This window comes from Streptomyces sp. NPDC059861, from assembly GCF_042731435.1.
In the GTDB taxonomy this organism is placed as follows: Bacteria; Actinomycetota; Actinomycetes; order Streptomycetales; family Streptomycetaceae; genus Streptomyces.
This window is the reverse complement of record NZ_JBHWJQ010000001.1, coordinates 94,757-150,488: the sequence shown is the minus strand read 5'-3', so window position 1 is coordinate 150,488 and position 55,732 is coordinate 94,757. Positions and strand designations below refer to the sequence as shown.

Genomic DNA, 55,732 nt, shown 5'->3' with positions numbered 1-55,732 from the left:
AAGGCGATCACGACGTCGGCCGACCCGGAGGCCACGGCCTGCCAGCCCAGGTGCACAGCCGAGGCGCCGCTCGCGCAGGCGTTCTCGACGGTGAAGACGGGCTGCCCGGAGACGCCGACGCGCTGCAGGACGCGCTGGGTGAGCAGCGAGCCGCCGTACGTCGAACCGCCGAAGCCGGCGTCGACCGCGTCGGGGGTGATCCCGGTCCGGTCGAGCAGTTCCCGGACCGCGCGGTGGCCGAGCTCGGCGGCGTTCAGCGTGGGGTGCTTGCCGAAGGGCTGGACGGCCGCGCCGGCGACGTGGACGGGCCTCATCGGGTACCTCCGGTGGTGGCTTCCCCGCCGTGGACCGGGGTCACGGCGTACGAGGTGAGCACGGATTCGCCGGTGCCGGCGATGGGCGCGACGGTGAGCCGGACCGGGGTGCCGGGCGCCGGCGCCTCCTCGGCTCCCGGGCTGTGGGCGAGCAGACGCACGCCGCTGATGTCGACGTACGTCAGGACGTACGGGGCCTGGAAGCCGCGCGGCGCGATCCGGACGACGGAGGAGGCGTAGACGCGTCCCTCCGTCTCGCTCCGGGTGTCGTGCACGGCGTCCGACGCGCAGGTGGAGCACGCCTCGCGGGGCGGGAACCAGCGGGCGGCGCAGTTGTCGCAGACCGTGATGGTCAGCGTGGTGCGTTCCCCGTCCTGATGGGTCCACTCGGCTCCGACCTGACGGTCGGCCGAGGGTGGCGACTGCGTTGACGGCATGGGTTCGAAGTCCTTCCGGAGTAGGGGGATCAGCGGCCGTGGAACTCGGGCGGGCGCCGCTCGGCGAAGGCGGTACGGCCCTCCACGCGGTCGTCGGTGTCCCGCAGCACGCCCCACAGCAGCTGCTCGACGGCGATCGACTGCGTCAGCGGCAGGTCCTGCGTGCGGTCGGCCAGGGCCTTGAGGCTCTTGATGGCCAAGGGGCCGTTGGCGGCGATGCGGTCGGCGATGTCCAGGGCGGTGGGCAGCAGGTCCCCGGTGGGGACGACGTCGCTGACGAGGCCGATGCGGTGGGCCTCCTGGGCGTCGATGCGGTCGCCGGTGAGGATCATCTTCATGGCGACGGCCCGGGGGATCGCGCGCAGCAGCCGGGTCACGCCGCCCACGGCGGGGACGCTGGCCACGCGCGCCTCCGGCAGGCCGAAGGTGGCGTTCTCACCGGCGATCCGGACGTCGCATTCGAGGGCGATCTCGGCGCCGCCGCCCAGGGCGTGCCCGTTGACGGCGGCGATCAGCGGTTTGCCGATGTTCAGCTCGCTGAGCGTGAGGGCGCGGACGTACAGGCCCTCCTCGACGCTCTGCTCGTACGGCGCGAAGTAGGCGCCGGCGAACGAGGTCCGCGGCGGGAGCGTCTTCTTCAGGTCGGCGCCGGCGCAGAAGGCGCGGTCCCCCGCGCCGGTGATGACGCCGACGGCGAGCTTCGGGTCGTCGCGGAAGTCGCGCAGCACCTCGTTGAGGGCGCGCATCGCGTCCCCGTCCAGCGCGTTGAGCGCCTCGGGGCGGTTGATGCGCACGATCAGTGTCCGGTCCGTGCGCTCGGTCTCGATGGCCATGGTCAGCCCACCACTCCTTCTTCCGCGAGGTGTTCGTACGTGTCCGGGTCCAGGCCGAGCAGGCCCACGCAGACCGCGCGGGTGTCGGCGCCGAGCAGGGGCGCCGGGCCGCGCAGCGCGCCGGGGGTGGCGGACAGCCGGTAGGGGATGTTGTCGTAGACGCTGGGGCCCATTTCGGGGTGGTCGAGGACGACCCAGTGGCCCCGGGCGTTCAACTGGGGGTCGGCGAGAACCTGTCCGGCGTCGCTCACCACGGCCGCCGGCACGCCTGCCGCGGTGAGCGCCTCGGCCAGCTCGTCGGCCGGCCGGGCGGCGGTGGCCGACGCCACGGCCTCGTCCAGCTCCTGCCGGGCGGCGCGGCGCCCCTCGGCGGTCGCGAAGCCGGGCCGGGAGGCCCACCCGGGGTGCCCGAGGGTCTCGGTGAGCGCCGTCCAGTGGTCGTCGGTGGTGATGCTCAGGGCGCACCAGCGGTCCTCGCCGGCGCACGGATAGACGCCGTGCGGTGCCGCGACCGTGTCCTCGTTGCCGGACCTGCCGGTGGGCAGCCCCGCGGCCGCCGCGAGCAGCGCGGGGCCGACGACGTTGACGGTGGACTCCAGCTGGGCGAGCTCGATGTACTGGCCCTCGCCGGTCCTGCGCCGCCGGCGCAGTGCGGCGAGCACCGCGACCGCGGCGTGCAGCGGGTTGGGCACGTGGTCGGGGTAGTTGGTGCCCGTACCCACCGGGGGCCGTCCGAAGTGGCCGGTCAGCCCCAGCAGCCCGCCGGCGGCGGCGATGGTCAGGCCGTAGCCCCGGAAGTCGCGGTGCGGTCCGGCGTTGCCCTGCATCGGCATGTCCAGGTAGACGACGTCCGGCCGCACCTCGAGGACGTCCTGGTAGCCGAGGCCGAGCCGGTCCATCGTGCCGGGCGTGAAGTTGTTCGCCACGACGTCGCTGCGCGCGATGAGTTCGAGGGCCAGGTCCCTGCCGCGCGGGTCCTTGAGGTCCAGGCAGACGGACCGCTTGCTGGTGTTGCGGTTGGCGAAGTAGCCGCTGCGGTCGGTGCCGGGGGAGCCGTCACGGAAGGGGGCCATGCTGCGGATCGGGTCGGTGCGCGTCCGGGACTCGATCTTGATGACGTCGGCGCCGTGGTCGGCGAGCGGTTTGGTCAGGAACGGGCCCGCGCCGACCCAGGTGAAGTCGGCGACGCGTATCCCGTCGAGCGGGAGCCGGGAGGGCATGGTGCTGTTACTCCTTGGGGCCGGCGGGCGTGGGGGTGGGGGCGACGGCCGGTCCGTTTCCGGGGAGGGCGTCCAGCACCGCGCGGGTGTGGTCGCCGGGCGTCGCGGGAACGTCGCCCGGGGCGACGACCAGGCCGTCGAAGCGGTACGGCGATCCGGGGAACGGGAGCGTGGCGCCGCCGACGGTGATCTGCCGGAAGAAGCCCCGCTCGGTCAGCTGAGGGCTGGTCAGCAGGTCCTCCGGTGTGGAGACGGGCGCGATGCTGATGCCGCGTCGCTGGCCGTCCTCGTAGAGCTCCCGCTTGGTGCGCGGGGCGGCGAACCGCTCGAAGAGCGTCCGGAACCTGTGCACACCGGTCGCGCTGCGGCGCCAGGCCCGCTCCTGCCAGCGGGGCGCGCGCAGCTGCGCGGCCTCCTTCAGGCCGTCGGCCTCAAGCCACTCGGTGATCGCGTCCCAGGCGAGCGGCAGCCCGCCGAGACCTCCCACCAGGTAGATCCAGCCGTCGGCGCAGGCGAAGAGGCCCGTGCCGGCCTCGGCGGGCCCGGCGCCGACCCGCGCCCTGACGAGACCTTCGAGGTCGACGTACTGGACGGCGTTCTCCAGCGAGTGGGCCACCGCCTCCTGGGCGGACACGTCCACGATCTGGCCGTGGCCGCCGTCCTCCAGGGCGAGGAGGGCGATCAGCGCGGCGGTCGCGGCGTGCACACCGGCGATGACCGACGTCTGCTCCCCCCAGGCCCGTACGGGCGGCAGGTCCGGGTCCCCGGCCAGCGCGAGCAGCCCGCCCGCCGCGAGCAGGGTCAGGTCGGAGGCCGGGCGGTCGGCCCAGGGCCCGGTGAGCCCGAATGGGCTGACGGACACATGGATCAGCCCGGGGTGCCGGCGGGTGACGTCGTCGGGGTGCAGCCGCCGCCCGCGCAGCCGTGCCGGGCCCTCACTCGTGACCAGGACCTGGGCGGTGGCCAGCAGCCTCTCCAACTGCTCGGCATGGCCCGGGTCTTCCGGGTCCAGGACGACGCTGCGCTTGCCGGCCTCGGTGAAGGCGAAGGAAAGGCTGGTGCCGTCCCCGGTCAGCGGGGGCACCGTGCGCTCCGGCACGCCGCCCGGGGGCTCGACGCGCACGACGTCGGCGCCGAGGTCGGCGAACAGGCGGCCGGTGTACGTGCCGAGGCGGGTGCTCAGGTCGACGACGCGCAGACCGTCGAGCGGGCGTGCGGGGTGGGCCGTGGCCGGGGTGATCGGGCCGGGGCCGAGGTGTGCGGTCATGTTCACCAATCCGCAAGAACGGTCAGGCCGGCCCAGCTCACCAGGGGCGCGACCAGGACGAGGCCGAAGCCCCACTTCATGAGCTGCCGGTAGACGACGGCCTGCTTCTCCTGCGGCGCGTTGGCGACGACGATCGCGCCGTTGGTGGAGAAGGGGCTGGAGTCGACCACGGACGACGAGATGGACAGGGCGGCGACCAGCCCGACCGCGCCCACCTGGCCGGTGGCCAGGAGCGGGACGGCGAGGGGGATCAGGGCGCCCAGGATGCCGGTGGTGGAGGCGAACGCCGATACGACGGCCGCGATGTAGCAGATCAGCAGCGCGGCCAGGAGCGGGGCGTCGAGCTGCGAGATGGCGTCACCGAGGTAGTCGACCGTGCCGACCGTCTGCATCAGGCCGCTGTAGGTGACGATGCCGCAGACCAGCAGCACGATGCCCCAGCTGATCTGGCCGACGGCGTCCTTGGCGGGCGCGGGTGAGAGCAGCGTGAGCACGACGGCCGCGGTCAGGGCCATCAGCCCGACGTCGAGAACACGAGGGCGCCGACCACCATCGCGGCCATGCTCACGAGGGTGATGACGCGGTCCCGGTCCAGGGGGAGCGCCTCGGTCCGCGGCAGGGCCCCCGCCGGGGCCTTGACCCCGCGAGGCTCCGTCACGAGGCCGGTTCCGCCGGGTCGTCCGCCGGGCTCCGGTGACTCGGGGGCGCCGCCCGGTGCGGCGTCGAGGACAGGGGTGGCGCGTCCGGCGCGCAGGAGCTTGCGGCCGCCGAAGGCGCAGAAGACGCCTAGGCCCAGGAGCACGTTGAAGACGAGGTTGCTCAGGAAGAGGCCCGTGGCGTCGCCCGGGATGCCGCTGCGCTCGACGACTCCGTTGGTGACCACGCCCAGGACGCCGATGGGCGAGAAGTTCCCCGCCGCGGAGCCGTGGACCACCATGAGGCCCATGAGGAGCGGGTTGATCCCGTAGCGGGCCGCGAACACCATGCCGACCGGGGCGATGATCGCGACGGCGGCGGGGCTGACCGCGCCGAGGGCCACGAGCACACCGCTGATCACGAACATGACCCAGGGAATGGCCGCCACCCTGCCGCCCACCGCGCGGACGGCTGCCTGGACCAGCCATTCGACGGTGCCGTTGTTCTTGGCGATGGCGAACAGGTACGTGACGCCGACGAGGATGACGAACAACTCCGCCGGGAAACCGGCGAGCACCTCGGACGTGTCCATCCCCAGCACCCCGACGCCTACCGCGAATGCCGCGACGAAGGCCAGGGCGCCGAGGTTCACCGCGCGGATCGTGCCGATCACGAAGATCACCAGCAGTGCTGCGATGGAGACAAGCTGAGCGGACAAAGGGGGATCTCCTTGATTTCACGGATCCGGCCGCTGAACCGACCCGGCCGTGCGGCTTCCCGCATGCTTCGAGTTTCCGAAGTTAACTTCGTATTTACGTAGTGAGGGATGCTAGGTCGGTAGGGGAGTGCCGTCAAGCGATGCCCAAAGACCGGATCGCTGAGGTGGCGGGGCCCTCCTCGCTTCGTGAATCCGAATAGTGTTTCGGAACAGGATGGACGACGCTGACTGCCTCGGCATCGACAGAGGGGACACGCCATGAACCCGGCCCGTATCGACCGGGCGCTGGTGATCCTGGGGTACCTGGCCCAGCACCAGGAGGGCTGCACGCTCAAGCGCCTGTGCGACGACCTCGCCCTGCCCATGAGCAGCGCGCACGACCTGCTTCAGGTGCTGGTCGGGCTCGACGCGGTCAAGCTCCTGGGCCAGCGCACGTACGCCCTCGGTCCCCGTTCCGTGGTCCTCGCCCTGTCGATCGTGGACAGCGTCGACATCCGGCACGTCAGCCGGCCCTATCTGGTCGAGCTGTGCGAGGAGATCAACGAGAACACCTACCTCGCCGTGCGCAGCGGCAGCAGTGTCGTCTACGCGGACCGCCAGGAGGCGGGGCAGACCCTGTCCGTCGTCATGAAGCTCGGCGGGCCGCGTCCGCTGCACGGTTCGGCCGTCGGCAAGCTCATGGCCGCCTGTAACGCGGATCTCGAACAGCGCGTGCTGCACGCACCCGATCTGGAGAAGTACACGCCGTACACGCTCGTGAACCGTGACCGTCTGCGGCACGAGTTCGAGGGCATCCGCACGTCCGGCTACAGCGTCAGCGACGGTGAGAGCGTCGAAGGGATCCTGGGGGTCGCGACCCCGGTCGTCGACGCGTCCGGCGCCGTGAACGCCGCGGTGCACGTGTCCGCGCCCCGGGGGCGGCTGTCCCCGGACCGCCTCCCGTTCGTCGTCGCCGCGATGTCGCGGGCCGCCGCGCAGATCTCCCGGCAGCTCGGGGCCGCGCAGGACACCGTCACGCCCAGGTCCCTCGACGAGATCCGCGCCTTCGAGGCCGGGCGGCACGGCGCGCGGCAGTGAAAGGGGCGGTGTCCACCGCGCACTCCCCATGGTCGCGTGTGGACACCGCCCGACGGCCGCCCGCGCCGCTCAGCGGGTACGGCCCCTGCACGCCCATCGCCCACTCGATGCGGTGCAGGTGTCCGGTGTGGCGGGCCTGTTGTCAGGCCCGCGTCTCAGTCGCTCGCCGACAGCGCGGCTTCCCGTACGCGGCGGTGCCTGCCGCTGCCCGGCAGCCCCAGGAGGGTGGGGTGCTCGTGTGCGCGTCGGCCGCGGTGGCGGCCGGCGCCGGTGGCGCCGCCCGTCGGGAGCAGCTGCTGCATGGCCGTGAAAAGGGTGGTCCTGGGCATGGGAACTCCGGAAAAAGCTGTGGTCGAAGCGGTGAGCGCCGGAGCTTTGTGTGGTCGGCTCCGCGTCATCGCGCTTGCATTGAACCTAACAGATGATTGATGGAGTTCAATGATTTTCAGGGTGTGACGGTTGCAACGTCGCGGATCGCTCAGTGTGGGCTTTCGGGTGAGGCCCGGCGCCTCAGTCGGCGGCCGCCCGCGGGGCGCGGCGGTAGACGCCGTACCAGTAGCCGTTCGCCAGTTCGCGGGCCACGGCCGAGTCGTCGCCGCCGTCGCTGTCGGCCACCTGCTGGGCGATGACCTGGCCGCCGCCCTGGACGATGACCCGGGCGGTGAGTTCGGGGTCGATGTCCAGAGGTGTCCGGCCGGCCTGCTGCTCCTCCTTCAGCACGGTCACGACGTGGTCGGCGAAGCGGCCCTGGTCGGCCGTCCAGGCCTCCCGCACGACGGGGTCGTAGGCGGCCACTTCGTTGATCGCCGACAGCAGTCCGGCGTGCTCGCGGTAGTGGCGCAGGATCAGCTCGTAGGTGCGGGCCAGGCCGTCCAGCCCGCCGCCCGGAGCGCAGGGCCACCAGGAGGTGGCGATGGCGTGGCTCTCCGTCTTGAGCGAGCCGCCCAGCCGGAGCAGCAGGTCCACCTTGTCGCGGAAGTACAGATAGAACGTGGAGCGGGAGATCCCGGCGGCGTGCGCGATCTGCTCGACGCTGAGTTCGGTGTAGGTGACACCGTCGCGCAGCAGCTCGTCGATCGCCGACAGGATCCGCTTCTCCAGGGCGGACCTCCGGTCGGCCGCGCTGGAGCGTCGTCGCGTGGTGGAAGCCATGGGTTCATCCTAGGGAACCGCGCTGGTGGGGCCGAGTGCCCGGCGGCTCCTGGCGACCGCGGCCGCTCACGCCGCCGCCCGCGATCCGGCCGGTCGCCGGATCGCGGGCGGCGTGACGGTGCGGGGTCCGCCAGTGCATGAGGCGGTCGATGGTGATCGGCAGGGAGCGCATGCGGCGCCCCGTGGCCCGTACTGCGTGACGCGTCGGCGAACGCGGGGACGTCCTGGCCGCCCGCCGGGCCGCCGTGACGGGAGCGCGTCCGCTGCCCGGCCGTCGTCACGCAGGTGATGTCCGGTGCCGGCGGAGGACCGGCACCTCGCGGGTGTTCGGCTGTGATCCCGGGGTGTCCGGTCAGCTGCCCGCGACATGCAGGACGGTGACGCACGCCGCCACGACCGCGGCGACGAAGGCCGGCGCGGCTGCGGCGAAGCCGTCCTTTACGCGCAGATGGGACGCCACCCCGCCGAGCAGCAGCACGGCGAGGCCCCCGGCGGCCGCCACGCCCGCCCAGGTGGCGAAGAGGCCCACCAGCAATCCGATCGCCGCGGCGACCTCGGCCAGTCCGACGAGGCGGAGCAGTCCGGTCGGCACCCGTAGGTGCGTGGCCATGCCCTGCGTCCGCGGGCCGCCCGAGAGCTTGGGCGCGCCGGCGAAGGTCATGAAGGCCGCGAGTGCACAGGACAGCAGTGCTGTTGCGAGGGGCATCGGATTCTCCAGTCGTGCGTGCTCGCGCGGTGCTGATCCTCACGCGATACGTTGATGCCCGCAAATGATAGATGGGGTTCAATGATTTAATCGCAGTGATGATTATCTCCTTGGTAGTGTGAGGGGCATGAGCGTGAACGAATCCGTGGCTGACGTGGCCGGGAGCGATCCTCTGAACCGGCTCGGATTCCTGCTGGCCCGCAACGGCGCCATCGCGAACAGCCGCGTTCACCGTGCCTTCGAGTCCTGCGGCCTGGCGGCCCGGCCGGGCGCGGCGCTGATGCTCGTGGGCAGGACCGGATTCATGAGCCAGCAGGCTCTGGCGACGGCCCTCGAGGTGGACCCCAGCATCATGGTCGGGATTCTGAACGGGCTGGAGTCGGCCCACCTCGTGGAGCGCCGTCGCGACCCCTCCGACCGCCGGCGCCACATCGTGGCGATCACGGAGGAGGGGCGCGGCCTCCTGGCCAAGGCCCAGGACGCCGTCGCCGAGGTCGAGCGCGGGCTCTTCGCCGACCTCTCCGCCGAGGAGCTCGCGACGCTTCGGGATCTGCTGGCCCGCGTCCGCAGCACTCCCGGCGATCCGGCCTGCGGCGAAGAGTGATCGGCGCTCCGCGCACCCGCGTACCCGGGCCTGCCGGCAGCCGCCTGTGAGGCTGTGACCCCTGCTGCGTGCGGGGGGTTACTCGGCGCAGGCGGGGTCGTCCGGGGACGTCTCGATCCGGCGGAGCAGGCCGCGCAGCGTGGCGATCTCCTCGCGTGAGAGATGGCGGTACAGTTCCCGCTCCACATCCGTCACGGCTTGATGGGTCTTGGCCAGCAGGCAGTCGCCCTCGCCAGTGATGGCCACGATGTGACGCCGCCGGTCGGACCGGTCGCGCCGGCGCTCCACCAGGCCCGCGGTCTCCAGGTCGTTGAGGATTCCGACCATGACGCTCGCGTCGACGTCGAGCGCCGCGGCGAGCGCCTGCTGCCCCATGGAACGGGACTTGCCCAGCAGGATCAGCGTCGTGCCCTGCCGTGGGGTCAGCCGGAAGTCCCGCAGCGCGTGGCGGATCCGGTTGTCCGCCACGGCGCCGTGCCGGGCCAGGAGGAATCCGAGCCGTTCCAGGAGATCGCTCTGCGCGTCATCGATCGGGCGCTCGTCCACAGTCACCTCGTGATGCTATCAAGCTCCAAACCATCGAGTGATCTATATCGTTGAGCAGCCACCATCAATGTCGGATCGCCGCTGTGATGGACATCGCGTTGGACACCGTGTCCGACGCGACTTACGCTCCCTCTCGCCGGGTCGTCGAAGTGCCTGGTGCCATCGACCGACCACAGAAACGGACATCCAGTGACTACAGATGGGGTCCCCCGTCCGACGCTGCTCCTCGTGCACGGGGCGTGGCACGGCTCCTGGTGCTGGAGCCCGCTGACGGCGGTGCTGAACGCCCGAGGCCGGCGAACCCGCACGGTCGACCTGCCCAGCGCGGGGCGGGAGGCCGGCGTCCAGGACGACGCGCGGGCGGTTCTGGACGCGCTGCGGCGCATCGACGGCCCGGCCGTGGTCGTCGCCCATTCCTACGGCGGCATCCCCGTCACCCAGGCCGCGGCGCAGGCCGGAAACGTCGAACGGATCGTCTATCTGGCGGCCTACCAGCTCGATGCCGGTGAGAGTCTCCTCGGCTTCCACGGGGCCCCCGTACCGCCCGCGCCGCGCGGCTTCCAGGCCGTACCGGACAACCCCGCCGCCATGTTCTACGGGGACGTCCCCGACGTCGAGGCGGCGGAGGCCGTCGCGCGGCTCGTGCCGCAGAGCACCAGGTCCTTCAGCGACAGCCTCACTGAGGCGGCATGGCACACCGTGCCCTCGACCTACGTCGTCTGCGAGTACGACCAGGCACTGCCGCCCGCGCACCAGGAAGGGCTGGCCGCCAGGTCCGAAGCGGTCCACCGGATCGGGAGCGGTCACTCGCCGTTCCTGTCGATGCCCGCTCAACTGGGCGCCCTGCTCGCGGACATCACGGATGCCTGACAACGCGAGGGCCGACGACACAGTGAACGACGACGCGATGAACTACGACGCAGTGAACGACGACGCGATGCGTGACAACGCAATGAGGACAACACGATGCGTGACAACGCAATGAGTGACGACACGATGAGTGTCCGCGAGGAGTACGCGGTGAGCGACGCCGGACGTGAGGGTGCGGCGAGCGTGCCGTCCATCGAGACCGCACGAGAGGAACTCGTGGCACGGGCCGCCGCGTTGCGGCCGTTGCTGCGGGAGTGCGCGGCGCGCGGGGACGCGGACCGGATGGTGCCGCAGGAGGTCGTCGACGCGCTGGCGGAGGCGGGCGTGTTCCGGCTGCTGACGCCTCGGCGGTTCGGCGGCTACGAGACGGACCTGCGGACGCTCACGGAGGTGTCGGAGGCGCTGGGGGAGGGGGACGGCTCGGCGGCCTGGGTCGGGATGATCATCTCGGTGACGAACTGGCTGACCTGCCTGTTCCCGGACCAGGCGCAGGAGGACGTGTTCGGCGCCGACCCCGACGCGCGGGTGACCGGAGTGGCGGCGCCGACGGGTGTCGGGGAGCGGGTGCCCGGCGGCTGGCGGGTGACGGGCCGCTGGTCGTACAACTCGGGTGCCCCGTACGCGACCTGGGCGGCCGTCGGCGCGCTGCTGAGGGACGCGGACGGCTCGGTCGGGGACCAGGCGCTGGTGCTGGTCCCGGCCTCGGACCTCGTCGTCGAGGACACCTGGCGCATGGCGGGCATGCGGGGCACCGCCGGCAACACCCTGGTCGGGCAGAACGTGTTCGTTCCCGAGCACCGGGTGCTGTCGGTGCCGGCGGCGGCGGAAGGGGTCTATCCCCGCTCCGACCGGGACGAGGCGCTGTACGGCGCGGCGTTCGGGCCGATGCTGCTGCTGAGCCTGGTCGGGCCGCTGCTCGGGCTGGGCAAGGCGGCGCTGGACACCGTCGTGGAGGCCGCGGGCTCGAAGCCGCTCGCGTTCACCGTGCACGGCCGGCAGGCCGACTCGGTCGGTGTCCAGACCCAGATCGCGCAGGCCGCGCTGCGGTGGGAGACCGCCCGGCTGCTCGCCTACCAGGCCGTCGACGAGGTCGACCGCGGCGTGCTCGGACCGCTGGACTACGCCACGCGCGCGCACATCCGGGCCCGCGCCGGCTACGCGGCCCAGCAGGTGGTCGAGGCGATCAGCACGCTGCTCGACGCGCACGGCTCGTCCGCGTTCGCCGATGACGGCCTGCTCCAGCGCATCTGGAGGGACGCCAACACCGCGGCCCGCCACGCCGGCCTCGTCCCCGCCGTCGGCCTGGAGGTCTACGGCAAGAGCCTTCTCGGCGTCCACGACCGCGTCAGCCTCATGGTCTGAGACGGGACGGGGACCGGGCCTGCCTGGGCCTGGGGGCGTGGGTGCGGGTCCGCGCGCCCGCACCCCGTGACCGGGTGACACAGAGCTTGTGCGCGCACGCGGGCCCTGGAGGAGACTGGACGGATGCAGGGCTCTGTGGCGAGTGAGGGCTGATCGTTATGTCTGCGTCGCACACCACCCGTCGCCCGGTTCACGGCCCCGTGGTCCGGGAGCGGATTCACGTCATGGTCGATCAGCAGGGTCTGCTGGCGAGATGGAGCCCCGCCGCCCAGAAGCTGCTCGGCTACCCGGAGGAGGACGTGCGGGGCCGTCCGGCCCTGGACCTGTTGGCGGGCATGGCCGCCAACGGGCTCACTGCCGCCGCCTGCGAGGACTTCACCGTCGCGCTGCGGCACCGCGACGGCGGGGTGGTGAGGTGCCGGCTGGCGGTCCGGCCCCAGCGCACGGACACGGGCACGGGGTGGGACGTGCTGCTGGTTCCCGCGGAGCCGGACGACACCGTCGAGCTGGACGGGACAACACAGTCGAACGGGACCGCACAGCTGGACGGTGTGGGGGAGCCGGGCGGGACCGCACAGCTGGGCGGGACCCCGGAACTGGAGCGGGCGCTTCTGGAGATGCTCTTCACGCGCTCTCCCACGGGACTGTTCCTCCTCGACCCCCAGCTGCGCATGCTGCGGTTCAACGCCGCGGCCGAGGGCATGCAGGGCACCTCCGTCGAGGAGGCCCTGGGCAGGCGCCCGACGGAGGTGTGGTCCGGCTTCGGCGTGCAGTCGGTGGAGCGGGTCATGGCGCAGGTGCTCGCCACCGGAGAGCCGGCGGTCGGCGTCGAGAAGCGGGTGTACCCCCCGGGCGATCCCGAGCACGAGCACGTCTATTCCGCCTCCGTCTTCCGGATGGAGGACGCTGACGGCAGGGTCCTCGGCATCGCGGACGCCACCGTCGACGTCACCGACCGCCACCTGGCCGTTCAGCGGCTGACCGTGCTCGCCCAGGCCAGCACGCGGATCGGCGCCACGCTCGACGCGCTGGACACGGCCCGGGGCCTGGCGGAGGTGTCGGTGCCGATCGCGGCCGACAGCGTCGCCGTCGAAGTGCTGGAAGGGGTCCTCGCGGGCGAGGGCCTGGAGGCCGGGCCCGTACGACCCGGCACCGTCCTGCGCCGGGCGGCTGCCCGCTCCCGCGACGACGAGCCCTCCGGGACGGCCGGCGCCCCCGAGGACCCGCTGCCACCGGCGGCCCCCGGCGAGGCCCTCGCAGACCTTGAGCCACGCCTGGTCGATCCGCTCTCCGCGCTGGGACGGAAGGTACTGCGGGGCATGAGGACGCCCACGGGGACCGGGGAGGAGGTCCACTCGCTGATCGTCGCGCCGCTGGTCGCGCAGGACCGGGTGCTCGGGCTCGCGACTTTCTGCCGCTGGGGAGAACGCAGGCATTTCGGGCCGGACGATCTGGTCCTCGTCGCCCAACTCGCCCGGCGCACGGCCGAGAGCCTCGACAACGCCCGCCGGCATCTGAGTGAGCACAACTCCCTGGTCGCCCTGCAGCACGCCCTGCGCCCGTGCGGACTTCCGCATCAGCAGGCACTGGACGTGGCGCACGCCTACGTGTCCGCGGGCTCCGGCGGCGACTGGGTCGACGTCGTGCCGCTCTCCGGGTCCCGGGTGGCCCTCGTGGCCGGCCGGGTGCCGGGTCGCGGCATCCAGTCCGCCGCCGCGGCGGGACGGCTGCGGGCCGCCCTGCACACGCTGTCGGACCTGGACCTGGAACCGGACGAACTGCTCGCCCGGCTCGACGACATGGTGCGCGGGACCGGCGGGGCGAACGGCTCCGTGAGTGACCACCAGTCGGTGTCGGCGCCGGACGGAGGGACGCCTGGCCACGGGCGGGAATGCGGGGCCACCTGCCTCTATCTGATCTACGACCCCTTGTCCCGGCATTGCTCGGCCTCCAACGCGGGTCACCCCTGGCCCGTCGTGGTGCTTCCGGACGGCACGGTGAGAAGGGTGGAGCGTCCCGTCGGCGACACGCTGTGCTGCCCGGGCGCGCCGTTCGGCAAGGAGGACTTCGAGGTCCCCGAGAACTCCACGCTCGTCCTCTACACCCCTGGGCTTCTCCAGGCGTTCCCGCCGGAAGAGCGGGAAGAGCCGGAAGAGCGGGAAGAGCCGGAACAGGCCCCGGCCCCTCCGGGCGAGAACCGCCTGACCGCCCTGCTCGCCCACCCGCCGCTCCCCGTGCAGTCGACGTGCGCCACGCTGACCGACACGCTGGTTCCGCCCCGACCCCGCGAAGACGCCGCCGTCCTGGTCGCCCGCACCCACGAACTGGGCCCGGGCCACGTCGCCTCGTGGGACCTCCCGAGCGACCCGGCCACGGTCGCCACGGCCCGCTCCCTCGTCACCCGGCAGCTCACCGCTTGGGACATGAGCGAAGCGTCCTTCGTCACCGAACTGATCGTCAGCGAACTGGTCACCAACGCGATCCGGTACGGCAAGCCGCCCGTGACGCTCCGGCTCATCCGCAGCCACGTCCTGACCTGCGAGGTGTCCGACGGCAGCAGCACCTCCCCGCGGCTGCGACACGCCCGTACCACCGACGAGGGCGGTCGCGGGCTGCTGCTCGTGGCTCGCTCCTCCGACCGCTGGGGGACCCGCTACACCGAGGAAGGAAAGATCGTCTGGGTCGAGCAGAGCACCGACTGAGCGGTCATTCCGGCAGGTGTTCCTTGGCCCACTCGCCGAGCTGCTGAAGTGCGGGTTCGAGCGCGGCTCCCGCCTGGGTCAGCCGGTAGGAGACCCGCAGCGGCGGCCCTTCGTCGACCTGGCGCACGACAAGCCCCGCCGCGCCCAGCTCGCTCAGCCGGTCGGAGAGCATGCGCTCACTGATGCCGGGAATCGCCCGGCACAGATCCGCGAAGTGCGCGGGCTGCCCCACCAGCACCGCCACGATCGGGCCGGTCCAGCGCTTTCCCAGCAGCTGGAAAACGCGGGTGATGCCCTCGTCCACCCGCTTGCACGCCCCTGCGTCGTGGCTCTGCACGTCCGTCATGCCCCCAGGGTACTACCCTCCAGTGCGGGGATGAAAAAAAGTAAGCTCCCATGTTATCAATAGCTACGTACTAGAACTCAGCCCCTTGGTGCATCGCCTCGGGCATCGCTTTCTCTGGAGACACGCATGGCCACCCTGCTGCACATCGACTCGTCGGTCTTCCCGGGCGAGGCGTCCTCGTCCCGCACGGTCGCGGACACCTTCCGCAAGACCTGGCTGGAGCAGCACCCCGACGGCACGGTCATCTACCGCGACCTCGCCGCGAACCCCGTCCCGCACATCACCGCCCACTCCCACACCGCCGGCTTCGCGGATCCCGACACCCACACCTCCGAGCAGGCCGCCGCCTTCGCGGAGCGGGTGAGGCTGATCGAGGAGGTGGAGCAGGCGGACGCCGTGCTGATCGGCGCGCCGATGTACAACTACGCGATCCCGTCCACGCTCAAGGCCTGGCTGGACAACGTGATCCTCTTCGGCCGCACCGTGGGCGAGACCCCTTCGGCCAAGGGCACCCCGGTCACCGTGGTCGCCAGTCGTGGCGGCTCCTACGCGCCGGGAACGCCGAAGGAGCCCTTCGAGTACGTGCAGAACTACCTGCGGGCGGTCCTGGGTGAAACCCTTGCCCTGGAGGTGGACTTCATCGTCCCGGAGCTCACCATGGCCCCGCACAACCCGGCGATGACCCAGCTGATCCCGCTCTTCGAAGCCTCCCGCGACCGTGCCCTCCAGGAGGCGGCCTTCAAGGCCAAGCAGCTCGCCGAGCGCCTGGCCGCCTGACCGGCCCGCGACACAACCGCCGAACCGGCGTCTCGGCCTCCGGAGGGGTGCCGGTCCGGCGGATGTCGCTCCCGGTGCCGCTCCGAAGGCGCGCGGGTGGGCCGATGAGGCGATCCTGGAGGTGAGGCGCTCCCGGACACGAGGCGACCGGCGGCCCCGTCCGGACCGGATCCGGCCCCGTCGCCCGAGCGTGTGCGTCCACAGCGACGTCCCCTCGCGTCCGAACGAGCCGTCCTGGAGGCAGAGATGGAAGTGAGCCGACTCGGCATGGTCGTGCACGGCGGGCGCACGGAGGCCAAGGATGCCGCCTGCGTGGTCCGTGCGTGGTGCGAGGAGCACGAGGTCCGCTGCACGGACATCGACGTCTGGCACGACGGCGGGCGGCGCAGCGCCGGTGAGGAGGTCGCGGCCGCGGGCAATCCCGATCTCATCGTCACCCTGGGCGGCGACGGCACCTTCCTGCGCGGTGCCCGGCTGGCCGCGGAGAACGACGCCCTGGTCCTCGGGGTCGACGTGGGGCGGGTGGGTTTCCTCACCGAGGTGCCGGTGGCCGTTGTGCGTGCGGCGCTGGACGCGGTGCGTGAGGACCGGCTCCGGATCGACAGCCGTATGCTGCTCGCCCTGCGGGCCTCGCGCCGCCTGGAGGTGCCGACGGGCATGGAAACATGGGTGCGGTTCGGCCGCGGGCCGCTGCTGCCGCCTCCCCAGGTGCGCCCGGACTGCACGGTCGACCCGGAGTGGGGCATCCCGCTGGACGTCACCGCGCTCAACGACGTCGTCGTGGAGAAGCTGGCCAGGGACCGGCAGGTCTCGGTCGGCGTCTACGTGTCCGGCCGGCTCCTCGCCTCCTACTCCGCCGACGCACTCCTGGTGGCCACGCCGACCGGCTCGACCGCCTACAGCTTCGCCGCCGGCGGCCCCGTCGTCTCGCCCCGTGCCGAGGCCCTCGTCTTCACGCCGGTCGCCCCGCACATGGCGTTCAACCGCTCGGTCGTCACGGCCCCCGACGAGCCCGTGGGACTACGGGTCCTCGAACGGTCGGGCCCGGCCGCGGTCAGCATCGACGGCCAGCTGCGGGGCGTGCTGGACCCCGGGGACTGGATCGGCGTGTACGCCGCCCCTCGCCGGCTGCGGGCCGTACGGCTGGAGCCGATGGACTTCTACGGGCGGCTGCGGGAGCGCATGAACCTGACCGACGCCCCGGCCGCGGTCGCCGACGGCTCGCCCGCACCGCTGTGGTCGATGACGAGTCCGCCGCCCGGAGACCTCGACCACCTGGCGCTGCTGACACAGACGGGCGGCACCGCACCCCTGCTGTGACCGGTCAGGAGCCGACGCCCGACCCCGTGCGCGACAGCAGGTTCCCGCACGGAGACGTGCTGGTCCTCCCGGCGGCCGGCTGGGCCGCCTTCGTCACCGGCGTCAGGAGCCGCAGCCTCAACCGCCGTTGACCTTCGCGGCGATGCGGTCGCCGACCGTCTTGTCGATGTTCCTCCAGTACTGGAGCGCGCGGTCCATCACCGGACGGGACACGCCTTGGAGCAGATGGCCGCTGACGTTCGAGACCAGCCGGTCCCGGGCGGCGTCGTCCAGGACCTGGCGGACCATGGTCCCGGCCTGACCCCAGTCGTCGTCCTCGGCGTGCAGCTTGGTCGCCTCGCGGACCAGCTCACCGGCGGTGTGCCAGCTCGCGGCGTCGCCGAAGCGGCCGAAGTCCGCGGCCGGGCCGCCGTACGAGTTCGGCGCGTACGGCATCGAGGCCCTGGACGGCTCGTACCGCATCGGGCCGTCCTTGGCGTAGGAGTTCACCGGGGCGTGCGGCCGGTTCGGCGGGAGCTGGGCGTAGTTCGGGCCGATCCGGTACCGGTGGGTGTCCGGGTACGAGAACAGGCGGCCCAGCAGCATCTTGTCCGGCGACGGGCCGACGCCGGGCACCAGGTTGGACGGCTCGAACGCGGCCTGCTCGATGTGGACGAAGTAGTCCTCGGGGTTGGTGTCGAGGACCATCCGGCCGACGTCGATGAGCGGGTAGTCGCCGTGCGGCCACACCTTGGTGAGGTCGAACGGGTTGAAGCGGTAGTCCGCGGCGTCCTCGAACGGCATGATCTGGACCTTCAGACTCCAGCTCGGCGCGTTCCCGGACTCGATCGCCTCGAACAGGTCGCGGCGGTGTTTGTCCGCGTCCGACCCGGCCAGCTCGTCCGCCTCCTCCTGGGTGAGGAAGTCGATGCCCTGGTCGGTCTTGAAGTGATACTTCACCCAGAACCGTTCCCCGCCGCCGTTGATCCACATGTAGGTGTGCGACGAGTAGCCGTTCATGTGGCGGTAGGTCTTCGGGATGCCCCGGTCGCCCATCAGCCAGGTCACCTGGTGCGCGGACTCGGGGGACAGGGTCCAGAAGTCCCACTGCATGTCGTTGCTGCGCAGCCCGGTCACCGGGTGGCGCTTCTGGGACCGGATGAAGTCCTGGAACTTGATCGTGTCGCGCACGAAGAAGACCGGCGTGTTGTTGCCGACCATGTCGTAGTTGCCCTGCTCGGTGTAGAACTTCAGGGCGAAGCCGCGCGGGTCGCGCCAGGTGTCCGGCGAACCCTGCTCGCCGGCGACGGTCGAGAACCGCGCCAGCATCGGCGTGCGTTTGCCGGGCTGGAACAGATCCGCCTTGGTGAACTGGCTGATGTCGTTGGTCACTTCGAAGAACCCGTACGCCCCGCTGCCCTTGGCGTGTACCACCCGCTCGGGCACCCGTTCCCGGTTGAACTGGGCCATCTTCTCGATGAGGTAGTGATCCTGGAGCAGGATGGGGCCGTCGGCCCCCACGGTGAGCGAGTGTTCGTCACTCTCCACCGGGATGCCGGAGTTGTTGGTGGTGTACGGGGCCGTTTGGGGCTCCTGAGTCATGAGCGGTCCTCCGTCCTGAGGCGATACCAGGTCGCTTCGCTCACCCCAGCCAGTGAACTCCGCTGCCATGACATCAGCAACTTCTGGACTGAATCCAGAACGAGCTCGGTTCCGGGATGGCCCCGGTCGCGTACCCCTGGCAGACCGGCCGACTCCTCCGCGCGCGGTCTCGCGCGGTCACGGGAGTGCCGGGAGCCGGTCTCCGAAGCCGGTGACGGCGCCGGTGGGCCCCGCCATGTGACCTGGCGGGGCCCTGCGGAGGCGGGTGGGCGTTCAGAGCGCGGCGGGGAAGCGATCCCAGACGCGGTGGTGGGCGAGCAGCGGGGTCACCGCGGTCAGGACTGCAGCGCCGCTGTCGGCGATGACGACTCCTGGCGCGTCGGCGGGGATTCCGGCCGCTTGCAGGACCGCCTCGGCACCGGCCCACCCGCCGACGGCCTTGGCGTGCCGGAACGCCTCGGACACGAGAAGCAGCAGCCTCGGATCCAGCGCGGCGCCAGGCGGTGCCGGCTCGCCGGCCTTCGCGTCCCGGGCGCCGTGGGCGTCGCCGCCCAGTGCCGGTGCACCGGCCAGGACGATGGCGTCGAACTCGATCGACCGGGCGGTCGCGAAGGTCCGCTGGACGGTGATCGCGCCGTCGTCCGTGCCGAGCTTTCCACCGGCTGGTGCGATGACGAGCGGCACCATGCCTGCGTCCAGCACGGCCTGGCGGAGTGTGCGCACCCCCTCGGCGTCGGTGGTGCCGTCGGTGACGATCCCGACGATCCGGCCGTCGGACGGCCATTCCTGTCCGACCTGGGACAGGGCCGGGCTCGGCTGCACGTCGACGGGTGGCTGGGTGGCGTCCGGGGCGGGCAGGCCCAGTCCCTCGGCGACCCGGGCGCACAGCTCGGCGTCGATGTCGGCGAGCGCGCGCAGCTGCCGTTCCTTGATGGCGTCGCTCCAGCACTTGCCGAGCTCGAAGGTGTAGGCGGCGACGATGTGCTCGCGTTCCACCGAGGACATGCTCAGCCAGAACAGGCGGGGCTGGCTGAAGTGGTCGTCGAAGCCGGCAGGGGCTTCGCGGACCTTGCGGGCGGCCGGTACCTCGACGGGTGTCTCGATGAAGGCCCCGGTGTCCGCTCCGGCGAAGAACGGGCAGCCGCCGTCCAGGGAGTTCGGCTTGTAGGGCGCCACCCCGCTGTGCACGGCCTGCTGGTGGAAGCCGTCACGCAGCATGTCGTTGACCGGGGCGTGCGGCCGGTTGATCGGGATCTGGCTGAAGTTGGGGCCGGCCAGACGCGTGAGCTGGGTGTCCAGGTAGGAGAAGAGCCGGCCGGCCAGCAGCGGGTCGTCGGTGACGTCGATGCCCGGCACCAGGTGGCCGACGTGGAAGGCGACCTGCTCCGTCTCGGCGAAGAAGTTGCTCGGGTTGCGGTTGAGCGTCAGCAGGCCGACCGGCTGGACCGGGGCCAGCTCCTCGGGAACGATTTTGGTCGGGTCGAGCAGGTCGATGCCCTCGAAGGTCTGCTCCGGGGTGTCCGGGAAGACCTGCAGACCCAGCTCCCACTGCGGGAACGCACCGGCTTCGATCGCGTCGGCGAGGTCGCGGCGGTGGAAGTCGGGATCGACGCCGGCGGCGATCTGGGCTTCCTCCCAGACCAGGGAGTGCACTCCGAGTTTCGGCTTCCAGTGGAACTTCACCAGCGAGGTCCCGCCCTGTGCGTCCACGAGGCGGAAGGTGTGGACGCCGAAGCCCTCCATGGTCCGGAACGAACGCGGGATGCCACGGTCCGACATGTTCCACATGGTGTGGTGCTGGGCCTCGGTGTGCAGCGAGACGAAGTCCCAGAAGGTGTCGTGGGCGCTCTGCGCTTGCGGGATCTCCCGGTCGGGGTGGGGCTTGCCGGCATGGATGACGTCGGGGAATTTGATGGCGTCCTGGATGAAGAACACCGGGATGTTGTTGCCGACGAGGTCGAAGACTCCCTCCTCGGTGTAGAACTTGGTGGCGAACCCGCGGGTGTCGCGGACCGTGTCGGCCGAGCCGCGGGACCCGAGCACCGTGGAGAAGCGGACGAAGACGGGGGTCTCGGTGCCCTTGCGCAGGAACGCCGCCCGGGTGACGTTCTCTGCGGTGCCGTAGGCCGCGAAGACACCGTGGGCCGCGCTGCCGCGGGCGTGGACCACGCGCTCGGGGATGCGCTCGTGGTCGAAGTGCATGATCTTCTCACGCAGGTGGTGGTCCTGAAGCAGGACCGGTCCGCGTGCGCCCGCCTTGAGCGAGTGGTCGGTGTCGTACAGGCGGGCGCCCTGTGCCGTGGTCAGGTAAGGGCCGCTCTGCGCTTTGCGCGCGGGCTCCGCGCCGGTCGGCTGGCCGGTGGGACTGACGGTCTCCGGCGTTCCCTGGTCAGGCTTGGGCGGCAGCGGTCCCCGCGGCTCGACAGGTTCCTCGACCGGTACGGGTTCCGGAGAAGGGGCGCCGGGAATGCCCTCGGCGGGCCCGTCGCCGCGCAGAGCGTCGGTCAGCTTTCCGGCGGCGGCCTTCAGCGGGTTGGAGTGGGACATGGTTCCTCCATGCAAGCGAAGAGAACTACGGTCATGACCGCTGCCGTCAGCGGCCTGACAGGCGAATCGCCTGGAGTTGCCCAAAGCGCGTAAGGCTCTCCGTATTCGGCCGCATTTGGCCATGGCCGCCCAGGTACCCCTCGGCGGTGATCGGAACCCCGCTCGGCACATGATCCCGGGAACCCGCCGAGCGCTTGAGAGACACGCCTCTCAGAGGGTGCGTCCCCTCGTGGCGCGGTCGGCCTCGCCGCCCGCGCCGAGCAGTCCGGTCGGCTCGAAGGGCTCCTCCGCCTCCAGACGGGGCAGACGCCTTCGGGACAGGCGCATGACCAGCGGAGGCAGCGCGGCACGTACCGGCTGCATCAGCCGGAGCCAGGGCGGCGCGTAGACGGCCGTGCGCCGACGCTCCACGCCGCTGACGATCCGCTCGGCGACCGCTTCCGCGCTGTACACACGCCGCGCGGGCGGCGGCATGTGGAGGCGCAGTTGCCGCAGTACGGCGTACCGGTCGGCGTCGCGCACCATGTCGGTGTCGATCCAGTTCAGGTAGGCGATGCCCACGCTGACGCCGTGGTGTGCCACCTCGGCCCTGAGGCTGTGGGAGAAGGCCTCGACGCCGGCCTTGGAGGCGCAGTAGGCGCTCATCAAGGGGGCCGCCCCGAGCGAGGCCAAGGACGCGACCTGGCAGAAGTGACCCGCCGTGGCCATCAGGTCGGGCAGGAACGCCCGAGCGGTGTAGGCGCTGCCGGTGAGGTTCACATCCACGACGCGTCGCCAGGTGAACGGGTCCGACGAGAGGAAGGGGCCGCCCTCGGCGATGCCGGCGTTGGCGATCACGACGGAGGCCGGTCCCAGACGGGCCCGTACGGTGTGCGCGGCGGAGTCGAGTGCCGCCAGGTCGGTGACGTCGACCTCCAGGGCGAGCGCCATGGTGGGCAGGGCCGCCGCGACCTCCTCGAGCGCGGGCCTCTCGTGCCCGAGCAAGGCCACCTGGGCGCCCCGCCCCGCCGCTTCGCGGGCCAGCGCCGCACCCAGGCCGCGGGCAGCTCCGGTCACCACGACCGTCCGGTCGCCCAGCGGACTGCTGTTCATCGGCGAGACCTCCTCATCTGCTCCGGCTCGGCGTCCACGCTTGCGGAAACCACTTCCCGCCGTACGGCGTGCCGGGATGCGCGGGGCGCGGTCACGCGTCCGGCGTGGTCGGACCGGCGGTGTGGTCGGGGTGTCCGGTCGTTCGACGGGTCTCCTTCATCTCCGCCTCGTACAGGTGGTCGAGGCCCTCGGCCAGCTCCCGCACCGCCCCGGTCTTCAGCTCCTGGAAGGGCCGGTAGTAGCCGGCGTCGTAGGAATCGACGATCTGGAACGTCCAGTGGCCGGGGATGACATTGCGCCCGAGGATCTCCGTGCGGACCCTCTGCGCCCATTGGGGGTGCCCCGCCTCGTCCAGCAACTCCACCGCGCGGTCCAGTTGCAGGTCCGCGGTGCCGGTGAGCTGGTGGAAGTCGTACAGGCGGCCTCTCGCCCGTTCCGTCGTCTCCAGGGCTTTGGACAGCGCGCCGAGCGCTTCGACGGTCTTGTCGCTGACGCCGTCGGGGCGTCGCTGCCGACGGTCGGTACTGTCCCGTTGGTCCTTCATGAGGCCTCCTTCGGACCGTCCCGCCGATACGGGCGTGCGCCCGCCGGGAACAACGTGGCGAGGGCTCAGCGCCTGGCGCCGGTACGGTCGCGCCGAGTGAGTAGTTTCTGGGCGCCCGCCAGGCCGGGCAGGCGGCGTGGGTGGAGCGCCGCCCGCGCGGCGTTCGCTCCGGGCGCGCCGTGTACGCCACCGCCGGGATGTGCCCCGGAGGAGGCCAGGAAGAGGCCCGGCACGGCGGTCTCGGGGCGCCCGGTGCCGGGTACCGGGCGGAAGAAGAGCTGCTGGTGCAGCGCGGTCGTGCCGCCGTTGATGGCGCCGCCGACCAGGTTGCCGTCGAGTGTCTGCAGGGTCGGGGGCGCCAGGATGCGGCGGGCGCGGATCAGCGCGCGGAAGCCTGGGGCGAGGCGTTCCACCTGGCGTTCGACCCGGTCGGCCATGCGTTCCTGGTCCCCGGGGTCCCACCGCCCGCTGATGCCCTCCTCGCCCGCATCGGCGCGGATGTCGTGAGGCACATGGGTGTAGGCCCACGCGGACTCGGTGCCGTGCGGCGAGCGTGCCGGATCCGCGGTGGTCATCTGGCCGAACAGCAGGAAGGGCCGGTCAGGCACCTGACGCATGGCGATCTGGGCGGCGAAGCGGGTGAGCTCGTCCATTCCGTCGGCCACGTGCACGGTCCCGGCCCGGTGGGCCTGCTCCGCCCGCCAGGGCACCGGCCCGTTCAGTGCCCAGTCCACCTTGAAGGTGGCGAAGTCCCACTGGAAGCGGCTTAGGTCGGCCAGCAACTGCGCGGGCAGATGCTCTGCGTCCACCAGCTCGCCGTAGAGGGCGGGCACCGACACGTCCGCCAGGACCGCTCGCCGGGCGGCCACCGTCTGCCCGCCCGCGGTGCGCACGCCCACGGCCCGTCCGCCACGCAAGACGATCCGCTCGACGCGCTCCTCGCAGTCGAGCCTGGCACCGCGTGCGCGCAGCCGCCGGACCAGGGCCTCGGTGAGCGCGCCGGAACCGCCGACGGGCACGGGAAAGCCGTAGGTCTGGCCCAGCATGGCCATCAGCCAGCCGAACCCTCCGCTGCCGGCCGACTCGGGGGCCAGATCGGCGTGGAGCGCACTGCCCGCGAGCAGCAGGCGGCCGCCCTCCCCGCGGAACTCTTCCTCGCCCAGCCGGCGCACGGGCAGAACGAGCGAGCGCGCCGTGCGCAGCCCGCCGGCGGCCCGGAGCCGGAAGGCCAGCCGGGCCGTGGTGCGGACCGGCGGGAACGGCGTGAACAGGGCGTTCAGCAGCTCGGGCTGTAGTCGATCCCACAGCTCGTGCAGCCGCTGCCAGGCCGCTCCGTCGCCCGCCGCGAAGTCGTCGAGGGACGCGGACGTGGTGTCGAGGCGCCGGTCGAGCAGGGCACAGGTGCCGTCGGTGAGGGGGTGGGCCAGCACGCTCGGCGCGTGGCTCCATCGCAGCCCGTGCTCCTCCAGCCGCAGCCCGGCGAGCACGGGGGAGGCCGCGGCCAGCGGGTAGAAGGAGCTGAAGAGGTCGTGGACGAAACCTGGATCGACTCCCCGGTCGTGACGGACCGCGCCGCCCGGTTGAGATTGCTCCTCCAGGACTTGCACACTCCACCCGGCGTCCGCCAGGAGATTGGCGGCCACCAGCCCGTTGGGCCCGGCTCCGATCACGACGGCGTCAGGCACGGCCGGTCCCACGCCTGCCCGGGGCGGCCCCGCTGGAGGCGGCCGTGGCGGCCGTACGGCGCGCACCCTGGCGCGCCTCCTCCTCGCAGAGGCGAGCGAGACGTCTGAGCATGGCGCGGTGCCTCAGCTGGATCAGCACCTCGAAGCCCGCGTTGTGCAGAAGGCCGCCCGTTCCCTGGAGCGGATGCTCGTCCACGAGCACGAGACAGTGTTCGCCCCACTGCCGCAGTTCGATGTCGATCCGCGCTGTGCCCAGTGGGCCCGCGTGCGCCTCCAGCTCCAGCTCGGATCCTTCCTCGCAGCGGCGCACGACCGTCTCGTTGGACAGCCGGAGCGGCCCGAGGGAGGCCTCGTAGCGGATCGCCGCGCCCGTGTGAGGCCACTGCCCACGCACCGGCTCGGCGTCCGAGGGCCCGACGACCCACCGCGGGTACTTGTCGCCGTCGGCCAGGACGGCCCACACGGTGTCCGGAGGGGCTTTGATCAGACGATGACGAACGGCCACGTGTACCTCCACACTCTCCTGGCACCGGGCTGCCGGCTGCCTGGCAGCCATCGCCGAGTGCCCTTGCGTCGCACCGTCCAACCAGCACCGGCGAATTGGCGGCCGTGGTTTGGGGCAGCAGGGTGACGTTCTGTTTGCTGCTGACGCTGGCATGGATGGGGTATGCACGTGGCACGCCCGTGTCGTGAGAGCGGAACGAAGAGGGACGCGTGGCAGAGGGTGGGGACGGCGGGCGCAAGCCGGAGGCGTACGACGATGAACTCGGAGAGGCAGTGGCGCGGGCGCAGAGCGGTGACGAAGCTGCCTTCTCGACGGCGTACCGACTTGTCCAGCCGCCCATGCTGAGGTTTCTGCGGGGAATGGTCGGCGAGGACGCCGAGGACGTGGCTTCCGACGCATGGCTCGAGATCGCGCGCGACCTGAGCCGCTTTCGCGGCGACGGAGCCGGCTTTCGGGCGTGGACGGCAAGCATCGCGCGCCATCGGGCCATCGATCACCTCCGCCGGCTCAGGAGCCGTCCCCGCGCCACTTATCTGGAAAATGACCTCGTCGGCCTTCCGGCCCGCCAGGACACAGCCTCCGAGGCATTCGAGACGCTCTCCACCGAGCGGGCCCTCGCGCTGATCGCCACACTTCCTCGCCGGCAGGCAGAGGCCGTACTTCTCCAGACAGTGATCGGCCTCGACGGACCTTCCGTGGCGCGTGTCATGGGCAAACGCCCCGGCGCAGTCCGCTCAGCCGTGCACCGCGGCCTGAGACGGCTCGCCAGACAGCTCGCGGCGCCCAGCAGTGAGCATGTGACGGATTCCGACTCCCAGCCGCTGGGAGATGCGAGATGACCGCCAACCGATATGGAGACGCTGTGAGCCGCGGGGAGGATCGGCGGCCGGCGACGCTGGACGATGTCCTGGCCGCCGCCGCGTGCACGGCATCCTCTGCCCCGAAGACACCTGAGCACATCCTGGCCGCGTTCCGTGAGGCTCGCGACGAACAGGCCGTCAGCCTCCCCACCCGTCCGGTTGACGACTGGCGTCCTGCCGCGCCGTCGCCGCGCAGGCGCTGGTTCAGGGCCGGCGCCGGTGCTCTCGTCGGCGGAGTCCTGTTGGGCGGAGTGGCCGTGGCGACGGGAGGGTTCCCCGTGCCCTCCACGGGGCCCTCCTCGTCACCTTCGAGTCAGGCATCGCCGTCCTCACCGATTTCATCGCCGCCTTCGGCCGATCCCGAGAGCGGAGCCGGCCCATCCACTCCACCGGGACGGGGCGGCGAGACCGGTGCCGAACGACCGCTCACGGCCAAGGACCAGTTGGCTCACTGCCACGCATACGGGAAGCAGGTACGCAGGGGCGCCTCCGCGGACAGCGCTGTGCAGCAGCGTCTGGAAGAAGCAGCAGGGGGCCCCGCGGAAGTGGCCTCGTACTGCGCCGGGGTGCTGGCTCAGTCGACGCGCACGCCGACGGCCAAGCCGCCCGAGGGGAGGAAGCACGGGCCCACGGTGCAGGAGGACTCGAAGGAGCAGCGGAAGAACCCAGCCGGCCAGGGGAAGCCGGCGTCGTGAAAGCGGCCGTCTCGTAGACGATGGACTCCGGTGTCCGAGGCCGCAGTGGGGGCCTCGGGTGCCGTAGCGGTGCAGCCCATGACCGCCGTCTGTGCGCGTTCAACCGGGCCGTCCATGCCCCGTGCGCCTTCGCCGGACGGGGCTCCGGCGAGTACACATGACGTGCACGCCGACAACCGCGGCCGCGGTGCCGACCGAATCAGGGTTTGGAGCCTTTGGTCGCCCCGCGCCCCCGGGAGGGCTTGCCGCTGCTGTTGCCCGGCCCGGTCGTAGTCGCGGTGGCGGACGGGTCCCGGTCGGTTGGCGAGGCGGAGGAGGGCGTCGGGGTCCCGCTGTGCGCGGGCGCATCACTCCGGGGGGCGCCCGCAGAGGGGGACTCCTTGATTCCGGCGGCAGGATCGCCGGTGCCGGACGGCTCGGCGGTGGTGGAGGAGGAGGGAGCGCCCCCCTCCGTCGGCGTCACGGACGGAGCCGTCTTCGGTCGCGCCGGCTCCTCGACACCTCCCTGAACCCCGGAGGAACCGGAAGTGAGGCCCACGGCGAACGCGACGGCAAGCCCCACGGACCCGAGAACGCCAACGGCGACGACCGCCTGGCGGGGCGCCCGCGGGCCCCGCCCAGACCGCGCTCGCCGCCGCGAACCGCGCCCCTGGGCAGGCGCCTCGGGACCATGGCCGCTCGGGATCACCGGCAGTTCACGCGTCGCGTCGTACGCGTTCTCCCAGCCGTGGGCGGCCGCCGGATCGGTGAACCGGTCGTACTCGGGCTCCGTCTCGGCGGACGGGCGGTACACCTTCGGCAGACCCTGCGCCCCGTCGTCGGCCTGCTGTTGCCATGACATGGCTGGTGATTCTAGATGCAGGAAAGCGCCGTCAGAATGGCCGACGGCGACGTGATCCGGTCTCACCGTCGACGCGGCCCTCCGCCCGCGCCGGACCGTCTGCTCGCGCGCCGTCGCGCAGGACAACCTCTTGTGAGACGTTCACGCCTCGCAGGCACAGTGATCTGCGTCACTACAGCCTTTTCCCGCGTGATGTTTGTCGGACGGGTTGCGCTGAGGAGTCCGGGCCGTCCCGTGAGGGGTGTGTCCCATGTGACTTTCGTTCGTGGCCTTTGCGGGCCTTCTGTGGGGTGGGATACATCGTGAGTCGTCGTACATCGCATGCGTACAGACCACTGAGCTTGAAACGGCGGACGTGGCTGACGCTCGCAGCGGTGGTCGTGGGGGGCGGAGGGGTGGTGACGTACGCCGTCGCCAGTCCGACGGGCCCCGGTGCGGAGGGCCGGGCCAAGCGGCCGGCAAAGGTCTACGACCTCACGCTGAAGGGGACCGCGGGCGGCAAGCGGGAGCTGCCGCGTACGGACACCGAGCAGTTCTCGCTGGTGGGTGTCTCCTGGACGGGGCCGGTCAAGCGCCTCGACGGGACGGCGCAGGTCCGCACGCGTGGCCTGGAAGGCGGTGAGTGGGGTGCCTGGCGGGATCTGGAAGTGAACGTCGACCCGCCGGAGGAGCCTGAGGCCGGGATGCGCGGCGCGTCCGAGCCGCTGTGGGTCGGTCCCTCCGACGGCGTCCAGGTCCAGGTCGTCCACGAGGACGGCACCACGGGTGCGCTGCCCAAGGGGCTGGAGGTCAATCTGGTCGACCCTGGTGTGGTGACTGACGCCGAGGCCAGGGCCATCGAGCCGGTGGCGTTCGTCGCCGACGGGAGCAGCCCGGCGGCCACTTCCACCGATTACCCGACACCTACGGACAGTTCGACCACGCCGCCGGACGGCCAGCCCACCACGTCTCCGGAGCCGAGCGACCCCACGTCCCCGGCTCCGACCGACACCACAGCCACGGCGACGCCCACCGACTCGGCATCCCCGTCGACTTCGACGAGCCCGTCCCCGAGCCCGTCGGCCACCACGCCGTCCGCGCCGCCGTCGACCGCGCCCAGGCCGCCGGTCACCTCGCGCGCCGGCTGGGGCGCGGACGAGTCGCTCAGCCCCGACCCGTCCGAGTACAACGCCGACGTGAAGGCCGTCTTCGTCCACCACACCACCGGGGCCAACGACTACTCCTGCGCCGAGTCGGCGTCCCTCGTGAGGGGCATCTACGCCTACCACACGCAGGTCAGCGGCTGGAACGACGTCGGCTACAACTTCATCGTCGACAAGTGCGGCACCGTGTTCGAGGGTCGCAAGGGCGGCGTCGACCTGCCGGTGCTGGGCGCCCACACCTACGGCTGGAACCGTGAGGCCACCGGCATCGCGGTGCTCGGCGAGCACACCTCCATCGGCGCCTCCAGCGCCGCGCTGGCCTCCGTCGCCCGCGTGGCGGCCTGGAAGCTCGGCCAGTACGGAGCCGACCCGGCCGGCACCGTCCAGCTCAACGCCGGAGCGACCCAGAAGAACTACATTGGCACCAGCTTCACCGCGGGCACCAAGTACACCTTCAACCGGATCTCCGGCCACCGCGACGCCTTCAACACCGAGTGCCCCGGCAACTCCCTCTACCCCCAGCTGCCGACCATCCGCGCCTGGGCAGCCGGCCCCGTACAGGGCCTGAAGGTCACCTCGGTCACCGGCGCGGGCCTGTCGGGCTCGACCTACTACACCAAGGGCGCCCTCACCGTGAAGTGGACGGCCACCACACCGGCCGCACTCGTCTCCAAGCACGAGCTGCTGGTCGACGGCAAGGTGGCGGCAACCGCCTCCGGTACGGCCACCTCCGCGAACACGACCCTGGCGGCCGGCGGCCACACCGTCGCCGTGCGGGCCGTGCACCAGTCCGGCAGGACCGCGACCACCGCCGCGCTGAACATCGTCGCGGAGACGACCGCACCCACCTTCACCACCACACCGAAGCTCTCCCTGCGCACCGGCACGGTCAACACGACCGCCGTCCCGGTCACCCTCACCTGGAAGGCCGCCGACGACAAGGCGCTGCGCGAGGTGAAGCTGGTGTCCCCGACGGCCGCCACCTTCGGGCCTGCCACCACCGCCTCCAGCCGCACCGCCAACTCCGGTACGGCCGCGACCTGGTCGATGCAGGCGTTCGACTACGCCGGCAACTACCGCACCGCCTCCGCCCCCTACACACCCGTGATCCTCCAGGAGACCTCGGCGGTGAAGTCCGGCAGCTGGACCACCCGTTCCTCCACCAGCTATCTCGGCGGCAAGTCCTACTCCAGCGGCTCCAAGAGCGCCAGCCTCACCTGGACCTTCACCGGCCGCTCCGCGTCCTGGGTGGTCTCCCGGGCCTCCACCTCGGGTCAGGCCTACGTCTACGTCGACGGCGTCAAGGTCAGCACGGTCGACCTGAAGTCCTCCACCACGCTCTACCGACAGGCGATCTGGACCAAGACCTGGACCAGCAGCGCCAAGCACACCGTCAAGATCGTCGTCGTCGCCACCAGCGGCCGGCCCACCATCACCACCGACGGCCTGGTCTACATCAAGTAACCCCAGCACCCCCGGATCGGGGACCTGACCCCCATTGCGTGAAGGGCTCGTCAACAGGCTGACGAGCCCTTCTGGGGCAGGCACCCCGCGCCAGCCGTTCGTGGTACGAAGGACGGCTTCCATGTGCTGCGCCGCGGCTACGCCTCGATCATGCTGGAGGCGGGGGAGTGGTTACTATGCTCACTTCATGCCGGAGGCTCCCCAGATTGTCCCCAGGGGCAAGCGTGGGCGTTTCCCCGGATTGCGGCACCTCGAAGGTGGCCATGGAACTCAAGGTGGATACGCGACGGGGTCTTCGAACATGTTGAGAGAGGTCACTGCAACCCGCTACGTCGAGCCCCTGCGCTCCGGCGGGTCCGTCCCCGGCGTCGTCGAGGCCGACGACCTCGGCACCTACGTGGTGAAGTTCACCGGCTCGGCGCAGGGCCGCAAGGCGCTGGTCGCCGAGGTGGTCGTCGGCGAACTGGCGCGCGCGCTCGGCCTGCGCTTCCCCGAGCTGGTCCTGGTGCACTTCGACCCGGTGATCGCCGGGCACGAGGAGCACCAGGAGGTCCGCGATCTGCACGCGGCCAGTGGCGGGATCAATCTGGGCATGGACCATCTGCCGGGAGCGAGGGACTTCACGCCGGAGATCGCGAAGACGTTCCGGGTCGATCCGCTGGAGGCGGGACGGATCGTCTGGCTCGACGCCCTGACCGTGAACGTCGACCGCACGGTGCACAGCTCCAACCTCATGCTCTGGCCCACCCTCGGTGTCGCACCCCCGCGTCTGTGGCTGATCGACCACGGTGCGGCCCTCGTCTTCCACCACCGCTGGGACACCTCCGCCCCGGAGAAGGCGTACGACTTCCGCCACCACGCCCTCGGCCACTACGCGCCCGACGTACGGGCCGCCGACGCCGAGCTGGCCCCGCGTGTCACGGAGGAACTGCTGCGCGAGGTGCTCGCCGAGGTGCCCGGCGCCTGGCTGGCCGACGGCCAGGACTTCGCCACGCCCGACGCGGCCCGGGAGGCCTACGTGGACTACCTGCACGCGCGCGTGCGGGCCTCCGGGGCCTGGCTGCCCACGGACTTCCCCACCCGCGAGGAGATCGCCGCGGAGGAGGCCGTGCGCGCGGCGAGGACCCAGCAGGGCAGGCCGAAATGGCTCAAGCAGGTCCCCGACCTGCACGGCAAACCGCCCGCGGAACAGGATTGGTCGGTGCACCTGGGATGACGTCCGGGATCCAGCGTGTCCAGATCGAGTACTGCACCCAGTGCAAGTGGCTGCCCCGCGCCGCCTGGCTGGCGCAGGAGCTGCTGACGACCTTCGAGGCCGAGCTGACCGAGCTGGCCCTCAAGCCGGGCACGGGCGGGGTGTTCGTCGTCCGCGTGAACGACGAGGTGGTCTGGGACCGCCGCGAGCAGGGCTTCCCCGAGCCCACGGCGGTCAAACGGCTCGTACGCGACCGAGTGGCCCCGGGGAAGTCCCTGGGCCACTCGGACAGGTGAGCCGCGGCCCGAGGACTCAGCCCTTGAGCTGCTCGTAAGCCGGCAGCGTCAGGAAGTCGGCGTAGTCGTCGTCGAGGGAGACGGTCAGCAGCAGGTCGTGCGCCTGCTGCCAGTTGCCGGCCGCGAAGGCCTCCTCGCCGAGGTCGGCGCGCAGCGCCGCCAGCTCCTGGGCAGCGACCTTGCGGGCCAGCTCGGCCGTGACCCGCTCGCCGTTGTCGAGGACCACGCCCGCGTTGATCCACTGCCAGATCTGCGAACGGGAGATCTCGGCGGTGGCGGCGTCCTCCATCAGGTTGAAGATCGCCACCGCGCCCAGGCCGCGCAGCCAGGCCTCGATGTAGCGGATGCCGACCTGCACCGCGTTCACGAGACCGGCGTACGTGGGCTTGGCGTCCAGGGAGTCGACGGCGATGAGGTCCTCCGCCTTGACCGCCACGTCCTCACGCAGCCGGTCCTTCTGGTGGGGCCTGTCGCCCAGGACCTTGTCGAAGGACTCCATGGCGATCGGGACCAGGTCGGGGTGGGCCACCCAGGAGCCGTCGAAGCCGTCGCCGGCCTCACGGTCCTTGTCGGCGCGGACCTTCTCGAAGGCGACCTTGTTGACCTCGGCGTCCCTGCGGGACGGGATGAACGCCGCCATGCCGCCGATCGCGTGCGCCCCGCGCTTGTGGCAGGTGCGGACGAGGAGCTCGGTGTACGCGCGCATGAACGGGGCCGTCATCGTCACCGCGTTGCGGTCGGGCAGCACGAACCTCGGGCCGCCGTCGCGGAAGTTCTTGACGATGGAGAAGAGGTAGTCCCAGCGGCCGGCGTTCAGCCCGGAGGCGTGGTCGCGCAGCTCGTAGAGGATCTCCTCCATCTCGTACGCGGCCGTGATCGTCTCGATCAGCACGGTGGCGCGGACGGTTCCCTGCGGGATGCCGACGTGGTCCTGCGCGAAGACGAACACCTCGTTCCAGAGGCGGGCCTCCAGGTGCGACTCGGTCTTCGGCAGGTAGAAGTACGGGCCCTTGCCGAGGTCGAGCAGGCGCTGGGCGTTGTGGAAGAAGTACAGGCCGAAGTCGACCAGGGCGCCGGGGACGGGCGTGCCGTCGGCGTCGGTCAGGTGGCGCTCGTTCAGGTGCCAGCCGCGCGGGCGCATGACGACCGTCGCCAGCTCCTCCTCGGCCTTGAGCGCGTACGACTTGCCGGACCCGGCGTCCGTGAAGTCGATGTCGCGGGAGTAGGCGTCGATCAGGTTGAGCTGGCCGAGGACGACGTTCTCCCAGGTGGGGGCGGAGGCGTCCTCGAAGTCCGCGAGCCAGACCCGGGCGCCCGAGTTCAGGGCGTTGATGGTCATCTTGCGGTCGGTGGGGCCGGTGATCTCGACGCGGCGGTCGTTCAGCGCGGCGGGGGCGGGTGCGACGCGCCAGGTGGGGTCCTCGCGGATCTGTGCGGTCTCCGGGAGGAAGTCGAGCGTGGAGGTGCGGGCGATCTCGGCGCGGCGCTCCGCGCGGCGGGCGAGGAGTTCGTCACGCCGAGGCGTGAACCGGCGGTGCAGCTCGGCCATGAAGGCGAGCGCCGCGTCGGTGAGGACCTCCTCCTGCCGGGGCAGAGGCTCGGCGTCGACGATGGCCAGCGGAGACGGCGCTGGTGCGGACATGAGCTGTCACTTCCTTCAGCGGTGGCACCGGGTGCCAGAGGGCACGCATGGGCGATATCGCACCCGCTGTGCGGTCGGGTGCCTGTGGTCAGTGGATATTAATTTTCTCATCGTGGAAGTTCAATGGTTTGTTGATGTCGAGATTCTCCGGGTCGAGGAAAGGTGGCGCTGGGTGCCACCCCGTTCACTCAAGGTGGCTCAGGTCGGCCTCCGTGTCGATGTCGTAGGACCGCGCCACGTCCCCGCACTCCACCAGACGGAGCCGGCCCGCGTGCTCCCTCAGGTACGCGCGTGCCCCCCGGTCGCCGGTCGCGGTCGCCGCGATGCCCGTCCAGCGCGCGGCCCCGAACAGCACCGGATGGCCGCGTACACCGTCGTAGGAGGCCGAAACCAGTGAGGACTCGTCCGTGTAGGCGTCCAGCACGCGGGCCACCGCCTCCGGCCCGATCCCTGGCTGGTCGACGAGAGACACCAGCGCGGCCCGCGCCCCCGTCCCGGCGAGGGAATCCAGCCCGGCGCGCAGCGAGGAACCCATGCCCTGCTCCCACTCCGGGTTGTCCACCAGCACGCAGCCGGACAGCTCCGCCCGCTGCCGTACGGCGTCGGCGCGTGCCCCCAGGACCACGTGCACCCGTGTGCAGCCCGCCGTGCGCAGCACCGCGACCGCGTGCTCGACCAGTGGGCGGCCGCGGTGTTCCAGCAGCGCCTTGGGCCGGCCGCCGAGCCGGCGTCCGCCACCCGCGGCGAGCAGCAGCGCCGCGACCGGGGGTTCGTTCTGATCCGTCATGGTTCCTGCATACCTGACGGTGCGCGGGCGGGGCGGGTCCCCAGGGACTGAATTTCGGTCCGTGTGGTGGCGGATCGGCACCCGGTGGCGTTTACTGGCCCGCGTCCCCGGCGCACGAGCGGCGCCATGGGGCGCACGGGGGAGCGGGGTGTGGCTGTGCACGACGGTGTGCCAGGGGGGAGAGCTGTGTTGCGGAGCTTGGGGCAGAGGCCAGTGACCGGCAGCGACGAGGACCCTAGGGTGGCGGGACTGCGGACCGCCGTGTCCCGGCTGCGCCGTGAACTCGCCACGCTCCCCGTGGAGTTCCCCGACCGCGCCGTCGCCGAGGACGAACTCGCGGCACTCGCCGCGATGACCGCCGACGGCAGGCCCGAGATCCCGCGCCTGCGCCGCTCACTGCTGCTGATCGCGGGTGCGATCGGATCGGTGAGCGCGCTCTCGCGCGGCCTGTCGGACGTACGCGACGCGGTGGACCTCTTCGGCGAACCACCGCGACGGGGCTAGGGGCCGCCCACGCCGGGGGAGCCGCCGCAGTGGCCGAAAGCTGCCTGCCGGCGGGGCCTGTGCTGCGCCGCCGTCACGCCGGGTTCTGGCTGACCAGGGCCTCGGAGAGTTCCACTGCGATCTGCTGCAGCACCGGCACGATCCGTTCCGTGGCCGCCTCCGTCACCCGGCCCGCCGGTCCCGAGATGGAGATCGCGGCGGCGGTGGGGGAGTCGGGCACCGGGACCGCCAGGCAGCGGACGCCGATCTCCTGCTCGTTGTCGTCGACGGCGTAGCCGATCCGGCGGACGTCGTCGAGCGCCGCGAGGAAGCCGTCCGGAGTGGTGATCGTCTTCTCCGTCGCGGCCGGCATGCCGGTGCGCAGCAGCAGGGAGCGCACCTCCTCGTCCGGGAAGCTCGCGAGCAGCGCCTTGCCCACGCCCGTGGAGTGCGGCAGGACGCGCCGGCCCACCTCGGTGAACATGCGCATCGAGTGCTTGGACGGCACCTGGGCGACGTAAACGATCTCGTCCCCGTCCAGCAGCGCCATGTTGGCCGTCTCGCCGGTCTCCTCGACCAGCCGGGCCAGGTAGGGGCGGGCCCACGTGCCGAGCAGGCGGGAGGCGGACTCGCCGAGCCGGATCAGCCGCGGGCCGAGCGCGTAGCGCCGGTTGGGCTGCTGGCGGACGTACCCGCACGCGACCAGGGTGCGCATCAGCCGGTGGATCGTCGGCAGCGGCAGCCCGCTGCTCGCCGAGAGCTCGCTCAGGCCCACCTCGCCGCCCGCGTCGGCCATCCGCTCCAGCAGGTCGAAGGCGCGCTCGAGGGACTGGACGCCGCCGCCGTTGGCCGGCTTGGCGGCGGCGTCTGCTGTCGGGGCGTCGCTGGCGCTGGACGTCGGCACGGCGCGTTCCTTTCGAGGCGGACAGGAGGGCAGAAGCCTACCCGGCGGCCTGTCGAGTGCCCGTTTGTGCGTAGCTACGTTCTGCTTGTTGGAATAGTAATTCCGCTTTGTGGAAATGTCCAGAGTGGGCGCCCGAGGTGCACTGTGGAGAAGTGTGCCTCTTGACGGTGCGCGAGCGGGAGTGAAGACTCCTTCAACAGAACGTTGAATTCCGTCACGCGGAAGTAGATCCGTCTCCCGGCCGGTGCGGGAGCGCGGGCCGGCGGCAGAGAGAGGGGTCCGGGTGTCCGAGGCTGAACTGGTGCTGCGCTCGACGCGCGTCATCACCCCCGAGGGGACGCGCCCCGCGTCCGTCGCGGTCGCCGGCGGGAGGATCACCGCCGTACTGCCGTACGACGCCCCGGTGGACGGCGCCCGCGTGGAGGACTTCGGCGACGACGTCCTGCTGCCCGGCCTGGTCGACACCCACGTCCACGTCAACGACCCCGGCCGCACCGAGTGGGAGGGCTTCTGGACCGCCACGCGCGCCGCGGCGGCCGGCGGCATCACCACCCTCGTCGACATGCCGCTCAACTCCCTGCCACCGACCACGACCGCCGACCACCTCCGCACCAAGCAGGAGGTGGCCCGCCGCAAGGCCCACGTCGACGTCGGCTTCTGGGGCGGCGCGCTGCCCGGCAACGTCAAGGACCTGCGCCCGCTGCACGACGCCGGGGTCTTCGGCTTCAAGGCGTTCCTGTCGCCGTCCGGCGTGGACGAGTTCCCGCACCTCGACCAGGAGCAGCTGGCGCAGTCCATGGCCGAGATCGCCGGGTTCGGCGGCCTGCTCATCGTGCACGCCGAGGACCCGCACCACCTCGCCGCCGCCCCGCAGCGGGGCGGCCCCCGGTACGCCCACTTCCTCGCCAGCCGCCCGCGCGACGCCGAGGACACGGCCATCGCCAACCTGATCGCGCAGGCCGAACGCCTTCACGCGCGCGTGCACGTGCTGCACCTGTCCTCCAGCGACGCGCTGCCGCTGATCGCCGCCGCCCGTGCCGAGGGCGTGCGCGTCACCGTCGAGACGTGCCCGCACTACCTCACGCTGACCGCCGAGGAAGTCCCGGACGGCGCCAGCGAGTTCAAGTGCTGCCCGCCCATCCGCGAGGCCGCCAACCAGGACCTGCTGTGGCAGGCGCTGGCCGACGGCACGATCGACTGTGTGGTCACCGACCACTCCCCGTCGACCGCCGACCTCAAGACGAACGACTTCGCCACCGCCTGGGGCGGCATCTCCGGCCTCCAGCTCAGCCTGCCCGCCGTCTGGACCGAGGCCCGCAAGCGGGGCCACACCCTGGAGGACGTCGTCCGCTGGATGTCCACGCGGACGGCGGACCTCGTGGGGCTGTCCCACAAGGGCGCCATCGAGGCAGGCCGGGACGCCGATTTCGCCGTCCTCGCGCCCGACGACACCTTCACCGTGGACCCGATGGCCCTCCAGCACCGCAATCGCGTCACGGCGTACGCCGGGCGCACCCTCAGCGGCGTCGTGAAGTCCACCTGGCTGCGCGGCGAACGCGTCGTGGCGGACGGCGAGTTCACCGAACCGAAGGGGCGACTGCTCACCCGCACCCCCTGAATCCCGACGTCTGAAAGGCAGACCTGATCACCGTGACGGCGCAGCACCCATCTTCCCCGGCCGGCTTCACCGGCGACGCGAGCCCCTACGGAGGCGGCGACCCGTACGCGGACTACCGCACCGCCGACTTCGCCTTCGCCCAGTACGCCGACCTGGCCGACCGCCGGCTCGGCGCCGGTGTCGTCGCCGCCAACGACGAGTTCTTCGCCCAGCGCGAGAACCTGCTGGTGCCCGAGCGGGCCGAGTTCGACCCCGAGCACTTCGGGCACAAGGGCAAGATCATGGACGGCTGGGAGACGCGCCGCCGCCGGGGCGCGTCCGCCGGGCACCCCTGGCCCACCGACGAGGACCACGACTGGGCGTTGGTCCGCCTCGGCGCGCCCGGCGTGATCCGCGGGATCGTCGTCGACACCGCCCACTTCCGGGGCAACTACCCGCAGTCCGTCTCCGTCGAGGGCGCGTCGGTCGCGGGCTCCCCGTCCCCCGAGGAACTGCTCGCCGACGACGTGAAGTGGACGACCCTGGTCCCGCGCACGCCGGTCGGCGGCCACGCGGCGAACGGCTTCGCCGTCTCGGCCGAGCAGCGCTTCACGCACCTGCGCGTCAACCAGCACCCCGACGGCGGCATCGCGCGCCTGCGCGTGTACGGCGAGGTGGCACCGGACCCCGAGTGGCTGTCGGCGCTGGGCACCTTCGACGTGGTCGCCCTGGAGAACGGCGGCCAGGTCGAGGACGCCTCCGACCGCTTCTACTCGCCGGCCACCAACACCATCCAGCCGGGCCGCTCCCGCAAGATGGACGACGGCTGGGAGACCCGCCGGCGCCGCGACCAGGGACACGACTGGATCCGCTACCGGCTGGTGGCCCAGTCCCGGATCCGCGCGATCGAGATCGACACCGCGTACCTCAAGGGCAACAGCGCGGGCTGGGCGTCGGTGTCCGTGCGGGACGGCGAGAACGGGGAGTGGACCGAGGTCCTGCCCCGCACCCGCCTCCAGCCCGACACCAACCACCGTTTCGTGCTTTCGGCCGCCGCGGTCGGCACGCACGCGCGCGTGGACATATTCCCGGACGGCGGCATCTCCCGGCTGCGCCTGTTCGGCTCCCTCACTGAGGAGGGCGCGACCCGTCTGGCGGCCCGTCACCAGGAACTGGGCGGCTGACGCCCGTAACGACTCGCGGGGCGCACCGGCCGGACAGCACCGGTGCGCCCCGCGTGCTCCGCAGGTCCCTTCGGGTCAGGCCGCGTGGCCGCCGTCGACCGAGAACTCGGCGCCGGTGACGTACGTCGCGGACGCGAGATAGGCGACCGTCGACGCCACCTCGTCGGCCGTCCCGAAGCGGCCCAGCGCGGTCAGGGCCGCCTGATCGGCCGCGTACGGACCGTCGGCCGGGTTCATGTCGGTGTCGATCGGGCCGGGGTGCACGAGGTTCGCGGTGATCCCGCGCCCGCCCAGTTCCCTGGCCAGCCCCTTGGTCAGCCCGGTCAGCGCCGCCTTGCTGGTCGCGTAGAGCGTGCCACCGGGCCCCGGCACCCGCTGGGCCATGCAGCTCCCGATGATGATGATCCGACCGCCGTCCGGCATCCGCGCGGCGGCCGCCTGGGAGGCCAGGAACACCGCCCGGACGTTCACCGCGAGCACCCGGTCGACGTCGGTGAGCGAGAGGGCGTCCAGCGGCCCGAGAACCCCGACGCCCGCGTTGTTCACCAGCACGTCGAGCCCGCCGAGGGCCTCCGCCGCACGCTCCACGGCGCCCAGTGCCTCGTCCGCGTCCGCGGAGTCCGCCCGCAGGGCCACACCCCGCCGCCCCGAAGCCTCGACGGCCCGTACGACGTCCTCGGCCGCCTCCTTGCCGTTCACGTACGTCACCGCCACGTCGGCGCCCTCCCGCGCCAGCCGCACCGCCGTGGCGGCGCCGATCCCCCGGCTGCCGCCGGTCACCAGGGCCTTCCTGCCGGCCAGGGGAGCCCGCCAGTCGGTGGTCCGAGTCGCTTCGGAGGTCTGTGTCGCTTGAGAAGTCATACGCCCATTCCAGCGACAGCCCCACGCGGTCGCTGGCGGCGAACGGACACCGAGGTGGCGCGCCCGGAACTCCGTGCTTCCCCTTCCTCGTTCTCCTCACGTGACACTTCAGCAAGAGATCGTCGGCAACGCCATGCAGATGGCGGTCGTCACCCTGCACCCGGGTCAGACCGTGTACTGCGAGGCGGGAAAGTTCCTGTTCAAGACGCCGAACGTGACCATGGAGACCCGGCTGTCCGGCCCGTCGGGCGGCGGGGCGCCGGGTGCCTCGGGCGCCGCGGCGGCGGGCATGGGCGGCCTGCTGCGCCAGGCCATGGGCACCGCCGTGCAGGCCGGCCAGCGCGCACTGGCCGGCGAGTCGCCGGCGTTCCAGTACTTCACCGCGCAGAGCGGTGAGGGCACGGTCGGCTTCGCGGGTGTGCTGCCGGGCGAGATGCGCGCCCTGGAACTCGACGGCACGCGCGCGTGGTTCGCGGAGAAGGACGCCTTCGTGGCAGCCGAGTCGACCGTCGAGTTCGGCATCGCCTTCCAGGGCGGACGGACGGGCATGAAGGGCGGTGAGGGTTTCGTCCTGGAGAGGTTCACCGGCCGCGGCACGGTGGTCATCGCGGGCGCCGGCAACTTCATCGACCTCAACCCCGCGGACTTCGGCGGCCGCATCGAGGTCGACACCGGCTGCGTGGTGGCCTTCGAGGAGGGAATCGAGTACGGCGTCCAGCGCGTCGGCGGCCTCAACCGCCAAGGCCTGATGAACGCCGTGTTCGGCGGCGAGGGCCTGTCCCTGGCCACACTGGAGGGCAACGGCGGCGTCATCCTCCAGTCCATGACCATCGAGGGCCTGGCGAACGCCCTGAAGAAGGCCCAGGGCGGCGACAAGCAGGGCCCCACGGGGGGACTCTTCTCGACGAACGCCGGGTGACGTCCTCGCCGGCTTCGTCGGCCCTGAAGGAGTACACCGTGCCAACTCCTCAAAAGGTCACAGGACTTGACGGCAAACTCCACAATCTTGACATTGACATGCCAGTATCTACGCGCGTCATCATGGATCCATGAGATTCCCCCCACGAAACCTCACCCGTCTCGGCGCCGCGGCCGCGCTCCTGTCGGCCCTCCTCGTCGGCGGCACCGTCTCCGCCGCCCCCGCGGGCGCCGCCGCCACGGCGGTCGGCGACATCTGCTACAGCGACCTGCCGTCGCAGGCGCACACGACGCTCGACCTCATCGAACAGGGCGGCCCCTACCCCTACCCGCAGGACGGGACGACCTTCCAGAACCGGGAAGGCATCCTGCCCAGCCAGTCGACCGGGTACTACCACGAGTACACGGTCGAGACCCCCGGCAGTGACACGCGCGGCGCCCGCCGCATCGTCACCGGCGAGGAGCACCAGGAGGACTACTACACGGCCGACCACTACGCGTCGTTCGACCTGGTCGACCACGGCTGCTGAACGGTTGCCCGGCGACGGCTGACCGGGCGCACCGCCGCCGGTCCGACCGGCCGTGCCGCCGGGCTCAACCGGGCTTGCGGCTCTCCGCGGCGGCGAACAGGGCGAACGCCAGCACGACCAGGGCGACGCTCGCGTAGATCTCGAGTCCGTCGAGGAAACCGACCCGCTGCACGAGACCGATGTGCCAGTCGGTGAACTCGTGCACCAGGCCCATGGCGCCCTGCACGAGGGCGATGAATCCGAGGAACTCCAGCAACTGCTTCATGGCCATGACCCTCGCCCCGCGGACCCCCCACACACAACGGCCGCGGGGCGAGACCCGGCCGACCGAAGTCGGTGGTCCCCACCGCACGACCGCGCCGAAAGTAGCCGATGCCGCGACTTCGGTCGGCGATCCGCGCGCGGGGAGGTGGCACGGCCGGGCCCTGCGTAGATTTGCCGACCGTGAAGGATGACAGGACGGCGCAGGCGGCGCCGGCGTTCGATGGGCGCCGGTGGCTGTTCCCGTCCGCTCTGATCCACGCGCTCGACCCGGACGGCGGAGGGGACGGGCGGCGGCCCCGGCGCACCGCGCGCGACTGGCTCGTCGACTTCTCCTGCTTCTTCGTGGCCATCGCGGTCGGCCTGCTGGCCGCGGACTCCATGACCCCGGAGAACACCCCGCACGCGCTCATGGTCGTCGACCAGTGGCTCGGCGGCCTGTCCTGCGCCGCGGTGTGGCTGCGCCGCCGCTGGCCGGTCGGGCTCGCGATCGCGATGATCCCGGTCGGCTTCCTCTCCAACACCGCGGGCGGCGCCGGCATGGTCGCCTTCTTCACCCTCGCCGTGCACCGGCCCTTCCGTCACGTGGCCTGGATCGCCGGCATCTCCACCGCGCTGATCCCGCTGTTCTTCTGGCTGCGCCCGGAACCAGAGCTGCCCTACCTGCTGGCCGTCGCGTTCACCGTGCTGCTCAGCGCCTGCGTCATCGGCTGGGGCCTGCTCGTGCGGTCCAAGCGGCAGTTGATGTTCAGCCTGCGCGACCGCGCCAGGCGGGCCGAGACGGAGGCCGTCCTGCGTGCCGAACAGGCCCAGCGGCTCGCGCGCGAGGCGATCGCCCGGGAGATGCACGACGTGCTCGCCCACCGGCTGACCCTGCTGAGCGTGCACGCCGGAGCCCTGGAGTTCCGGCCGGACGCGCCCCGCGAGGAGGTCGCGCGGGCGGCCGGTGTCATCCGGGAGAGCGCGCACGAGGCCCTGCAGGACCTGCGGGAGATCATCGGCGTCCTGCGGGCCGGCGACTCCGACGAGTCGGGCCGCCCGCAGCCGACGCTCGCCGCCCTCGACGCGCTGGTCACCGAGTGCCGCGAGGCAGGCACCAAGGTCACGCTCGACCTGCGGGTCACCGACCCGGATGCCGTCCCGGCCTCGGTCGGCCGCACCGCCTACCGCATCGTCCAGGAGGGCCTGACCAACGCCCGCAAGCACGCCCCCGGCACCGAGGTCACGGTGTCCTTGACCGGCGCGCCCGGCGAGGGCCTCACCGTCCACGTCCGCAACCCGGCCCCCGAGGGAGACGTACCGCACGTCCCGGGCTCGGGGCAGGGCCTGATCGGCCTGTCCGAGCGCGCCACTTTGGCCGGGGGACGGCTGGAGCACGGGGAAGGGGACGACGGGGGCTTCGCGGTACGGGCCTGGCTGCCGTGGGGGGCGCCCGGCCGGTGAGCGATCACCATCCTCCCATGTCGCTGCCGGTCACCGGCAGTTGAACAGGGCGGGGGTAGGGCAGCGGGCCTGACAGCGGTGCGACCAGGCGGGCGATTCGGCGGCACAACCGTGATTACGTGAGGGCCATGACTGCGATCAAAGTGCTTCTCGTCGACGACGATCCCCTGGTGCGGGCCGGGCTGTCCTTCATGATGGGCGGCGCCGACGACATCCGGATCGTCGGCGAGGCCGCCGACGGCGGCGAGGTCGAGGCGCTCGTCGACCGCACGCGTCCGGACGTCGTCCTGATGGACATCCGGATGCCCGCGGTCGACGGCCTCGCCGCCACCGAGCGGCTGCGCGCCCGCCCGGACGCCCCGCAGGTCGTGGTCCTGACCACCTTCCACGCCGACGAACAGGTGCTGCGGGCGCTGCGCGCGGGTGCCGCCGGGTTCGTCCTCAAGGACACCCCGCCCGCCGAGATCGTCGAGGCCGTGCGGCGGGTGGCCGCCGGTGACCCGGTGCTCTCGCCGACCGTCACCCGCCAGCTGATGGAGCACGCGGCCGGCACCGCCGCCGACACCCGGCGGGCCCGTGCGCGCGAGCGCATGGCCGCCCTCAACGACCGCGAACGCGAGGTCGCCGTCGCGGTCGGCCGGGGACTCGCCAACGCGGAGATCGCGACGGAGCTGTTCATGAGCGTGGCGACCGTCAAGACGCACGTCTCCCGCATCCTCGCCAAGCTCGGCCTCAACAACCGCGTGCAGATCGCCCTGCTGGCGTACGACGCGGGGCTTCTCGACGAGGACGGATAGCGGGCGGCGGGCCGGACCACCCGTTCGGCGGGGATGCCGCCGGCGTGCATCAGGGAATCCACTCGTGGCCGCCGCCCTGTCGCCGAGCCAGAGACGAGCCCCGGTTCCCGATGTCCCGTCCCGCCCCCGCCCCGGTTCCCGCCCCCGCCCCGGTTCTCGCCCCCGCCCCCGCCGCGCCACCGGCGGAACTGTCCCTCGACGCCCGCCTGGCGCTCGTCGACGCGGCGATGACCGTACGGCTGGACGAAGCGGCCGTCGCTCACGAGGTCCGCACCGCGTACCTGCGCACCGAGCCCGCCGAGCCGGCCGACGTCGTCACCGTCCCGTTCGAGACCGTCCCGTCGGAATCCGCCGGCGTCGGCCCGGTCTCCTCGGACCTGTACCCGACGCCGGTCGCCGCGCTGCTGCAGCGCGCCCATCACCGGTTGCTCTCCGACGGCTGGTGCAGCGGCGCGCCGGCCGACGGCGAAGGCGCCCACTGCATGCAGGGAGCCGTCCGCGTCGAAGCCCGTGGCGACCGGGGCCTGGAGAGCAGTGCCCTCGCCGTGCTGCTGGAGGCCGTCCGGCGCAGTTTCGGCGACCACGTCGACTCCGTGCCGGGCTTCAACGACGCCTTCGGCTCCGGCCGCGTGCCGGTCCGCATGGTCGGTCGGGCGGCCGCTCTCGCCGACGCCCGAGGCCTGTGACCGACCGCCACCGGAGGAGCGCCCCGGCACTCGCCGGAGGCGCCGCGCGTTGTCGTGGTGACGGGAGGCGGAGTGACATGGCGAAAGTGGTCGACCTGGGGGAGTTCGGCGCGGAGTTCCTGACGGATCCGCACCCTGTATACGCGCGGCTGCGGGCCCAGGGGCCGGTGCACAGGGTGCGGTTGCCGCGGCCGGAGTCCCATCGGGAGGCCTGGCTCGTGGTGGGCTACGAGGAGGCGCGCGCCGCGCTCGCCGACCCAAGGCTGTCCAAGGACACCGCCGAGATCGGGACGAGGTTCCTCGACGAGGAGCTGATCGGAAAGCATCTGCTGGCCGCCGACCCACCCCAGCACTCACGGCTGCGCGGCCTGGTCACGCGTGCGTTCACCGCCCGCCGGGTGGAGGCGCTGCGGCCCAGGATCCAGCAGATCGCCGACGAACTGCTGGACGCGATGCTCCCGCACGGCCGCGCCGACCTGGTGGACGCGTTCGCGTACCCGCTGCCGATCACGGTCATCTGCGAGCTGCTGGGCGTGCCCGAGCTGGACCGGGCCGCGTTCCGGACGATGTCGACGGAGGTGGTCGCCCCCACCGACGGCGACCGCGAGTACGAGGCCGTACGGCGCCTCGGGGAGTACCTCACCGAGCTGATCGAGGACAAGCGCTGCGCCGGACCCGCCGACGACCTGCTCAGCGACCTGATCCGCACCACCGCCGAGGACGGCGACCGGCTCTCCCCGACGGAGCTGCGCGGCATGGCCTACCTCCTGCTCGTCGCCGGCCACGAGACGACCGTCAACCTCCTGACCAACGGCGTGTACGCCCTGCTCACCCACCCCGGCCAGCTCGCCGCCCTGCGCGCCGACATGAGCCTGCTCGACGGCGCGATCGAGGAGATGCTGCGCTACGAGGGGCCGGTGGAGACGGCGACGTACCGGTTCGCCGCCGAGCCGATGGAGATCGCGGGCGCGACCGTCGGGAAGGGCGAGGCGGTGCTGATCGGCCTCACCGCGGCCGGCCACGACGACGCCCGCTTCCCGGACCCGCACCGCTTCGACATACACCGTGACCCCCGCACCCACCTCGCCTTCGGCCACGGCATCCACTACTGCCTGGGCGCACCCCTCGCCCGCCTGGAAGCCCGCACGGCACTGCGCGCCCTGCTGGAGCGCGCCCCCGGCCTCGCGCTGGACGGCCCGCCCGGCCCTTACCTGCCGGGGATGCTGATGCGCGGAATGCGAAGCCTGCCGGTGCGCTGGTGACGCCGGGCCCCGTGCACCCCCGCTCCTAGCGCAGCACCGGCTCCTGACCGCCCGGCACCTCCCCGAGCCGGACGGGTCTGTGCTCCCTGCGGGACATCTCGCAGGCCTCGGCGATGCGCAGCGCCTGCAACGCCTCGCGGCCGTCGCACGGGTTGGCGCGCTCGCCCCGGACCACCTCGATGAAGGCGTTCAGCTCGGCCTCGTAGGCGGGCCCGAAGCGCTCCAGGAAGGTGGTCCACGGCTTGCTCGCGGCCGGCGGCCCGGTCGGCTCGGTGGACGCGATCGGCGTACGGTCGTCCAGCCCCACCACGATCTGGTCCAGCTCCCCGGCCAGCTCCATGCGCACGTCGTAGCCGGCGCCGTTCAGCCGCGTCGCGGTCGCCGTCGCCAGGGTGGCGTCGTCGAGGATGAGGACCACCGCGGCGGTGTCGACGTCCCCGGCCTCGCGGAACATCGGGGGACCGGCGTCCGACCCGGCGGCGTAGACCTCCGTCACCTCGTGCCCGGTCACCCAGCGCAGGACGTCGAAGTCGTGGATGAGGGTGTCCCGGTACAGCCCACCGGACAGCGGCAGATACGCGGCCGGCGGTGGCGCCTGGTCGGAGGTCGTCGCGCGCACGGTGTGCAGCCGGCCGAGCCGCCCGGAGCGTACGGCCTCGCGGGCGCCGCTGTAGCCCGCGTCGAAGCGGCGCTGGAAGCCCATCTGCAGGATGGTTCCGGCCGTCTCGACCTCGGCGATCGCGTGCAGCGAGCCGGGCAGGTCGAGCGCGATCGGCTTCTCGCAGAAGACCGGCAGCCCCGAGCGCGCGGCCCGGCCGATCAGATCGGCGTGGGCCGCGGTCGCCGTCGTGATCACCACCGCGTCCACGCCCCACCGGAAGATCTCGTCCATACCGGGCGCGGCGGTCTCCCCGAGCCGGTGCGCCAGCTCCTGCGCCCGCGTGGGATCCGCGTCCGTGAGGATCAGGGAGCCCACGTCACGGTGGCGGCTGAGCGTGTTCGCATGGATGGTGCCGATGCGGCCCGTCCCGATGACCCCGATGCGCATGAAGACAAAGTGGAGCCGGACCCACCGCACTGTCAATGCTTATGTCCGGACAATCGGACTTCACAACTTCCCGTCAAACCGTCACGGAGCTACGCTCAGGCCCGTGCCGAAACCAGACGTGGACCCGAACGTGCAGCTCGATCTGAGTGTGGACCGCAGCTCGCCCGTGCCGTTGTACTTCCAGCTGTCCCAGCAGCTGGAGGCCGCCATCGAGAAGGGCACGCTCACTCCCGGCAGCCTGCTGGGCAACGAGATCGAGCTCGCCGCGCGGCTCGGGCTGTCCCGGCCCACGGTCCGCCAGGCCATCCAGTCCCTGGTCGACAAGGGCCTGCTGGTCCGCCGCCGGGGCGTCGGCACTCAGGTGGTGCACAGCCAGGTCAAGCGCCCGCTGGAGCTGAGCAGTCTCTACGACGACCTGGAGGCGGCCGGGCAGCGTCCGGCCACGAAGGTCCTGGTCAACACCGTCGTCCCGGCGTCCGCCGAGGTGGCGGCCGCGCTCGGCGTCGCGGAGGGCACCGATGTGCACCGCGTCGAGCGGCTGCGGCTGGCGCACGGGGAGCCGATCGCGTACCTGTGCAACTACCTGCCCAGCGGCCTGATCGAACTGGACACCGGGCAGCTGGAGGCGACCGGCCTCTACCGGCTGATGCGGTCCGCCGGGATCACGCTGCACAGCGCCCGCCAGTCCATCGGCGCCCGGGCCGCCACCGCCGCCGAGGCCGAGCGGCTCCGCGAGAGCGAGGGCGCCCCGCTGCTGACCATGCGGCGCACGACGTTCGACGACACCGGCCGGGCGGTCGAGTACGGCACGCACACCTACCGCCCGAGCCGCTACTCCTTCGAGTTCCAGCTGCTCGTACGGCCCTGAGGGGCGCCCCCGAGCCTGATTCGTCGCAATGTCCGGACAATGCGACCGAGTCGCACTCCCCGGCCGCGGGCCGCGTCATCCCTGTGTTCGATACTGGGGCGTTTGGGGTCGGTGGGATGACCGGCCCTGGCTACCGAAGAACACAGCAAGAAGGGCACGGCCTCGTGGCACGGTTTCGGACCGGGTTTCGCACCTGGGTAGGCATCGCGGTGGCAGGGGCGCTCTGCGCGTCCCTCGCGGGATGCAGCAGCACGGGCGGCAAACGCGCCGAGGACGCCCGCAAGGCCGCGGCAGCGCAGGGGAAGGCCGCGGTGAACACGCCCCGCTGGACCTTCGCCATGATCACTCACTCGGGCGACGGCGACACCTTCTGGGACATCGTCCAGAGCGGCGCCGAGCAGGCCGCCGTCAAGGACAACATCAAGTTCCTGTACTCCCACGACGACGAGGCTCAGCAGCAGGCGCAGCTGGTGGACGCGGCCGTCGACAAGAAGGTCGACGGCATCATCGTCACCCTCGCCAAGCCGGACGCGATGAAGGCCGCCGTCGCCCGCGCGGTCAAGGCGGGCATTCCCGTGGTCACCGTGAACTCTGGCTCGGCGGAGTCGAAGGAGTTCGGCGCGCTCACACACATCGGCCAGGACGAGACCATCGCCGGCCAGGCGGTCGGCGAGGAGCTGAACGAGCGTGGCCGTAAGAAGGCGCTCTGCATCCTGCACGAACAGGGCAACGTCGGTCACGAGCAGCGCTGCGCCGGTCTGAAGGAGACCTTCGACGGCACCGTGCAGAACCTCTACGTCACCGGCACCAGCATGCCCGACGTGCAGTCCGCCATCGAGGCCAAGCTCCAGTCCGACAGCTCGGTCGACGCCGTCGTGACCCTGGGCGCCCCGTACGCCGACACCGCCGTGAAGGCCAAGCAGGGCTCGGGCAGCGACGCCGAGATCGACACCTTCGACCTGAACGCCAAGGTGGCCGCCGGCCTGAAGGACGGCACCCTCGGCTTCGCCGTCGACCAGCAGCCCTACCTCCAGGGCTACGAGGCGGTCGACCTGCTGTGGCTGTACAGGTACAACGCCGACGTCCTCGGCGGCGGCAAGCCGGTGCTCACCGGCCCGCAGATCATCACCAAGGACCAGGCGGGCGCCCTCGCCGAGTACACCGAGCGGGGCACCCGATGACGGCGCTCGCTGACGAAAGGATTCTGCACAGCTCGCCGCTGCGGAAGCTGCTCGGCCGTCCGGAACTGGGCTCCGTCGTCGGAGCCGCCGCCGTCTTCCTCTTCTTCGCCCTGGCCGCCGACAGCTTCCTGAAGGCGTCGAGCCTGAGCACGGTCCTCTACGCCTCCTCGACGATCGGCATCATGGCGGTCCCGGTCGCGCTGCTGATGATCGGCGGCGAGTTCGACCTGTCCGCGGGCGTCATGGTGACCTCGTCCGCCCTGGTCTCCTCGATGTTCAGCTTCCAGATGACGGCGAACGTCTGGGTCGGCGTCGGTGTCTCCCTGCTCGTCACCCTCGCGATCGGCGCCTTCAACGGCTTCGTGCTCACCCGCACCAGGCTGCCGAGCTTCATCGTCACGCTGGGCACCTTCCTGATGCTGACCGGCATGAACCTCGGCTTCACCAAGCTGATCTCCGGCACGGTCTCCACGAAGACCATCGCCGACATGGAGGGCTTCCCCAGCGCGCACGACGTCTTCGCCTCCACGCTGACCGTCGGCGGCGTCAACTTCAGGATCACGATTCTGTGGTGGTTCGCGCTGGTCGCCCTCGCCAGCTGGATCCTGCTGCGTACCCGCGCCGGCAACTGGATCTTCGCGGTCGGCGGGAACCAGGACGCGGCCCGCGCGGTCGGCGTCCCGGTGGCCCGGACCAAGATCGGCCTCTACATGGGCGTGGCGCTCGGCGCCTGGATCTCCGGCCAGCACCTGCTCTTCTCGTACGACGTCGTCCAGTCCGGCGAGGGCGTCGGCAACGAGCTCATCTACATCATCGCCGCCGTCATCGGTGGCTGCCTGATCACCGGCGGCTACGGCAGCGCGGTCGGCTCGGCGGTCGGCGCGTTCATCTTCGGCATGACCAGCAAGGGCATCGTCTTCGCCGAGTGGAACCCCGACTGGTTCAAGTTCTTCCTCGGAGCGATGCTGCTCCTCGCGACCCTGCTCAACGCCTGGGTCCGCAAGCGCGCGGAGGCGACCAAGTGACGCAAGCGGCGGAACGCAGGGCACTCGTGGAGCTGTCCGGCGTCAGCAAGCACTACGGCAACGTCCGCGCCCTCGAAGGTGTCTCCCTGGAGGTGCACGCGGGGGAGATCACCTGCGTGCTGGGCGACAACGGCGCCGGCAAGTCCACCCTCATCAAGATCATCGCCGGACTGCACCAGCACGACGGCGGCACCCTGCGCATCGACGGCGAGGAGACCCGCCTCGGCTCCCCGCGCGACGCCCTGGACCGCGGGATCGCGACCGTCTACCAGGACCTGGCCGTCGTCCCGCTGATGCCGGTCTGGCGCAACTTCTTCCTCGGCTCCGAGCCCCGCAAGGGCGCCGGTCCCCTCAAGCGCATGGACGTCGACCTCATGCGCCGCACCACCCACTCCGAACTCCTGCGCATGGGCATCGACCTGCGCGACGTCGACCAGCCCATCGGCACCCTCTCCGGCGGCGAGCGCCAGTGCGTGGCGATCGCACGGGCCGTCCACTTCGGCGCCAAGGTCCTCGTCCTGGACGAGCCCACGGCGGCGCTCGGCGTGAAGCAGTCCGGGGTCGTTCTGAAGTATGTGGCGGCGGCACGGGACCAGGGTCTGGGTGTTGTATTGATCACCCACAACCCGCATCACGCGTACCTGGTCGGCGACCGTTTCGTGCTGCTGAAGCGCGGCACCATGGCGGGCAGCCACACCAGTGACTCGATCACGCTCGACGAGCTGACACGGCAGATGGCAGGCGGAAACGAGCTCGACGATCTCCGCCACGAGCTCCAGCGCGGCTAGCGGCACGAGGGCTGCGGGAAGGGTGACGACGAGCCGCACCCTGCGGGCGACCCGGGACTCCCGGACCATCCCCTTACCGCACCCGGAGTCACGGTGAGGCAGAATCGGGCCCGATGAGCACCTACCGCGACCTCGCCTTCCCCAAGGCCCTGAGCAACGCCCGGGTGACCGGCGGCGCCCCCATCGGCTCACGGCGCGCGACCGCGCTGCGCACCGTGGGCACCCGGGAGCGCCGTTCCCACCTGACCGCACCCCGCGTGCCCACCGTCGGCATCGACATCGGCGGCACCAAGGTGATGGCGGGTGTCGTGGACGCCGACGGCAACATCCTGGAGAAGCTCCGCACGGAGACCCCGGACAAGTCCAAGAGCCCCCGGGTCGTCGAGGACACCATCGTCGAGCTGGTCCTGGACCTGTCCGACCGCCACGACGTGCACGCGGTCGGCATCGGCGCGGCCGGCTGGGTCGACGCCGAGCGCAACCGAGTCCTGTTCGCCCCGCACCTGTCCTGGCGCAACGAGCCGCTGCGCGACCGTCTCGCCAGCCGCCTCTCCGTCCCGGTCCTGGTCGACAACGACGCCAACACCGCCGCCTGGGCCGAGTGGCGCTTCGGCGCCGGACGCGGCGAGGACCACCTGGTCATGATCACGCTGGGAACCGGCATCGGCGGCGCGATCCTGGAGGACGGCCAGGTCAAGCGCGGCAAGTTCGGCGTGGCCGGTGAGTTCGGCCATATGCAGGTCGTGCCCGGCGGCCACCGCTGCCCGTGCGGCAACCGCGGCTGCTGGGAGCAGTACAGCTCCGGCAACGCGCTGGTCCGCGAGGCGCGCGAGCTGGCCGCGGCCGACTCCCCGGTGGCGTACGGGCTCATCGAGCACGTCAAGGGCAGCATCGGTGACATCACCGGCCCGATCATCACCGAGCTGGCCCGCGAGGGCGACGCGATGTGCATCGAGCTGCTCCAGGACATCGGCCAGTGGCTCGGCGTCGGCATCGCCAACCTGGCCGCCGCCCTCGACCCGTCGTGCTTCGTGATCGGCGGCGGGGTCTCGGCCGCCGACGACCTGCTCATCGGCCCCGCCCGGGACGCCTTCAAGCGCCACCTCACCGGCCGCGGCTACCGCCCCGAGGCCCGCATCGTCCGCGCCCAGCTCGGCCCCGAGGCCGGCATGGTCGGCGCCGCCGACCTCGCCCGTCTGGTGGCCCGCCGCTTCCGGCGCGCCAAACGGCGCAGGGTGGAGCGCTACGAACGCTACGAGCGGTACGCCGAGGCCCGCCGCGGTCAGGAGTCGCTGTGACGGGCGCGCTGCCGCAGCAGGCCGGCCCCGCCGGCGACACACAGGCTCCGGCGGAGGACCGCCGCCATGTGATCCGCCGCAGGGCGCTCACCCTGCTCACCATCGTGCTGCTCATCGGCGTCCCCGCCGGCTATCTGGTGATCTCCGCCAACCAGAGCCGCGCCAGCGGCAAGGACAAGGAGGAGAAGTACTCGGCGCGGGGGCTGACCGTGGGCTGGCCCTCCAAGGTGCAGCGGAGGCTGTACCAGGTGCCCATACCGCATCCGGCCAACAAGGTCGCCTGGTACGAGACGAACAACTGGAAGACCAGCCGGCTGTACGTGCAGTTCCAGACCACTCACGCCGGGCTGGACGCCTTCCTCAAGGAGGTGGGCGTCGAGCGGAACGAGCTGATCAAGAGCGACATCACCATCAACGCGCGCGACCAGCACGTCACGGGCTGGAAGTTCTCCGGCACGGGCGCTCGGCCCGGCGCGAACTGGGGCCTGGTCCACCAGCAGAAGAACCCGAGGCCGACGCAGGACATCGTGGTGAACACGGGCAATCCGACGTACCCGATGGTCTACGTCGTCTCGCGGCTGATCCCCTGACCGGCTGGTTTTCCTGACGGGTCCGCCGGCTCTCCTACCGAACCCGTCCGGTCCCGCCCGTTCGCCGGAGCCGATTGTCGGACCCCGCCCGTAAAGTCGAAGACGACTGATCCGATGTGCGGGCGGGAGGTGACAGGACGTATGCGCGAAGCCGTATCCGTGCCCGCCCGGCTGGCCGCCGTCTTCCTTCCCGCGCCGGTGCCCCGTGAGGGACGCGTGGCCTTCTGGGACCCGGACGACGAGGCCACGGCGCCCGTGCCCGGCCTCACCTCCACACCGCTGACAGTCGTACGGCCCCATGGGGCCGGTGTCCGCCGCAAGGAGACGCCGGCGCTGACCCTGCCGGTGGGCGAGGCACTCCCCTCGCTCGTCCGCGCCCGGCACGATCCGGCCGCCCACCCCGCCACGGCCTGCTGGGGCGCCGCCGCCCTGCACGCCCTGCGGCTCGCCGCCCGCGGGCGCCTCCTGCCCGGCCTGACACCCACCGGGCACGACGCCTGGCGCGCCGGTCCCCTCGACCCGGACGACATCGCCCACCTGCGCGCGGTGGCCGCCGCACTGCCCTACGAAGGGCATGCCGTGCCGCTGCCCGGTCCGGGCCCGCTGCGGCTGCCCGGGCCGGAGGCGCTGATGCGGGCGTTCCTGGACGCGGTCGCGGACACCCTGCCGCGCACCCCCGCCGCCGCGGCCGCCTGCGGCAAGCCCTTCGCGGCCCTTGCGCCGCAGCGCCTGCCCGCCGCCCACGAGTGGGCCGCGGAGGTCGCCGCCGGGATGGACGCGGGCGTGCGGATCTCGCTGCGCCTGGACCTGGCGGCGCACGACCTGTTCGAGACCGGGGACGACGGCGACCGGGTGCGCCGGGCGGGCGCCGCGATCGTCCAGGTGCACAGCCTCGCCGACCCCACGCTCGTCGTGGACGTGGCAGCGCTGTGGGCGGGGGACGCCGGCGCCGACTTCGGTCCCCGCGCGCGGGTGGACGCCGCCCTCGCGGTCCGGCGCGCGGCGCGCGTCTGGGCGCCGCTGGACCGGCTCGCCGAGCAGGACGTGCCCGACGTGCTCGCCCTGTCCGAGCCCGAACTCGGTGACCTGCTGGGCGCGGCGGCCTCGCGGCTGGCCGCGGCGGGCGTCGCCGTGCACTGGCCCCGCGACCTCGCCCGCGACCTGACGGCGGCCGCGGTGGTACGGCCCGCGCCGGGCTCGGCGACCGACGGCACCGGCTTCTTCGAGAGCGAGGAACTGCTGCAGTTCCGCTGGCAGTTGGCGCTCGGCGGGGAGCCGCTCAGCGAGGCCGAGATGGACGCGCTCGCCGAGGCCCACCGCCCCGTCGTACGGCTGCGGGACCAGTGGGTCCTGGTCGACCCCGCACTCGTCCGCAAGGCCCGCAAGCGCGAACTGGGCCTGCTCGACCCGGTGGACGCCCTGTCCGTCGCGCTCACCGGCACCGCGGAGGTCGACGGCGAGCAGGTCGAGGCGGTGCCGGTCGGCGCGCTGGCCGCCCTGCGGGACCGTCTCACGGCCGGGGTCCGGCTCGCCGAAGCGCCCGCCGGACTCCGTGCCACCCTTCGCGACTACCAACTGCGGGGGCTGGCCTGGCTCGACCTGATGACCTCCCTCGGCCTCGGCGGCTGCCTCGCCGACGACATGGGACTCGGCAAGACGGTCACCGTCATCGCCCTTCATCTCAAGCGGGCCCGCACCGAACCCACCTTGGTGGTCTGCCCGGCCTCCCTGCTGGGCAACTGGCAGCGGGAGATCGAGCGTTTCGCCCCGGGTGTACCCGTCCGCCGCCACCACGGCACCGAACGCACCCTGGCCGGCCTCGACGGCGGCTTCGTCCTCACCACGTACGGCACCATGCGGTCGGCGGCGGCGACGCTGGCCCAGCAGAAGTGGGGCATGGTCGTCGCCGACGAGGCACAGCACGTCAAGAACCCGTACTCGGCGACGGCGAAGGCTCTGCGCACGATCCCGACGCCCGCCCGCGTCGCCCTGACCGGCACCCCCGTCGAGAACAACCTCTCCGAGCTCTGGGCGCTGCTGGACTGGACGACGCCCGGTCTGCTGGGTCCGCTGAAGTCCTTCCGCGCCCGGCACGCCCGCGCCGTGGAGAACGGCGAGGACGAGGAGGCGGTGGCCCGGCTCGCCCGCCTCGTCCGCCCGTTCCTGCTGCGCCGCAAGAAGTCCGACCCCGGCATCGTCCCCGAACTGCCGCCCAAGACGGAGACCGACCACCCGGTGCCGCTCACCCGGGAACAGGGCGCGCTGTACGAGGCGGTGGTGCGCGAGTCGCTGCTGGCCATCGAGACGGCGGAGGGCATCGCGCGCCGCGGCCTGGTGCTCAAGCTGCTGACCTCGCTGAAGCAGATCTGCGACCACCCGGCGCTGTACCTGAAGGAGGAGCACGGCCCGTACGGCGGTGACCGGCTCGCCGCCCGCTCCGGCAAACTCGCCCTGCTGGACGAGTTGCTGGACACACTGCTCGCGGAGGACGGTTCGGCGCTGGTCTTCACGCAGTACGTCGGTATGGCCCGCCTGATCACCGCCCACCTCGCCGCCCGGGCCGTCCCGGTGGACCTCTTGCACGGCGGCACGCCCGTGCCGGAACGCGAGCGCATGGTGGACCGCTTCCAGGACGGTGCCACCCCGGTGCTGGTCCTGTCCCTCAAGGCCGCCGGCACCGGACTGAACCTCACGCGCGCGGGCCATGTCGTCCACTTCGACCGCTGGTGGAACCCGGCGGTGGAGGAACAGGCCACCGATCGCGCCTACCGCATCGGCCAGACCCAGCCCGTGCAGGTCCACCGCCTCATCACCGAGGGCACGGTGGAGGACCGCATCGCCGAGATGCTGGAGGCCAAGCGCGCCCTGGCCGACGCGGTCCTCGGCTCCGGAGAGGCGGCCCTCACGGAACTGACGGACCGTGAGCTCTCCGACCTCGTGTCACTGCGGAGGGCGTCGTGACGGGGGAACGGGGGCGGTCCGGTGCGCGGGGTGACGGCGAGGTGCCCGACGAGGGCCGGATGCCGGGCGAGGAGGAGGCCGGGGCGGCCGAAGGTCAGGGCGACCAGGGCGAGCCGGTTCAGGAGACGGGGCGGGCGCGGCCCGCCGATGTGGCGCGGCGGGCTCTGTGGGCTGCCCGGGGGCGGGGGAGCGGGGCGCAGGGGGCCGTCGAGACGGGGGAGTCGAGCGACGCGGGGGAGTCGAGCGACGCGAGGGAGGGGCGGAGCCTGTCCGGTGGGCAGCGTCCGGACGCCGCCACGGACGCCCCCGGACCGGACGAGCCCGCAAGCCCCTCTGGCGGCCATGAGCCCCGGCCGGGTGACGCCGCCCGGGCGGCGCTGCGACGGGCGGTGTCGGCCCGGCGGGCGGTTGCCGGGGAGCCCGCGGAGGGTGAGGCATCGGGGGGTGGGGCGGACCGTGGACCCGGCGGGTCGTCGGAGGCCGGTGCCTTGGGTGGGCCGTCGGACGCCGGTGCCTTCGGTGAGGTCCCGGTGGTCGGTGGCTTGGGTGGGCCTTCGGAGGCTGACGCCTTCGAGAAGGTCCCGGAGGTCGGTGCCTCGGGTGGGCCGTCCGATGCCGGTGCCTTCGATGAGATCCCGGACGCCGGTTCCCTTGGTGGGATCCCGGGCTCCAGTGCCCTCGGTGGGCCCTTGGAGGCCGGTGCCTTCCGTGAGGTCCCGGATTCCAGTGCTTCCAGCGAAGTCCGGGGCGCCGACGCCTCGGCGACGGCCCCGTCGTCCACCCGGCCCGCCGACGTCGCGCGGGACGCCTTGCGGGCGGCCCGGAGTCAGCGGGAGGCGCAGCAGGCGCGGGAGGACGTCGGGACCACGGGCGTCGAGCCGGTGCGCCGGAGCCCGCCACGCCGTCCGGCGGATCGGTCACGACGACCGCGTGCGTCGGGGGAGTTGTTCGCCGACGCCTTCAAGGGGCTGGCCCTGACGGACGCGTCCCACGAGCGGCACACCACCGATCACGGCCCCGGGCCGACGAATTCATCCGCGCAACCCACCGACATGCGCCCGGAGCACGACGATCCCGCCGCCCCACCACTCGCGGACGTGCGTCCGGAGCACGACGATCCCACCGCCGCGGCACTCGCCGACGCGCGCTCGGGGCACGACGACCCCACCTCGGCGTCACTCCTTGACCTGCGCCCGGAGCACGACGATCCCGCCGCCCCACCACTCGCGGACGTGCGTCCGGAGCACGACGATCCCACCGCCGCGGCACTCGCCGACGCGCGCT

At 72.0% G+C, this 55,732-nt stretch carries 53 protein-coding genes and 1 pseudogene (1 of these 54 only partly in view); 29 read left to right on the top strand and 25 right to left on the bottom strand.

Features of this window, described 5'->3' with window-relative positions; genetic code table 11:
- The 7 genes in view from ACFV6X_RS00645 to ACFV6X_RS00615 are tightly spaced (at most 29 nt apart) and all read right to left on the bottom strand, a layout consistent with a single transcriptional unit that may run on beyond the window.
- Window positions 1–314 carry the 5' portion of a thiolase family protein gene (locus ACFV6X_RS00645; protein WP_385375530.1) on the bottom strand. 829 nt of this gene lie to the left of the window's left edge, so the window shows 314 of its 1,143 coding nt (coding positions 1–314); the start codon lies at window positions 312–314; the stop codon falls past the left edge of the window.
- Window positions 311–751, bottom strand: a complete 441-nt coding sequence (locus ACFV6X_RS00640) for a Zn-ribbon domain-containing OB-fold protein (RefSeq protein ID WP_385375527.1) — start codon at window positions 749–751, stop codon at window positions 311–313. The genes ACFV6X_RS00645 and ACFV6X_RS00640 overlap by 4 nt, the downstream gene beginning before the upstream one ends.
- A 29-nt stretch (window positions 752–780) precedes the next feature.
- Entirely contained in the window at window positions 781–1,584 is an 804-nt protein-coding gene (locus ACFV6X_RS00635) for an enoyl-CoA hydratase/isomerase family protein (RefSeq protein ID WP_385375524.1), read from the bottom strand.
- A 2-nt stretch (window positions 1,585–1,586) separates the two neighbouring features.
- Window positions 1,587–2,804, bottom strand: coding sequence for a CaiB/BaiF CoA transferase family protein (locus ACFV6X_RS00630; protein ID WP_385375521.1), 1,218 nt, complete (start codon window positions 2,802–2,804; stop codon window positions 1,587–1,589).
- A 7-nt stretch (window positions 2,805–2,811) separates the two neighbouring features.
- Entirely contained in the window at window positions 2,812–4,071 is a 1,260-nt protein-coding gene (locus ACFV6X_RS00625) for a CoA transferase (RefSeq protein WP_385375518.1), read from the bottom strand.
- Window positions 4,072–4,073: 2 nt separating this feature from the next.
- Window positions 4,074–4,586, bottom strand: coding sequence for an SLC13 family permease (locus ACFV6X_RS00620; RefSeq protein WP_385375515.1), 513 nt, complete (start codon window positions 4,584–4,586; stop codon window positions 4,074–4,076).
- Window positions 4,586–5,425: an SLC13 family permease gene (locus ACFV6X_RS00615; protein WP_385375512.1), complete on the bottom strand. Its 840-nt coding sequence runs from the start codon at window positions 5,423–5,425 to the stop codon at window positions 4,586–4,588. Before ACFV6X_RS00615 ends, ACFV6X_RS00620 begins: the two co-directional genes overlap by 1 nt.
- A 258-nt stretch (window positions 5,426–5,683) precedes the next feature.
- Here ACFV6X_RS00615 and ACFV6X_RS00610 point away from each other — a divergent pair, with 258 nt between their 5' ends.
- Window positions 5,684–6,502 carry an IclR family transcriptional regulator gene (locus tag ACFV6X_RS00610; RefSeq protein WP_385375509.1) on the top strand — a complete coding sequence of 273 codons (819 nt, stop codon included), beginning with the start codon at window positions 5,684–5,686 and terminating at the stop codon, window positions 6,500–6,502.
- Between the two features lie 155 nt (window positions 6,503–6,657).
- Here ACFV6X_RS00610 and ACFV6X_RS00605 read toward each other — a convergent pair whose 3' ends face one another.
- The 3 genes from ACFV6X_RS00605 to ACFV6X_RS00595 all read right to left on the bottom strand — a co-directional run bounded on the left by ACFV6X_RS00605 (window position 6,658) and on the right by ACFV6X_RS00595 (window position 8,360).
- Window positions 6,658–6,831: a hypothetical protein gene (locus ACFV6X_RS00605; RefSeq protein ID WP_385375506.1), complete on the bottom strand. Its 174-nt coding sequence runs from the start codon at window positions 6,829–6,831 to the stop codon at window positions 6,658–6,660.
- A gap of 181 nt (window positions 6,832–7,012) precedes the next feature.
- A complete protein-coding gene (locus tag ACFV6X_RS00600) occupies window positions 7,013–7,654 on the bottom strand; it encodes a TetR/AcrR family transcriptional regulator (RefSeq protein WP_385375503.1) in 642 nt (213 codons plus the stop codon).
- A gap of 352 nt (window positions 7,655–8,006) precedes the next feature.
- Complete coding sequence (locus ACFV6X_RS00595) at window positions 8,007–8,360, bottom strand: DoxX family protein (protein WP_385375500.1); 354 nt, start codon at window positions 8,358–8,360, stop codon at window positions 8,007–8,009.
- A 127-nt stretch (window positions 8,361–8,487) separates the two neighbouring features.
- Between ACFV6X_RS00595 and ACFV6X_RS00590 the strand changes: the two genes are divergently transcribed.
- Entirely contained in the window at window positions 8,488–8,964 is a 477-nt protein-coding gene (locus ACFV6X_RS00590) for a MarR family winged helix-turn-helix transcriptional regulator (protein ID WP_385375497.1), read from the top strand.
- Window positions 8,965–9,042: 78 nt separating this feature from the next.
- Here ACFV6X_RS00590 and ACFV6X_RS00585 read toward each other — a convergent pair whose 3' ends face one another.
- Window positions 9,043–9,516 carry a MarR family winged helix-turn-helix transcriptional regulator gene (locus ACFV6X_RS00585; RefSeq protein WP_385375495.1) on the bottom strand — a complete coding sequence of 158 codons (474 nt, stop codon included), beginning with the start codon at window positions 9,514–9,516 and terminating at the stop codon, window positions 9,043–9,045.
- Window positions 9,517–9,699: 183 nt separating this feature from the next.
- Between ACFV6X_RS00585 and ACFV6X_RS00580 the strand changes: the two genes are divergently transcribed.
- From ACFV6X_RS00580 to ACFV6X_RS00570, 3 genes are all read left to right on the top strand, one after another.
- Window positions 9,700–10,380 (top strand): alpha/beta fold hydrolase, encoded by a 681-nt coding sequence (locus tag ACFV6X_RS00580; protein ID WP_385375492.1) that lies wholly within the window; start codon window positions 9,700–9,702, stop codon window positions 10,378–10,380.
- 96 nt (window positions 10,381–10,476) lie between these two features.
- A complete protein-coding gene (locus ACFV6X_RS00575; protein WP_385375489.1) occupies window positions 10,477–11,742 on the top strand; it encodes an acyl-CoA dehydrogenase family protein in 1,266 nt (421 codons plus the stop codon).
- Between the two features lie 224 nt (window positions 11,743–11,966).
- The gene (locus ACFV6X_RS00570; protein WP_385375486.1) at window positions 11,967–14,444 is read left to right on the top strand and encodes a SpoIIE family protein phosphatase; all 2,478 of its coding nucleotides are present in this window, start codon (window positions 11,967–11,969) and stop codon (window positions 14,442–14,444) included.
- 4 nt (window positions 14,445–14,448) lie between these two features.
- Here the strand turns inward: ACFV6X_RS00570 and ACFV6X_RS00565 are convergent, their stop codons facing one another.
- Window positions 14,449–14,790 carry a winged helix-turn-helix transcriptional regulator gene (locus tag ACFV6X_RS00565; RefSeq protein WP_385375483.1) on the bottom strand — a complete coding sequence of 114 codons (342 nt, stop codon included), beginning with the start codon at window positions 14,788–14,790 and terminating at the stop codon, window positions 14,449–14,451.
- Between the two features lie 126 nt (window positions 14,791–14,916).
- Here ACFV6X_RS00565 and ACFV6X_RS00560 point away from each other — a divergent pair, with 126 nt between their 5' ends.
- From ACFV6X_RS00560 to ACFV6X_RS00550, 3 genes are all read left to right on the top strand, one after another.
- Window positions 14,917–15,567, top strand: a complete 651-nt coding sequence (locus ACFV6X_RS00560; RefSeq protein WP_385375480.1) for an FMN-dependent NADH-azoreductase — start codon at window positions 14,917–14,919, stop codon at window positions 15,565–15,567.
- 246 nt (window positions 15,568–15,813) lie between these two features.
- Window positions 15,814–16,887 (top strand): NAD(+)/NADH kinase, encoded by a 1,074-nt coding sequence (locus ACFV6X_RS00555; protein WP_385375477.1) that lies wholly within the window; start codon window positions 15,814–15,816, stop codon window positions 16,885–16,887.
- A gap of 26 nt (window positions 16,888–16,913) precedes the next feature.
- Window positions 16,914–17,018 carry a DUF397 domain-containing protein gene (locus ACFV6X_RS00550; RefSeq protein ID WP_385375474.1) on the top strand — a complete coding sequence of 35 codons (105 nt, stop codon included), beginning with the start codon at window positions 16,914–16,916 and terminating at the stop codon, window positions 17,016–17,018.
- Here the strand turns inward: ACFV6X_RS00550 and ACFV6X_RS00545 are convergent.
- From ACFV6X_RS00545 to ACFV6X_RS00520, 6 genes are all read right to left on the bottom strand, one after another.
- Window positions 17,005–18,468, bottom strand: coding sequence for a catalase (locus ACFV6X_RS00545; RefSeq protein WP_385375471.1), 1,464 nt, complete (start codon window positions 18,466–18,468; stop codon window positions 17,005–17,007). The two genes, ACFV6X_RS00550 and ACFV6X_RS00545, sit on opposite strands and share 14 nt — an antisense overlap.
- A 273-nt stretch (window positions 18,469–18,741) precedes the next feature.
- A complete protein-coding gene (locus ACFV6X_RS00540; RefSeq protein WP_385375469.1) occupies window positions 18,742–21,015 on the bottom strand; it encodes a catalase in 2,274 nt (757 codons plus the stop codon).
- Between the two features lie 210 nt (window positions 21,016–21,225).
- Window positions 21,226–22,107, bottom strand: coding sequence for an SDR family oxidoreductase (locus ACFV6X_RS00535; RefSeq protein WP_385375466.1), 882 nt, complete (start codon window positions 22,105–22,107; stop codon window positions 21,226–21,228).
- Between the two features lie 91 nt (window positions 22,108–22,198).
- The gene (locus ACFV6X_RS00530; RefSeq protein WP_385375463.1) at window positions 22,199–22,651 is read right to left on the bottom strand and encodes a hypothetical protein; all 453 of its coding nucleotides are present in this window, start codon (window positions 22,649–22,651) and stop codon (window positions 22,199–22,201) included.
- Window positions 22,652–22,716: 65 nt separating this feature from the next.
- On the bottom strand, window positions 22,717–24,336 hold the full coding sequence (locus ACFV6X_RS00525) for a phytoene desaturase family protein (protein ID WP_385375460.1): 1,620 nt from the start codon (window positions 24,334–24,336) through the stop codon (window positions 22,717–22,719).
- Window positions 24,329–24,841: an SRPBCC family protein gene (locus ACFV6X_RS00520; RefSeq protein WP_385375457.1), complete on the bottom strand. Its 513-nt coding sequence runs from the start codon at window positions 24,839–24,841 to the stop codon at window positions 24,329–24,331. Before ACFV6X_RS00520 ends, ACFV6X_RS00525 begins: the two co-directional genes overlap by 8 nt.
- Window positions 24,842–25,050: 209 nt before the next feature.
- Between ACFV6X_RS00520 and ACFV6X_RS00515 the strand changes: the two genes are divergently transcribed.
- Entirely contained in the window at window positions 25,051–25,680 is a 630-nt protein-coding gene (locus tag ACFV6X_RS00515) for an RNA polymerase sigma factor (protein ID WP_385375454.1), read from the top strand.
- A 915-nt stretch (window positions 25,681–26,595) separates the two neighbouring features.
- On the opposite strand, the gene ACFV6X_RS00510 is transcribed toward ACFV6X_RS00515, so the two are convergent.
- Complete coding sequence (locus ACFV6X_RS00510; protein ID WP_385375451.1) at window positions 26,596–27,237, bottom strand: hypothetical protein; 642 nt, start codon at window positions 27,235–27,237, stop codon at window positions 26,596–26,598.
- A gap of 341 nt (window positions 27,238–27,578) precedes the next feature.
- On the opposite strand from ACFV6X_RS00510, the gene ACFV6X_RS00505 reads away from it, so the two are divergent.
- From ACFV6X_RS00505 to ACFV6X_RS00495, 3 genes are all read left to right on the top strand, one after another.
- On the top strand, window positions 27,579–29,843 hold the full coding sequence (locus ACFV6X_RS00505; protein ID WP_385375449.1) for an N-acetylmuramoyl-L-alanine amidase: 2,265 nt from the start codon (window positions 27,579–27,581) through the stop codon (window positions 29,841–29,843).
- 301 nt (window positions 29,844–30,144) lie between these two features.
- On the top strand, window positions 30,145–31,059 hold the full coding sequence (locus ACFV6X_RS00500; protein WP_385375446.1) for a HipA family kinase: 915 nt from the start codon (window positions 30,145–30,147) through the stop codon (window positions 31,057–31,059).
- Complete coding sequence (locus tag ACFV6X_RS00495) at window positions 31,056–31,334, top strand: SelT/SelW/SelH family protein (protein ID WP_365443867.1); 279 nt, start codon at window positions 31,056–31,058, stop codon at window positions 31,332–31,334. The genes ACFV6X_RS00500 and ACFV6X_RS00495 overlap by 4 nt, the downstream gene beginning before the upstream one ends.
- 16 nt (window positions 31,335–31,350) lie before the next feature.
- On the opposite strand, the gene aceB is transcribed toward ACFV6X_RS00495, so the two are convergent.
- Together aceB and ACFV6X_RS00485 are read right to left on the bottom strand one after the other, a co-directional pair.
- Window positions 31,351–32,976, bottom strand: coding sequence for a malate synthase A (gene aceB, locus ACFV6X_RS00490; protein ID WP_385375443.1), 1,626 nt, complete (start codon window positions 32,974–32,976; stop codon window positions 31,351–31,353).
- Between the two features lie 184 nt (window positions 32,977–33,160).
- Complete coding sequence (locus ACFV6X_RS00485) at window positions 33,161–33,763, bottom strand: NTP transferase domain-containing protein (RefSeq protein ID WP_385375441.1); 603 nt, start codon at window positions 33,761–33,763, stop codon at window positions 33,161–33,163.
- A 186-nt stretch (window positions 33,764–33,949) separates the two neighbouring features.
- Here ACFV6X_RS00485 and ACFV6X_RS00480 point away from each other — a divergent pair, with 186 nt between their 5' ends.
- Window positions 33,950–34,267 carry a DUF5955 family protein gene (locus ACFV6X_RS00480; RefSeq protein WP_385375438.1) on the top strand — a complete coding sequence of 106 codons (318 nt, stop codon included), beginning with the start codon at window positions 33,950–33,952 and terminating at the stop codon, window positions 34,265–34,267.
- 73 nt (window positions 34,268–34,340) lie between these two features.
- On the opposite strand, the gene ACFV6X_RS00475 is transcribed toward ACFV6X_RS00480, so the two are convergent.
- Complete coding sequence (locus ACFV6X_RS00475) at window positions 34,341–35,150, bottom strand: IclR family transcriptional regulator (protein WP_385375435.1); 810 nt, start codon at window positions 35,148–35,150, stop codon at window positions 34,341–34,343.
- 283 nt (window positions 35,151–35,433) lie between these two features.
- Between ACFV6X_RS00475 and allB the strand changes: the two genes are divergently transcribed.
- Window positions 35,434–36,768 carry an allantoinase AllB gene (gene allB, locus ACFV6X_RS00470; protein ID WP_385375432.1) on the top strand — a complete coding sequence of 445 codons (1,335 nt, stop codon included), beginning with the start codon at window positions 35,434–35,436 and terminating at the stop codon, window positions 36,766–36,768.
- Window positions 36,769–36,800: 32 nt separating this feature from the next.
- A complete protein-coding gene (gene alc / locus ACFV6X_RS00465; RefSeq protein ID WP_385375430.1) occupies window positions 36,801–37,931 on the top strand; it encodes an allantoicase in 1,131 nt (376 codons plus the stop codon).
- A gap of 75 nt (window positions 37,932–38,006) precedes the next feature.
- On the opposite strand, the gene ACFV6X_RS00460 is transcribed toward alc, so the two are convergent.
- The gene (locus ACFV6X_RS00460) at window positions 38,007–38,792 is read right to left on the bottom strand and encodes an SDR family oxidoreductase (protein ID WP_385375427.1); all 786 of its coding nucleotides are present in this window, start codon (window positions 38,790–38,792) and stop codon (window positions 38,007–38,009) included.
- A gap of 100 nt (window positions 38,793–38,892) precedes the next feature.
- On the opposite strand from ACFV6X_RS00460, the gene ACFV6X_RS00455 reads away from it, so the two are divergent.
- Together ACFV6X_RS00455 and ACFV6X_RS00450 are read left to right on the top strand one after the other, a co-directional pair.
- Complete coding sequence (locus tag ACFV6X_RS00455; protein WP_385375425.1) at window positions 38,893–39,711, top strand: AIM24 family protein; 819 nt, start codon at window positions 38,893–38,895, stop codon at window positions 39,709–39,711.
- A 130-nt stretch (window positions 39,712–39,841) separates the two neighbouring features.
- Entirely contained in the window at window positions 39,842–40,240 is a 399-nt protein-coding gene (locus ACFV6X_RS00450) for a ribonuclease domain-containing protein (protein ID WP_385375422.1), read from the top strand.
- A 64-nt stretch (window positions 40,241–40,304) separates the two neighbouring features.
- On the opposite strand, the gene ACFV6X_RS00445 is transcribed toward ACFV6X_RS00450, so the two are convergent.
- Window positions 40,305–40,505 carry a hypothetical protein gene (locus ACFV6X_RS00445; RefSeq protein WP_385375419.1) on the bottom strand — a complete coding sequence of 67 codons (201 nt, stop codon included), beginning with the start codon at window positions 40,503–40,505 and terminating at the stop codon, window positions 40,305–40,307.
- Between the two features lie 170 nt (window positions 40,506–40,675).
- On the opposite strand from ACFV6X_RS00445, the gene ACFV6X_RS00440 reads away from it, so the two are divergent.
- From ACFV6X_RS00440 to ACFV6X_RS00425, 4 genes are all read left to right on the top strand, one after another.
- On the top strand, window positions 40,676–41,944 hold the full coding sequence (locus ACFV6X_RS00440; RefSeq protein WP_385375416.1) for a sensor histidine kinase: 1,269 nt from the start codon (window positions 40,676–40,678) through the stop codon (window positions 41,942–41,944).
- Between the two features lie 128 nt (window positions 41,945–42,072).
- Window positions 42,073–42,741 (top strand): response regulator, encoded by a 669-nt coding sequence (locus ACFV6X_RS00435; protein ID WP_385375414.1) that lies wholly within the window; start codon window positions 42,073–42,075, stop codon window positions 42,739–42,741.
- Between the two features lie 110 nt (window positions 42,742–42,851).
- Window positions 42,852–43,427 carry a hypothetical protein gene (locus ACFV6X_RS00430; protein ID WP_385375412.1) on the top strand — a complete coding sequence of 192 codons (576 nt, stop codon included), beginning with the start codon at window positions 42,852–42,854 and terminating at the stop codon, window positions 43,425–43,427.
- A gap of 77 nt (window positions 43,428–43,504) precedes the next feature.
- Window positions 43,505–44,689, top strand: coding sequence for a cytochrome P450 (locus ACFV6X_RS00425; RefSeq protein ID WP_385375409.1), 1,185 nt, complete (start codon window positions 43,505–43,507; stop codon window positions 44,687–44,689).
- A 25-nt stretch (window positions 44,690–44,714) separates the two neighbouring features.
- On the opposite strand, the gene ACFV6X_RS00420 is transcribed toward ACFV6X_RS00425, so the two are convergent.
- The gene (locus ACFV6X_RS00420) at window positions 44,715–45,737 is read right to left on the bottom strand and encodes a Gfo/Idh/MocA family oxidoreductase (RefSeq protein ID WP_385375406.1); all 1,023 of its coding nucleotides are present in this window, start codon (window positions 45,735–45,737) and stop codon (window positions 44,715–44,717) included.
- A 130-nt stretch (window positions 45,738–45,867) separates the two neighbouring features.
- On the opposite strand from ACFV6X_RS00420, the gene ACFV6X_RS00415 reads away from it, so the two are divergent.
- From ACFV6X_RS00415 to ACFV6X_RS00380, 8 genes and pseudogenes are all read left to right on the top strand, one after another.
- The gene (locus tag ACFV6X_RS00415; protein WP_385376244.1) at window positions 45,868–46,605 is read left to right on the top strand and encodes a GntR family transcriptional regulator; all 738 of its coding nucleotides are present in this window, start codon (window positions 45,868–45,870) and stop codon (window positions 46,603–46,605) included.
- 209 nt (window positions 46,606–46,814) lie between these two features.
- Window positions 46,815–47,786 carry a sugar ABC transporter substrate-binding protein gene (locus tag ACFV6X_RS00410; protein ID WP_385376241.1) on the top strand — a complete coding sequence of 324 codons (972 nt, stop codon included), beginning with the start codon at window positions 46,815–46,817 and terminating at the stop codon, window positions 47,784–47,786.
- A complete protein-coding gene (locus ACFV6X_RS00405) occupies window positions 47,783–48,811 on the top strand; it encodes an ABC transporter permease (RefSeq protein WP_385375403.1) in 1,029 nt (342 codons plus the stop codon). The genes ACFV6X_RS00410 and ACFV6X_RS00405 overlap by 4 nt, the downstream gene beginning before the upstream one ends.
- The gene (locus tag ACFV6X_RS00400; protein ID WP_385375400.1) at window positions 48,808–49,599 is read left to right on the top strand and encodes an ATP-binding cassette domain-containing protein; all 792 of its coding nucleotides are present in this window, start codon (window positions 48,808–48,810) and stop codon (window positions 49,597–49,599) included. The genes ACFV6X_RS00405 and ACFV6X_RS00400 overlap by 4 nt, the downstream gene beginning before the upstream one ends.
- A gap of 113 nt (window positions 49,600–49,712) precedes the next feature.
- A complete protein-coding gene (locus tag ACFV6X_RS00395) occupies window positions 49,713–50,897 on the top strand; it encodes an ROK family glucokinase (RefSeq protein ID WP_365443918.1) in 1,185 nt (394 codons plus the stop codon).
- Window positions 50,894–51,487, top strand: a complete 594-nt coding sequence (locus tag ACFV6X_RS00390; protein ID WP_385375397.1) for a sugar kinase — start codon at window positions 50,894–50,896, stop codon at window positions 51,485–51,487. Before ACFV6X_RS00395 ends, ACFV6X_RS00390 begins: the two co-directional genes overlap by 4 nt.
- Before the next feature lie 141 nt (window positions 51,488–51,628).
- The gene (locus ACFV6X_RS00385; protein ID WP_385375394.1) at window positions 51,629–54,448 is read left to right on the top strand and encodes an SNF2-related protein; all 2,820 of its coding nucleotides are present in this window, start codon (window positions 51,629–51,631) and stop codon (window positions 54,446–54,448) included.
- A pseudogene (locus ACFV6X_RS00380) lies at window positions 54,445–55,732 on the top strand (hypothetical protein); the annotation flags it as partial. The gene ACFV6X_RS00385 and the pseudogene ACFV6X_RS00380, both read left to right, overlap by 4 nt.

Coding starts and splice junctions, on each gene's coding strand:
- ACFV6X_RS00625 (WP_385375518.1), bottom strand. CDS start 4,071: ATGACCGCACACCTCGGCCCCGGCCCGATCACCCCGGCCACGGCCCAC.
- ACFV6X_RS00535 (WP_385375466.1), bottom strand. CDS start 22,107: ATGAACAGCAGTCCGCTGGGCGACCGGACGGTCGTGGTGACCGGAGCT.
- ACFV6X_RS00610 (WP_385375509.1), top strand. CDS start 5,684: ATGAACCCGGCCCGTATCGACCGGGCGCTGGTGATCCTGGGGTACCTG.
- ACFV6X_RS00570 (WP_385375486.1), top strand. CDS start 11,967: ATGGTCGATCAGCAGGGTCTGCTGGCGAGATGGAGCCCCGCCGCCCAG.
- ACFV6X_RS00555 (WP_385375477.1), top strand. CDS start 15,814: ATGGAAGTGAGCCGACTCGGCATGGTCGTGCACGGCGGGCGCACGGAG.
- ACFV6X_RS00635 (WP_385375524.1), bottom strand. CDS start 1,584: ATGGCCATCGAGACCGAGCGCACGGACCGGACACTGATCGTGCGCATC.
- ACFV6X_RS00395 (WP_365443918.1), top strand. CDS start 49,713: ATGAGCACCTACCGCGACCTCGCCTTCCCCAAGGCCCTGAGCAACGCC.
- ACFV6X_RS00460 (WP_385375427.1), bottom strand. CDS start 38,792: ATGACTTCTCAAGCGACACAGACCTCCGAAGCGACTCGGACCACCGAC.
- ACFV6X_RS00385 (WP_385375394.1), top strand. CDS start 51,629: ATGCGCGAAGCCGTATCCGTGCCCGCCCGGCTGGCCGCCGTCTTCCTT.
- ACFV6X_RS00605 (WP_385375506.1), bottom strand. CDS start 6,831: ATGCCCAGGACCACCCTTTTCACGGCCATGCAGCAGCTGCTCCCGACG.
- ACFV6X_RS00485 (WP_385375441.1), bottom strand. CDS start 33,763: ATGACGGATCAGAACGAACCCCCGGTCGCGGCGCTGCTGCTCGCCGCG.
- ACFV6X_RS00420 (WP_385375406.1), bottom strand. CDS start 45,737: ATGCGCATCGGGGTCATCGGGACGGGCCGCATCGGCACCATCCATGCG.
- ACFV6X_RS00560 (WP_385375480.1), top strand. CDS start 14,917: ATGGCCACCCTGCTGCACATCGACTCGTCGGTCTTCCCGGGCGAGGCG.
- ACFV6X_RS00450 (WP_385375422.1), top strand. CDS start 39,842: ATGAGATTCCCCCCACGAAACCTCACCCGTCTCGGCGCCGCGGCCGCG.
- ACFV6X_RS00575 (WP_385375489.1), top strand. CDS start 10,477: ATGCGTGACAACGCAATGAGTGACGACACGATGAGTGTCCGCGAGGAG.
- aceB (WP_385375443.1), bottom strand. CDS start 32,976: ATGTCCGCACCAGCGCCGTCTCCGCTGGCCATCGTCGACGCCGAGCCT.
- ACFV6X_RS00445 (WP_385375419.1), bottom strand. CDS start 40,505: ATGAAGCAGTTGCTGGAGTTCCTCGGATTCATCGCCCTCGTGCAGGGC.
- ACFV6X_RS00620 (WP_385375515.1), bottom strand. CDS start 4,586: ATGGCCCTGACCGCGGCCGTCGTGCTCACGCTGCTCTCACCCGCGCCC.
- ACFV6X_RS00590 (WP_385375497.1), top strand. CDS start 8,488: ATGAGCGTGAACGAATCCGTGGCTGACGTGGCCGGGAGCGATCCTCTG.
- ACFV6X_RS00430 (WP_385375412.1), top strand. CDS start 42,852: ATGTCCCGTCCCGCCCCCGCCCCGGTTCCCGCCCCCGCCCCGGTTCTC.
- ACFV6X_RS00545 (WP_385375471.1), bottom strand. CDS start 18,468: ATGACTCAGGAGCCCCAAACGGCCCCGTACACCACCAACAACTCCGGC.
- ACFV6X_RS00565 (WP_385375483.1), bottom strand. CDS start 14,790: ATGACGGACGTGCAGAGCCACGACGCAGGGGCGTGCAAGCGGGTGGAC.
- ACFV6X_RS00500 (WP_385375446.1), top strand. CDS start 30,145: ATGTTGAGAGAGGTCACTGCAACCCGCTACGTCGAGCCCCTGCGCTCC.
- ACFV6X_RS00435 (WP_385375414.1), top strand. CDS start 42,073: ATGACTGCGATCAAAGTGCTTCTCGTCGACGACGATCCCCTGGTGCGG.
- ACFV6X_RS00405 (WP_385375403.1), top strand. CDS start 47,783: ATGACGGCGCTCGCTGACGAAAGGATTCTGCACAGCTCGCCGCTGCGG.
- ACFV6X_RS00640 (WP_385375527.1), bottom strand. CDS start 751: ATGCCGTCAACGCAGTCGCCACCCTCGGCCGACCGTCAGGTCGGAGCC.
- ACFV6X_RS00425 (WP_385375409.1), top strand. CDS start 43,505: ATGGCGAAAGTGGTCGACCTGGGGGAGTTCGGCGCGGAGTTCCTGACG.
- ACFV6X_RS00530 (WP_385375463.1), bottom strand. CDS start 22,651: ATGAAGGACCAACGGGACAGTACCGACCGTCGGCAGCGACGCCCCGAC.
- ACFV6X_RS00540 (WP_385375469.1), bottom strand. CDS start 21,015: ATGTCCCACTCCAACCCGCTGAAGGCCGCCGCCGGAAAGCTGACCGAC.
- ACFV6X_RS00595 (WP_385375500.1), bottom strand. CDS start 8,360: ATGCCCCTCGCAACAGCACTGCTGTCCTGTGCACTCGCGGCCTTCATG.
- ACFV6X_RS00630 (WP_385375521.1), bottom strand. CDS start 2,804: ATGCCCTCCCGGCTCCCGCTCGACGGGATACGCGTCGCCGACTTCACC.
- ACFV6X_RS00495 (WP_365443867.1), top strand. CDS start 31,056: ATGACGTCCGGGATCCAGCGTGTCCAGATCGAGTACTGCACCCAGTGC.
- ACFV6X_RS00510 (WP_385375451.1), bottom strand. CDS start 27,237: ATGTCATGGCAACAGCAGGCCGACGACGGGGCGCAGGGTCTGCCGAAG.
- ACFV6X_RS00600 (WP_385375503.1), bottom strand. CDS start 7,654: ATGGCTTCCACCACGCGACGACGCTCCAGCGCGGCCGACCGGAGGTCC.